The organism is Pyxidicoccus xibeiensis (assembly GCF_024198175.1).
In the GTDB taxonomy this organism is placed as follows: Bacteria; Myxococcota; Myxococcia; order Myxococcales; family Myxococcaceae; genus Myxococcus; species Myxococcus xibeiensis.
This window is the reverse complement of sequence record NZ_JAJVKV010000001.1, coordinates 1434793-1491117: the sequence shown is the minus strand read 5'-3', so window position 1 is coordinate 1491117 and position 56325 is coordinate 1434793. Positions and strand designations below refer to the sequence as shown.

The following is a 56325-nucleotide window of genomic DNA, read 5'->3' as shown; positions in this document are numbered from 1 at the left end:
CGTCGCGCCCTTCCGGGGCCGCTTGGAGGGAGGGGCAGGCGTTCTTCGCCGCCACCGCGGAGGCGGGTACCGCGGGGCCACGGCCCTCCCTGTCCCCGTCCATGCGGGCGCACGGCTCCGGTGGTGAGGCGCTCCCCTGCGGAGGCGTGCCCCGAGGCTGGCCCCACCTGGACTCCAGCGAGGAGCTCCTAGCTCCCTTCCTGACCTGCGGTTCTCCGGCTGCGTTCGTAGCGCTGCAGCGCGGAGTGGACATGCGAAGGCTGGTGGAGGCGCTGGATGACTGGTCCGCCGTCCGCCTCGGCGCGCTGGGGCCGGTGGGCGCGGAGGCCGCCAGGGTCCTCAACCGAAAGCGTGCGGCCTTTCTCGTCACCGCCACGGAGAAGTATGGCGTCGGGCTGGCCGAGGTCTTCGCGCTCTTCATCCTCCACTCGGCCTTCGACGATGACCTGCGCCAGGTGCTGGTGCTGCTGTCACGGGACAAGCAGCTGGGACAGACGCTGGGGGGGATGGGCACCGTGCGCGAGGAGCTTGAGCGCCGGGGCTTGAAGCTCTCCGAGTACCCGGAGCGGGACGAGCGCGCCGGTGACGTGCTGCGCGGGCTGGGGCGCGTGGGCCGGGATGCGCTGGCCACCAGCGAAGCTGTTCAAGGGCTTCAGGGCGCGGGGCTGTATGCGCGGCGTGAGCACTTGCCACCGCCCTACCAGGAGGCCTTCGACGAGGTGCAGGCGGCACGCATCTTCGCGCCGGGCAACCTGGCGGAGGGCGTCTTCGAGCGGATGACGTTCGGGGTGCCGCTGGGCTTCTATCACCTGGTGGCTGGGACGGCCCGGGGGGCGCACTCACTGGCCGAGGGCAGTTACGAGCAGGCCACGCGCGAGCTGGCACCGGCGGCGCTGATGGTGGGCCTGTACGCGGGTGGCAGGGGCGCGCGCTCCGTCCGTGAGACGACGGGGCCGGGAGGGGTGCAGCGGCTGCAGGCGGTGGTGGAGCGGCTGTCGGAGCGGCTGGGCGGAAACGCCATCCGAGAGCTGGCGCGCTACGTCCAGGCCCAGCGGGAAGCGGGCCTCCTCGTGGCGGAGGGAGGCGAGGCCGCCGCGGCGGCGCTCCATGAGGCCCGGGGCAGCGTGCCGAAGGCGCAGGCGGTGCTGTCCGAGGCGAAGTCCTCGCGTGCGGGCGCCACGTCGACGCGGGGTGGCGTGGCGAAGAGCGGCGAGGGTGTGGCGGCCCTGGTGCGGGAGGCGGCTGGCTTCACCCGGGAGGCGGTGGAAGCGAAGCTGCTGCAGGCGGAGCTGGAGGCGGCGGGGCCGCGCCTGCCCGCCGACGTGGGGTTGCTGAAGCAGCAGCGGGCCGAGCTGGACGCGCCGCCGCCAGGGGTGCGCGAGGGCTCCGCGCTCTGGAGCGAGTACGTGACGTACCGGGAGCGGCGGCTCGGGGAGCTCGTCGAGGGCAGGCCGTCGAAGGGGCCTCTCAAGTGGGAGGGCTACCAGCAGATGCGAGGGCTGTTCACGCGGGGGCTGGAGTTCGAGCGCACCATGGTGTCCCGGCTGCGGGAGGACGCGGCGCTTCCGCGGGGAGAGCGGCGGTGGCTCAAGGACTTCGACACGCCCCGCATCGAGCTGCATGTGGGCGTGGCGAAGCCGGGGGTTCCGGGTGTCCGCTATGCGGATGTGCTGGTCATCGAGGGACGTCCGCCCTCGGCCCAGCCGCCTCGGGTGGAGACGTTCAGCTTCAAGAGCCGGGACCTCTCTCTGCTGAAAGAAGAGGCACTGACGGCACAACTGGTCGCGGATGCGAGCGATGCTCTGCGCTTCTACGGTGAGGGCCTCAACATCCGGCGTCCTGCCCTGAAGCTCCTCGGTGTCGAAGTACAGGTTGAGAGAATCCGTCTCGTCTATGAGGGTGGCACACTCAGACCGAGGAACGCGAAACTCGAGGAGCGGGCTGTGCGCGAAGCGCGTGATGAGGTCAGCGGAGTCGAGGTCCTGTTCCAATGAAGGCGCTGGAGTTCCAAGACTTGAAGCGGGACGACCGCCTCCTGCTCACTTTCGATGGGCACCTGGACTCCCGGGCCGCTCTCGCGCGCGAGCTGGAGCCCTTCCTCCAGTCTCTCGAGGCGCACGCGGGCGAATGGATGCCGGACGTCGCCACCGGCAAGCGGCCCCGCAGGTACTCCCGTGACGCCATCTGGAAGGCGTTGGAGGAGAAGCGAGGTGAGAAGAGCACGGCCGTCGGGCTCTATCGCACGCAGTGGCCCGCGCTGGACATGACGCTCAGGCTCCGGTTCCCGCCGCACCCTCCCGCGCTGAGCGTCTGGCTCAATGTGCAGCCCCTGTCCTTCTTCGCGGAGGCGGACCGCTGCGGCAAGCTCATCGAGATGGTTCGCGCCTGGGCCACGCATTACCCGGTCCCTCATGCCATGGCCCACAGCATGGCGGACGACGAGCTGTCGGGTGCCCCCCACTATGGCCGTGATGTGGAGACCTCGCGCAGAGACGGCTTCGACAGAATCTACGAGCTCTTCTGGCTCAACGTCTTCGGCCCGAAGCTGGTGGAGACCGTGGGCCGGGAGCGGCTGCTGTCCACGCCGGCCCACCGGGTGGAAGCCCTTCCCAACGGCTCCATCCTCCTGGTGACCTGGCCCACCGTCGCGGACTTCGCCAGCGAAGCGGCGCGCGAAGCCCAGGCCCGCGCCTTCGTCCACCTCCGTCCGGACCTCGACTTCGCCGCCGTGCTGCGCACCCTGCGCGAGCGCAGCGCCGCGCTCGCTCCCGTGGAACCGCGCTTCCATCCGGACGTGGCCGCGCTCCTCTCCCGCGTGCCGGACGCGTTCGCCATCAGCGAGCGTCAGCGCAAGATTTCCGAGCTCAACGCATACCGTCCACCCGACCCGGACGAGTGGCTCCCCGCCAGCGCCGCCCTGCCCTCGGACGTGGAGGACCCGGACCGCGCCCGCGCCCAGTACGCGGACCTCGCCGAGCGGCTCGTGGCCCTGCTGCACACCCCCGTGCCCTCCGCCTTCGAAGCCACGCCCGAGTCGCTCACAGACGTCGATGCCCACTTCTTCCACGAGAACTTCCCGGAGACCTTCCAGCGGGAAAACCTCGACGACCACGCGGTGCCCGCCGTGGGCGCGTACCTGGGCGAGGTGCTGGTACAGCACCTGGGCGGCCAGTGGATACCGCGCAGGAAGCTGCAGGAGTCCCAGGTCCGTGTCGGCGAGCGCGTGTGGCTCCCCTTCGTGCGCGCCCACCGCTACCTGCGCTCGCGCCAGGCGCTGCTGGACTTCTCCCTGACGCAGCTCTACCGCGTCGCCGAGCGGCACCGCTTCCCCGCGAGGACAGGGGACGCGTGACAGGCACTCCGGGTGCCCTAGACTCCGCGCCCGTCATGCCCCTGCCCAGCCAGCGGATGAGTCGTGGGGGTGGGATTCTGCGCGTGGCAGGAGCGGGCTGGCATGGAGGTGGGTGATGCACGCTGAAGCGTGGCGACGCTGAACATCCGCCGGCCGGGGCTCCAGCTCGAGGTGCCAGTGCAGCGCGTTCGCCTCATCTATGAAGGTGGCGCACTCGGGCCTCGGCGGCTTGATACGCTCGAGAGGGCCATCGAGGCCGTCGAGGGTAGAGTCGAGGGAGTGGAGGTGCTGTTTCAATGAAGGTGCTGACACTGCGGGACCTGGACGTGGAGGACAGCCTCGTCCTCTACCTCGACGGCACCTTTGACTCCCGGCCCCCACTCAGGGACGCACTGGAGTCCTTCTTCCATTTGCTGGAGGCGCACGCGGGCGAGTGGATGCCGGAAGTCGTCCACGGCAAGCGACGGCGCCAGTACTCACGAGAAGCCGTCTGGACGGCCCTGGAAGAGCGGCGTGAGGAGGGCAGCACTGCCTGCGGGCTCCATCGCATGACAGTGCCAGCGGTGGAGGTAGCGCTCTCGCTGGTGTTGCCGCCTCGCGCTCCCCGCCTCAGCGTGAGCCTCCATGCACAGCCGCTCTCGTTCTTCCATGAATCGCGCTGCCGAGCCTTCGTGGAGCTGGTGGGTGCCTGGGCGTCGCGTTACCCGGTCCCTTACGCCATGGCCCACGGTATGGCTGACAGGCAGCTCTCGGGTGCGCCCCATTACGGCCGCGATGCGGCGACCTCACGAAGAGACGGCTTCGACAGAATCTACGAGCTCTTCTGGCTCAACGTCTTCGGCCCCAAGCTGGTGGAGACCGTGGGCCGGGAGAGAATGCTGTCCACGCCGGCCCACCGGGTGGAAGCGCTACCCAACGGCTCCATCCTCCTGGTGACCTGGCCCACCGTCGCGGACTTCGCCAGCGACGCGGCGCGAGAGGCCCAGGCCCGCGCCTTCGTCCACCTCCGCCCGGACCTCGACTTCGCCCCCGTGCTGCGCACCCTGCGGGAGCGAAGCGCCGCGCTCACCCCCGTGGAGCCGCGCTTCCACCCGGACGTGGCCCCGCTCCTCGCCCGCGTGCCGGACGCGTTCGCCATCAGCGAGCGCCAGCGCAAGATTTCCGAGCTCAACATCTTCCATCCACCCGACCCGGACGAGTGGCTCCCCGCCAGCGCCGCCCTGCCCTCGGACGTGGTGGACACCACCCGCGCCCGCGCGCAGTACACGGACCTCGCCGAGCGACTCGTGGCCCTGCTGCACACCCCCGTGTCCTCCACCTTCGAAGCCACTCCCGAGTCGCTCACCGACATCGACACCTACTTCTTCCACGAGAACTTCCCGGAGACCTTCCATCGGGAGCACATCGACGACCACGCCGTGCCCGCGGTGGGCGCGTACCTGGGCGAGGTGCTGGTGAAGCACCTGGGCGGCCAGTGGATTCCACGCAGGAAGCTGCAGGAAGCCCAGGTCCGCGTCGGCGACCGCGCCTGGCTCCCCTTCGTCCGCGCCCACCGCTACCTGCGCTCGCGCCAGGCCCTGCTGGACTACTCCCTCACCCAGCTCTACCGCGTCGCCGAGCGGCACCGCTTCCCCACCAAGACAGGGGACGCGTGACAGGTGCTTCGGGTGCCCTAGACTTCGCGCCCGCCATGCCCCTGCCCAGCCGCCGCCACCTCTTCTCGCCCTCGGTGCCAGCGTGGATGCCGGAGCGCATCATCGCGCCGTGCTCGGCGAGGACCCAGAGCGCCTGGGGGCCCTCGGGAAGATTTTCGAGGACGAAGGTGCCGTCCGAGGCGGTGGTGGTCTGGGCATGCACGGGGGCCTCGCCCTCGCGCGCGGTGACGAGTTCCAGGATGAGTCGCGGGGGTGGGATTCGGCGCGTGGCAGGAGCGGGCTGGCATGGAGGTGGGTGATGAACGCTGAAGCGTCGCGGCGCGGCCGGTGGGCCCTGCTGGTCGCCGTCACGCCCTTGGCGGGTTGTGCCTCGACGCCTCACGGTGCCTCGCGCCCTTCCGGGGCCGCTTGGCGGGAGGGGCAGCCATTCTTCGCCGCCACCGTGGAGGCGGGTACCGCGGGGCCACTGCCCTCCCTGTCCTCGTCCATGTGGGAGCACGGCTCCGGTGGTGAGGCGCTTCCCTGCGGAGGCGTGCCCCGAGGCTGGCCCCACCTGGACTCCAGCGAGGAGCTCCTTGCTCCCTTCCTGACGTGCGGCTCGCCGGCCGAGTTCGTGGCGCTGCAGCGCGGAGTGGACATGTCACGGCTGGTGGAGGCGCTGGACGACTGGTCCGCCGTCCGCCTCGGTGCCCTGGGGCCGGTGGGCACGGAGGCCGCCAGGGTTCTCAACCGCAAGCGTGCCGCCTTTCTCGTCACCGCCACGGAGAAGTATGGCGTCGGGCTGGCCGAGGTCTTCGCGCTCTTCATCCTCCACTCGGCCTTCGACGATGACCTGCGCCAGGTGCTCGTGCTGCTGTCACGGGACAAGCAATTGGGGCAGACGCTGGGGCGGATGGGCACCGTGCGAGAGGAGCTTGAGCGCCGGGGCCTGAAGCTCTCCGAGTACCCGGACCGGGACGAGCGCGCCGGTGACGTGCTGCGCGGGCTGGGGCGCGTGGGCCGGGATGCGCTCGCCACCAGCGAAGCAGTCCAGGGTCTTCAAGGCGCGGGACTGTACGCGCGGCGTGAGCACCTGCCACCGCCCTACCAGGAGGCGAAGGGCAGGCCCGTCCAGCCGTTAGCAGCCCTTCGCAAACCCTCGGAACCTCTGGGGATTCGGAGTCGGGGCGCGTCCAACCGTCACAGCCGGTGACGGGGGATCGCAGCCCGTTTGCTGCACCCTTGCTGCAAGGTGCGGCAGGAGCGACTGGGGCGCCGCTCCTTACAGTGCGCGCCGTAGCCGCCCAGCTCGCCGTTTCGAGGGCCACGGTCTACGGGCTGTGCAAGCGGGGGCAGCTTCGGTCAATCCGGGTATCCGGAGCGCTCCGGATCGACCCCGCGAGCGTTGGGGCGTTCATTTCCGCCAGCAGGGACGCGCTCACGTAGCCGCAAGAATGTAGCCCAAAGGCCCACACGAACGACAAGTCACGTCCCCGATTTATTGAGGGACGGGATTATTCTATCTCTCATGCCCACTACTCGCCCACCAATTCTGTACGAAGACCTCTGGAGACCGCCGCTAACAACCATTCACAAGAATAATCCCAGAGAAAGACGAGACAAGCATGAGCGAGCCCGACACCAAGACCCACCCTTCAAAACTTCCTGACTATGGGACAGCGATTCGTCGCTTTTGGTGGGACTCCTTTTTCTATCTAATGCGAGTCCAGAGTCCGCTACTCAGCCAAATGGGGCATCGCATCTATGATGCCGTGCCCGACTCGGCCACACCTACAGGGATCGCCGACGGGGCTCACGTCCCATGGCCAGAGACCTCTTTTGAATTTCACATCAGCGTGGCAGACATGCTCGCCGCAGATGCCGAAGCATGGGTCACAATGATTACCGAATCCGCCGCCCAAAGCGGAGACAAGGTATCCCTGCACATCGCAATGACAATGAGTTCAGTTGCCGAAGCTAGCGGCAAGGTCATCACAGGAGAAAGCGCCAAATTCAGTTGGGATCGATACCTGGATATGCTCGAACAGTTTCCAGTGAGCTTTAACGAAAATGGCGAGCCTAACCTACCCTCCATCGTAACCGGCCCAGCGCTCGCCAAAACAATTGAGGCAACTCCCAAAACGACAGAGCAGCGTCAGCGAGAATTTGAAATATTAAAACAAAAAAGGAAGGAATACGATGCTAGACGCCGCCTTCGTAAGCTGGATTAGCACAATTGGGGAACGTGGCTTTGACGCCTTCTTCCTCTGTCTATTAAGAGCCCAGGGATTTTTTGACATCCACTTCACACACGGACCGTACGAGTTCGGAAAAGACATTATCGCAAAACACCCTCATCCAGAACCAACACAGTACGCATTTCAACTAAAAGCGGGTGACATCTCAGGCACGGAGTGGACAGCAATCCTAGGACAAATTGAGGAGCTAATAGACACCTATTTGACTCATCCAAACTTCGACACGACAGCTCCCAAGATTTTTGTACTTTGCACTACCGGACGGCTAAAGGGGAAAGCTATCCTTGGCTCCAAGCAATTCCAAGAGAGAGTCAGAGAGAATAGAAAGGCTTCTTTTGACGTATGGGAGATAGACCAACTCCTAGAGATGCTCAAGGGACGCGAGCATTTCGGATTGCTCGCATCACCAAGCGCTGAATTGCCAAGGATTGTGGGCAAAATCGCTGCACAGGACACTACAGATCGTGAGCTTGAAGACCTGTTGGCAGCATTTATTCCAAGCCCGACCACTAGCCTGACCCAGGTCTACAGAAACACGCTTGACAATGCCATTTGCATAGATTCGCTAATCAGGCAGGACATGCCGTTTCAAGCCATGACTGCCGCACTATCAGGTGTGCGAATCGCTGCGACCCTCGCATACTCAGCCAAAGGAGAAGCCCATGAATTGATAACCGAGGCCATGCGTGCATTCATACGGCTAGGCGACGCACAATTTTCAGAACTACTTAGCCATCCCACCGACACAGAGAGATGGTTTAAATGGATAGGCGGCGCCGCCGAACAAATTATCACCTATCCAGTAACATGTCTTCGCATTATTGAGTTCCTTGGCCTAGCATCCCTCTATGCTCGCCATATCGGCCAACCTACAGAGGCCGAGAAGTACGCACATCTCTGCGATGCTGTCGTGAGTTCGCAAGAAGGGTGTTTTCATCCCATCTCTGACCGATATGCAGCATCATTGATTCCACCACTAATTGCCCTTTATGCAAGTGGGCGCGCATCAACAGCCACTCGCATGCTTCGAGGCGTTACAAAGTGGGTGTGCGATCAGTACGAGCGAAGTGATTTTGGATTAGCCGGGCCACACTCTACTCCCGAAGAAGAGGTCCGGCAGTTTCTTGGATATGCCTTCGATTGGATTGATTTGCAGCCCCGCCGCGACTCACTAATCGCAGTTGCGCTCATTGATTTTGCCTATGTTTTTCTGCCGGAACAGTATGAGCTAATATTGAATGAATTTCTTGCCGTCAACACATTGCCTGCGACGCTACACGCTTTAGACGCCCCCCAATCATTAACTGTTCAGGGAGGAGGCATCCAGTCGCTCTTCAACATCAAATATCCTCCCGCCCCTCAAAACGAACTGCTTGCCCACCACAGGATCCAGCCCACACCACGAACTCCCGAGTGCGTAGGCGGTCCAGTCGCCCTCCTTGCCTTGGCTTGCCTTGCAAGAGATCGCCTGTTCTCCGACTGCTATCCAAGGATCAAAGCCGCACTGAATGACAAGACATAAAGTAAGCCTCGTTGGCAATTTTATTTCCAGCGCCTAATACTACCTGGTCAGTTGTGCATAGGGCGCGGGCGTGATCTACCCCTAGGGTATGACGCCCGCGCAGATGCGCAAGCTCGACCGAGAGCTGCGCGAGTACTTCGAGTCGATGGTGGAAGGCATGGGCCGGCAGGAACGGCGCCGCGCCTTAGAGCTCTACCTCACCGGCCTGCTATTGGATGGGGAGCGCAAGAGCGTGGAGCCCATGGCCGGACGGCTGGTGGAGGACATCCGCCAGCGAGAGGCGGTGAGGCAGCGGCTGCAGCAGTGCGTGTCGGTGGCGGACTGGAGCGACGACGAGATGCGCCGTCGGCTGGCGCTGAAGCTGGAGGCCGAACTGCCCAAGCTTGAGGCGCTGGTGGTGGATGACACGGGCTTTCCCAAGAAGGGAGAGCACTCGGCGGGCGTGGCTCGGCAGTACTCGGGAACGCTGGGGCGGACGGATAACTGCCAGGTGGCCGTCAGTCTGCATCTGGCTGGGGAGAGGGGCAGTGGCTGCATCGCGATGCGGCTGTACCTGCCTGAGGAGTGGACGCTCAGCAGAAAGCGCTGCAAGGCCGCGGGCATCCCATCGCAGGTGCGTTTCCAGAAGAAGTGGCAGATAGCGCTGGAGCAGTTGGATGCGGCGCTGGAGTGGGGCGTGGGAAAGCACGTGGTGCTGGCCGACGCCGGGTACGGGGATGCGCGGGAGTTCCGCGACGGGATGCGCGAGCGCGGCTTGCACTACCTGATGGGCGTGCAGGGCACGCATAAGGTATGGCCGCCGGGGGCGAAGCCTCAGAAGCCCGAGAAGGTACAAGGGAAGAACGGACGGCCTCGCACGCGCTACGTGGCTGAGGGAGTGCAGCCCTGGACCATCGAGGACCTGGCGCTGCAGTTGCCGCCAGAGGAGTTCCACCTCGTTCGCTGGCGCGAGGGGAGCCGGGGCGAGCAGTCCTCGCGGTTCGCCGCGGTGCGGGTGCAGACGGCCGAGAGACACGTCCAACGCGCTCCTCCGAGCGAAGAGGTGTGGCTGCTCATCGAGTGGCCCAAGGAGGAGAAGGCCCCGACGAAGTACTCGCTCTCGTCGCTGCCTGCGGACACGCCGCTCAAGGAGTTGGTGCGCTTGTCCAAGCTGCGCTGGAGAGTCGAGCGCGACTACCAGGAACTCAAAGGCGAGGTGGGGCTCGACCACTTCGAGGGGCGAACGTGGCGAGGCTTCCACCACCATGCCACCCTCTGCATGGTGGCCCATGGGTTCCTTGCGCTCCGTCGGGCGCTTTTCCCCCCGGAGGAGAACACGCTGGACGCTGCCCGAAGTGCGCCGCCGCCTTCAGCACCTGCTGCTGCGCCGCATCGGCCATTGCCCGCTCTGCCTGCGCAACATCGGCGCCCGCGCACCTCCTCGAGGGCCGTCACGAATCTGATCAGGTAGTACTAAGCGCCTCTAAACCTCCGTGAACGTCGTTCCGGTTGCCCCTATGCGTTCCAAGGCTGCTTTGATTTCCTCTGAGACAATAAGGGCGATGGACCACCCCCAAGTTCGAAACACCTTCGCCTCGCCCACCTTCAAGGGGTCAATCCGCAACCCGGAAATATCCCGGTACTGGCCGACTTTCTCCGGTTGTTCGTCCTCCGGCGTCCAACGCTCCACCTCTCTGCATGCGGCATCGTCAATGCAGCGAATGAGCTTTGTTGCCACTAGAATACAGAACTGCTCCGGCTGCCCCTGAACCTCAACAGGAATAATCTGCACATCAGAAGGCGCCATCTGCGCCAAGAGTGCGGCTACCCGAACGTGGATAACCGGCGTGCCGAACGCCGCGAGTGAGAAATCCAAGGCCCTGCCAGGAACATCAACCGGGATTCTCAAAGGCCCCTGATTTGGAACCGGCACCCCATCCGTAAACGCCCACCACTCTTCTACTTCGGAGCCTTTTGAGTCAGTAGGAGCGCCAAGCAGCCAACGTCCCTTTACGGCCATGTCATCGGACAGTTTGAAGTATCGCGTCGGCATTTGAATACCCTGGCGTCATTGGCTCCGGGTCACCAAGTTGTTTAGTTCGGTTCCAGGTGTAGCGATCTGCCGTGACAACCTCTTAAGTTCTGCGGTTAGTGCTACGCGGCACTGCTGAATACTGCGGCATGTGCGCGTTGCACCAACCAGTCGCTCGAAAATCTTCTCGTGATACTCCTCCGGGTGAGGGCCCTTGTGCCCCTTAACGTTGACGATGTTGGCCGGGTCGTTCAGCGACATGCCCGCCTTATCGAAGATCCTCTGAAACCGTGGTGACCACGGGCCACCGCTATTCGTGGAGTCCCACCACTTGTCCGTAGCGATGTGGTGATCGTGTCCCTTCGCGTCCACCGGACCGACAGCCTCGCCGCCCATACCCCGCGCCGTCGTGGAGACCGCGCCAGAGGCGAGCGCCATGGTGACCGCTTCGCCCGTCACCGCCACCATCTGCACTTCGCCCACGGCGGACAGCACGATACCCGCCTGGGAACCAGCCTGCATGGATGCTTGCGCCGAGCCGGGCAGCGTCGGCACTTTGCCCGCGAACCCTGCCGCCGTATTTCCGATGGCCACCGTGGCAAGCATGGCGAATGCGCGCGCCGCGTTGCGCCCCATCACCTTGCCGTACCGCTCTCCAGCGTCGCGGAGTTCGTCAAACGTACGGGCCCGGTCCGCCTCTTCCACCAACCGCCGGAAGCCCGTAATCAGGCCCCAGAACGTGTCCACCCCCAGGTAGACAACCAACGTGGCCGTCATGACAGCGGCCAAGCTCTTACTCACCGGCTCGGGCACCGTCCATAAGATTAGATACAGCGTGCCCGTCCACAACGCTGCCGCCAGCATGGCGTGCGGGTCGGCCATGTCCCTGAACGCCTCTAACATCTCTTCGTTCACCGCGTTTTGGGCGAGCGCCATGGCCAGCGCGTAACGACCATCCCCGTTCACCGTGGGGCCACCCGTCAGCAAGCGCAGGCAATCTCCCTTCCTCCCTGTACGTTCGCACCAGCGCAGGTAGGCGCGCGTCAGCTCCACGTCTGCTTCCGAGAACTCCCCCTCCAGGTGCTCGCCCGGCCCAAGCGGCGTGACCCGGCGGGTGCGCGCATCGAAGAGGTACGTTCCCCCACGCGCGTCCATATCGAATAGCCGCCGGGCGGCCTCTTGCGGGTGAGCTGGAGGCCGCCGGGTTCGCGCGTGCTCGGACAGGGCCTCTTTGAATTCGTCCTCTTCCAATTCAACGGGCCCTGCTTCGTCGGTGCGGGGGGTGAAGGTGAGAACCTCACCCCGGTCCGTCTCCAAGCGCACCACACGCGCCGTGGCGCAGCCGGTCAGCAGGGGCAAGAGCAACAACGCGACGGCGCGATGCAGTTTCATGGGGCACTCTCCAAGCAATGGCTCCGCGTGCTCCGAGCGCGAGCGAGCACACCCAGGCCACAAGGCAGGATGACGCTTAGGGCTGACGACACAGCCCGCGCACATACCGAAGGGCGGGCTGGAGTCTTCGGGGGCTACCCCTGGAATCCCGCCGAAAGGGCTTCGGCGTTGGCGACGCATAGGTCATAGGACATGAGGCGCGGCCCGCCTCAATTGCGTTCCGCCCGAAGCGCGGCAGCAGCGTTGTCCATAGGGCTCGCCGTGCGTGAAGTGCGGGCCGTTCGTGGGACGGCATCAAGATGCGCGGCAGACCGCCACGGGCGCCGCTCCAGCACCACCCTTTTCATCATCCGCTAGGGCTGCGTCCACTCACCATAAATGAACCGGACGATTTCCATGCGCGAGAGCACTACGGCACCGGGCTTGGAGCCCTCTCCCTTCTCCAGACCGCCGTTATTTCCAAGGACGATGCAGACGGGAATCTCCCCCGGCAGCGGCCTGTCACCGGCGTCCCTCGCTCCAGCCGGAGGAAACACACGGGTGTACCGGCCAACAACGGTTTCCCCTTCCGTCCAGAGGTAGCCCTCCACTCGCCAACCCTTCTGGAAGGCGCCCCATTTTGATGCGAACTGCCCCGTGTATTTTCCGGTACGGAAAACGCCAGCTGTGTTGGTGCCGCCGGGTTGGTTCTCGTCGAGCACTAGATGGAAAGCAGCGCCATCACTGGCCCGCATCGATTGCATCGTTCTGACCGCTTCCGCCGAGCATTCCTCGCGTTCCGGCCGCACCTGGGGCGCCGGGCAACCCGCCGCCAACTGAGCGGCGAGCGTGTACCCCGCGCACTTGGCCAGAAGCTCCGGGGTGAAGGCGGGGCGGGGGGCGGGCTTGGGCTGCTTCGGGGTGGGCTGACGCGGGGGAGGCTTGGGGGCACTCACGGTGGGAGATTCCTTCTGAGCAGAGGCCACGGGGGCCGGTGACGGTATTTCAGCAGCGGGCGGCGCGGCGGGGGAAGGAGGTAGCGCGTCAGGCGCCCGCGTATGCGGGACGCCCACGGGGGCCGGGAGGCTGCGCGCTTCGGGGGGTGGTAAAGGTTCGTGCAGCAGCGAGAGGGCCGCCACAGCCGCCACCACCACCGCGCCCGCAGCGGCGACCATGCGCCGCCTGCCCCGCACCCGAGCAGCGGCGCCCTCGGGCGGTGCGCTCGCGGCGGGCGCGAACACCGCCGCGTCCCATTCCGCGCCGCCCGCGTCCGCCAACGCTTCCAGCCCGCTGCGCAGGGCCTCCAGCGTGGGCAACCGTTTCGCCGTGTCGTGCTCCACCGCCCCGGTCACCAAGGCGCTGAGCGCTTCGGGAACGCGTGGGTTTACCGCTTGGGACGCCGGGGGCGGGCCCATGGCGGGGCTGTTGACGGTGATGCGCCGCGCGGCGCGTTGCTCCGCGTTCTTCGCCGTTTCCGCGTCCGTCAGCGCGTCATACAGGCACACCGCGAGCGCGTATTGATCATCCTTGGCATGGAAGGGATAGCGAGCACTGAAGTCCAGCCGGTGGTCGTTCCAGAAGGTCACCGCCTCGGGTGTGCGGAAGCGGTTGGTACCCGGGGGAAGGGGCCCCTCGGTCAACTCCCGTGCATTGGCGAAATCGCCCGCGCCGAAGTCCACGATGAAGGGCTCCCCGTCGTCCTTGCGGATGAGGACGTTGGACAAGGAGATGTCCCGGTGGAAGACGCCCTGGCGGTGCATGTAGTCCAGCGCGTCCGCCAGCTTCATGAATACGCGCGCCACCTGCTTGAAGGTGGGGCGCTTTTTCTCCAACCACTCGGCCAGCGTCCAGCCATCCACGTAGTCCAGCACGAGGTAGGAGTAATCCCCAATCAGGTCGGGGAAGTGGCCCCAGGCCCGGGCGCGGATAATGTTCGGGTGCTCCAGGTGGATGAGGCAGCCCAGCTCCCGCGTCATGCGCTGGTTGGTTTTCGCCGCGTCGTCGCTGACTTCGCGGCGCCGGGCCAGCTTGAGGGCAAATTGCCGCCCACGCCGCTTCACCAGCAGCACCATGCCGTTGGCGCCCTCCCCGAGCGCCTTGACGATGCGGAAAGAGTCAATGAGTGCGCCGGGCCTGAGAAAGCCCAGGGGTTGCGCCGTGGTCATGGTCCGTGCTCCTTCTGCGCTGGCTTCAGCGCATCATCCACCGTCACGCCCGGAACGGAGAGGTGCCGCGAGCCCTCCGCTTCCCGCACTTCCACCCGGTAGACCTCCCCCGGGCGCTCCGGCGGGCGTGCGAATTCCACCGCGAGCGTCCCCTCAGACTCGGGCGCCAGAGCTTCGGGCTCCAGGGCCACCACACGCGCCGAAATGCGCTCGCGGCGGGATTCGTTCACAAGCCACGCTTTGCCCGGCTTCCACACCGGCCGCCCCGGCGGGTTTCGCAACGGCACGGACACCACCACCCACGTGTCCGCGAGGATGCGCCGCGAGGGTCCGCACTCCACTCCGCCCGCGCTGGCGCCGCGCGGGCATTTCAGCGGAGCAACCTTGACGCCGCTTTCGCCAATCTGGCCTGAAAGCACCCAGGAAGCCGGACCGGTGGCCCCGCCTCGCTCGCGCAGCGCGGCCACCTCCGCGTCACACGCAGCGGTTCGCGCTTCCAGCTCACCCACCTGTGCCAACAGCAGTTCCGGGGCGCGTGCGTCGCGGTAGGTCGTCACCTGCGCGTCCACTTCCGCCGCGTCCGTGCGCAGCGAGAAGACGGGCTCCAGAGCGGAGCAGGCATCTACGAAGCGCACGCGCAGCGCGACCGCCTTGCCCAGCTCCGCCACGGGCATCAGCGTGAGGGACCGAACGGAGACGGCGAGCAGGTTGACGCTCCCCGAGTCGTCCAGCTCCACCTTCTGTGTGTCGATGTCCGCGTCGAAATTCAGCGTGATGGGGATGCCGGGCGCCACGCGCACGTCAACGGGTGAGCCCGTCAAGGGGACACGGCGAACCCGCACCGTGCGCTCGGTGGGTGACTGGGCAGCCGCAGTCCATGCCACCAGGGAAAGTAGCGCCAGAACCAGCCCGGGAAGTGGTGACACGCGGGAATGACCTCCTGCGTTGGACCGTACCAGACCGCGCCCGTCCCTTGCGCGCTCCCGCCGCGCTCGCCCAGAGCGTAGCGGGCCAGAGCTACGCGAGGGCTGGCCAGGGCCGGAGTACGTGCTTGAAGCCTGACAGCCGCATTCAGCGGACAGTGCGGCGAGAGTGCGCCGCACCAGGCGGTACGCACCTGGGGCGCAGCGGGCCGGAGCACGCGGGCGACCTGGGCCCGGAAGTGCCCGCCCAGAGCACGCCAACCGTGCCCAGCGGTCAGGGGCGTGAGGGCGGCCACAGCGCTCACCTGGAGCGCGGCAGCCACGTCCAGCGCCCCAGCCGAGCGCGAGGACGGCTCCGGGTCATGGTGCTCGCCTGGAGGAGCACGGCGGCCATGTCCAGGCTCCAGCGGAGCGCCAGGGTGGCCCCGGGCCGGTGGTGCTCACCCAGAGCGCGGCGGCCACGTCCAGCGTCCAGCCGAGCGCGAAGCTTGGCGGTGCTCACGAGGACTCGCGCTGACAGTGGGTGCGCGTAAAGGATCCTTGCAAAACCGCCCTTTGGAGTAGGCCGCAGAACATCTTGCAATGTAATTGCAAGAGGCATGGCGGACGACCTTTAACGTCGTTCAAATTCAACCCAACCCACGGGTACGTTTCTGGGGTCCCCGCGCGGTGCCCTGCTCCGCGCACGTTTCCAGGAGGCTCCCGCATGGTGTTCTCTCGCCCCCCGGCGTACCCGCCGGGCATCGTCCTCTTTCGCCGCGAAGGCATCGCCTACGAGCTGGTTCAAGACCTGGGGCTCGGCAGCCATGGCGAGCGCGTCGCCCTGGCCCTGAAACGCGGCAAGGGGCAGGCGGACTTGGGCCGGGTCATCATCAAAACGCTGGGCCTTCCAGCCCTCACCAATGCCACGAAAGAGGCTCGCCAGCGGCTGGTCGAGGAAGTGCAATTGGCCACGTTCCTGCATCATCAGAACATCGCCCGCGTCCATGGGCTGCACGAATCCAAAGGGGCCCTCCACGTCATCACGGAGGCCGTCAGCGGGCGCTCCCTGGAAAGTCTCCTCAATCTGGTCCATGGGCGCGGGCGCTACTTCTCCGAACCCTTCATGCTCCACATCGGCGCGCAGGTGGCAGCCGCCCTGGCCCACGCGCACGGCAGCCGCGACGCGAAGGGAAAGCCGCTGCACATCGTCCACCGTGCGATTGACCCCACCCGCATCCGTGTGAAGCTGAGCGGCAAGGCGAAGCTGACGGACTTCGGGCTCGCGTCCGCGCACCTGCCCGGGCGGCGCACCGTGCGCGTGCCGCGTGCCAGAGGGGACGCCTATTACACATCCCCGGAAGTGCTGTTGGGGGAGCCTGAAGACACCCGCTCGGATTTGTTCGTGCTCGGGCTGATGTTGCTGGAGTTCGCCACCGGTCGTCACCTGCTCTGCCCCCCGGACCTGCTGCCACGCGAGATGGTGCAGATGCTCTCGGAGAAGGAAAAGGAACGACTCGGGGACGCCATCGCACGGGCGCAAGACGAATGGACCGAGCCGGACATGGGGGAGCTTGTGCTGCGGGCCGCCACCTTCACGCCGGAGGACGTGGCGCAGGCGACGCAAGGACTGTCAGAACCCGTGCGGGCCTTCTTCTCCAAGATGCTGCGGCGCGCTCCGTCGGAGCGGTTCGCTTCTGCAACGGAGGTAGAGAACCGGCTGCGCAAGCTACTGCACGAGCGCAAGGACTACGGCCACGCTGAAGCAGCGGCGGAGCTACACAAAGCGCTAGTTGACGCGGGGGAGGCATTGGCAGCCGACGCGGAGCCCGGCGCAGGGCGGGTGCTGCATCCGGACGCGGTTTCCACCGAGCCCGGCGCCCCGGGAGCGTGAAGCATCAGCCAAGCACTGGGCGCGCCAGCAGAGCCGCTGCGGGCAACGCCATTCTGAGCCAGAACGATGCAGAGCCCACCCCCCCACGTCCCCGTGCGTTCCCCTCTACTGAGCGCGTGCCCATGGCCCCCATCTCCCTGCGGATCATCGCCCCCACCGCATCGGTCCCGCAGCCCGCGAAGCGCGGGGCCGGCTACGGCTGACGCAGGCGGAGGTGGCCGAAAGGGTCGGCATTGCTTCCGAGGTTTACGGGCGATGGAGCGCGGAGCCCTGACCCCAAGCGTCGCAACCTTGCGCCGCCTATGCATGGTGCTGGGCATTTCTTCCTATGACGCATTGGGGTTGGCAGGCGCCCGCCAGCCGGTTGCCGACTTGGCGCCCGTGCCCCCTAAAAATGCCTTGCTGCGCCGACTGTTGAGGCGTGCGGTGCGCCTGAGCGCGTCCTCGCTCCGTGTCCTCACCAGCGTTGCGGCCAATCTGCCCGAGAAACCGACTCCCCGAAATCAGCGGGCGTGATGCGGCGTCCTGCCAACCGCAGCGCCACCATCGGGAGGCGACCCAACATTGCCCATGAAGTGGACGATGGACGTGGCCGCCGCCAGGCGTGCGCGAGGGCTCCGCGCTCTGGAGTGAGTACGTGACGTACCGGGAGCGGCGGCTCGCGGAGCTCGTCGAGGGCAGGCCGTCGAAGGGGCCTCTCAAATGGGAGGGCTACCAGCAGATGCGCGGGCTGTTCACGCGGGGGCTGGAGTTCGAGCGCACCATGGTGTCCCGGCTGCGGGAGGACGCGGCGCTTCCACGGGGAGAGCGGCGGTGGCTCAGGGACTTCGACACGCCCCGCATCGAGCTGCACGTGGGCGTGGCGAAGCCGCGGGTTCCGGGTGTCCGCTATGCGGATGTGCTGGTCATCGAGGGCCGTCCGCCCTCGGCCCAGCCGCCCCGGGTGGAGACGTTCAGCTTCAAGAGCCGGGACCTCGCGGGACTGAGAGTCGAGCCCTTGACGACGCAGATGGTCGCGGACGCGAGCAACGCCTTGCGCTACTACGGCGAGACGCTGAACATCCGCCGGCCCGAGCTCAGGTTCGAGGTGCGGGTCCAGAGGGTTCGTCTCATCTACGAGGGCGGCGCGCTGAAGCCCAGGGACCCGGACATGTTGAGGACCGCCGTGCAAAGCGTCCAGAATGAGGTCCAGGGCGTGGAGGTGCTGTTCCAGTGAAGCTGCTCGAGTCTCATGACCTGGGTGTCCAGGACCGCCTCCGACTGTCGCTGGAAGGTGCCTTCGACCCGCGGGCTCCACTCGAGCGTGAGCTCGACCCCTTCTTCGAGGCACTCGAGGCGCATGCTGCCGGGTGGATGCCGGACGTCATTGAAGGGAAACGGCGCCGGCAATACTCCCGGGCCTCGGTCTGGAAGGCGCTGGAGGAGAAGCGCGGCGAGAGAAGCACGGCCATCGGGCTCTACCGCACGACGTCGCCCGCGCTCGATATGTCGCTCAGGCTGTGGTTCCCGCCCCTGCCTCCCAGGCTTCATGTCTGGGTCGACGTGCAGCCACTGTCCCTCTTCGGCGGAACGGAGCGGTGCCTCGGAGTGGTGGACCTGGTTCGTGCCTGGGCTTCTCGGTATCCGGTCTCCCATGGCGTGGTCCACAGCATGGCTGACAGGCAGCTGGCGGACTTCCCCAACTTCGGCCGTGACGACGAGACCTCTCAGCGAGACGGCTTCGATAAAATCTACGAGCTCTTCTGGCTCAACGTCTTCGGCCCGAAGCTGGTGGAGACCGTGGGCCGGGAGCGGATGCTGTCCACGCCGGCCCACCGGGTGGAAGCGCTTCCCAACGGCTCCATCCTCCTGGTGACCTGGCCCACCGTCGCGGACTTCGCCAGCGAAGCGGCGCGCGAGGCCCAGGCCCGCGCCTTCGTCCACCTCCGCCCGGACCTCGACTTCGCCACCGTGCTGCGCACCCTGCGGGAGCGAAGCGCCGCGCTCGCCCCCGTGGAGCCGCGCTTCCAGCCGGACGTGGCCGCGCTCCTCTCCCGCGTGCCGGACGCGTTCGCCATCAGCGAGCGCCAGCGCAAGATTTCCGAGCTCAACGCATACCGTCCGCCCGACCCGGAGGAGTGGCTCCCCGCCAGCGCCGCGCTGCCCTCGGACGTGGAGGACCCGGACCGTGCCCGAGCCCAGTACGCGGACCTCGCCGAGCGGCTCGTTGCGCTGCTGCACACCCCCGTGCCCTCCGTCTTCGAGGCCACGCCCGAGTCCCTCACCGACATCGACGCCCACTTCTTCCACGAGAACTTCCCGGAGACCTTCCAGCGGGAAAACCTCGACGACCACGCGGTGCCCGCGGTGGGCGCGTACCTGGGCGAGGTGCTGGTGAAGCACCTGGGCGGCCAGTGGATACCGCGCAGGAAGCTGCAGGAAGCCCAGGTCCGCGTGGGCGAGCGCGTGTGGCTCCCCTTCGTGCGCGCCCACCGCTACCTGCGCTCGCGCCAGGCGCTGCTGGACTTCTCCCTGACGCAGCTCTACCGCGTCGCCGAGCGGCACCGCTTCCCCGCCAAGACAGGCGACGCGTGACAGGCACTTCGGGTGCCCTAGACTCCGCGCCCGCCATGCCCCTGCCCAGCCAGCGCCACCTCTTCGAGCTTCCCGACAGCGTCACCTACCTCAACTGCGCGTACATGTCCCCGCAGCTGCGGAGCGTCCGCGAGGCGGGCGAGGCCGCACTGGGGCTGAAGGCGCAGCCGTGGCGCGTGAAGCCCGAGCACTTCTTCACCGGCTCCGAGGCCCTGCGCGGCCTCTTCGCGAAGCTGGTGGGCGCGGACGCGGACGGCATCGCGCTCGTGCCCTCGGTCAGCTACGGCACCGCGGTGGCTGCAGCCAACCTGCGCGTGCGCCCGGCGCAGCGACTGGTGGTGCTGGCGGAGGAGTTCCCCTCCAACTTCTACCCGTGGCGCGAGCTGGCGCGGCACACCCGCGCCGAAATCGCCACCGTGAAGCGCCCCAGGAATGGGAACTGGACGGACGCGGTGCTGGATGACGTGGACGAGAACTGCGCGCTGGTGGCGGTGCCGCACTGCCACTGGACGGATGGCTCCTGGCTGGACCTGGCCGTGGTGGGCCGGCGGGCGCGTGAGGTGGGAGCCATGCTGGTGGTGGACGCCACGCAGTCCCTGGGCGCGCTGCCGCTGGACGTCACCGTGGTGCAGCCGGACTTCCTCGTCGCCGCCGGCTACAAGTGGCTGATGGGGCCCTACAGCCTGGGCTACCTCTACGTGGCTCCCGAGCACCGCGAGGGCGTGCCCCTGGAGCACAACTGGCTGATGCGCCAGGGCAGCGAGGACTTCTCGCGACTGGTGGACTACCGCGATGCCTTCCAGCCCGGCGCGCGCCGCTTCGACGTGGGCGAGCGCAGCAACTTCCAGCTCGTGCCCATGGCCACCGCGGCGCTGCAGCAGCTGCTCGCGTGGGGCGTGGAAGAAACCCAGGCCACGCTGCGCGCGCTGACCAACCGCATCGCCCGGGGCGCGGAGGCGCTGCGACTGGAGGTCGTCCCCGAGGCCCACCGCGCGGGACACCTCATCGGCCTGCGACGCGCGGGGGGCTACGCGCCCACGGTGGCCCAGGGACTGGCCGCGCAGGACATCCACGTCAGCGTGCGCGGCGACAACCTGCGCGTGTCCCCGCACCTCTACAACACACCCGAGGACGTGGACCGGCTGCTCGCCGCGCTGGCGCCCCTGCTGTAGCCATGTGAAGGCACCGGGGCCCGGGAACGTCCCGGACCCCGGTGTCTGGCTCCGCGGCGCACGCGCCCGCTGGAGGGCTACTGCCCATCGGGGGTCGGAGTCGTGGTGCCCGTGCCCATGTCGTCCGTGTCCCGCTCGATGCTGCCCGAGCCGCCCGTGCCCGGCTTCTTGTAGCCGCTGGGGGGCATGCCGGAGCCGCCGGTGCCCGCGTCCATGGCGGCGCCCGCATCCCGCGCCTTGCCGCTGCCGCCCATGCCGGTGCCCTGCTGCCCCGCGCCGCCGGTGCCCCCGGTGTCCTCGCGTCCCATCGGGTCGGAGACACCGGTGCCCTCCTCCATGCCCGCGCCGCCGGCGCCGCCAGTGCCCTCCTGCTCCTGCTGCTCACGGCTCTGGCAGCCCGTCACCGTCATGGCCGCGGCCACCGCGCCGAGGACCACCCATTTGCTGAAAGCCTTCATCGCGACACCTCCCTTGAGCTGACTGGCCCAAGGCTGGGGAGGCCGTCGCGCCGCGGCACCTGTACCGCGGGCCCTCGGCCCACTGTCCGTCCCATACCTGGGCGGGCAGCCAGGCCCCTGCTTCGCGCTACGGCTCAGCCCGGGCGCCGGAGCACGAGCAGCGCGTACTCCAGCCCGCCATCCATCAGCGCCTGCTGGAGCCGCAGGTGCTCGCGGCTGGACTCTCCCCGGCCCGCCTGGGCGAGGGCGCGCAGCGGGTGCAGGCCGCTGGCGGCGGCGGCGCGCTCGTGGGCGAGCAGCTCCAGCGTGAGGGACCAGAAGCCCACCACGCGCGAGGACACGTCGTCGCGCACCTCCAGTTCCAGCCCCGCGGCGTGCGCGGCGGAGAGGTACTCGTCCAGCGAGCCGATGTGCGTGCGCCAGTACCGGTCGAAGGGGCCCGCCAGCTCCGGCCGGCCGAGGAAGCAGTCGGCGATGGCCACCACGCCGCCGGGCCGCAGCAGCGTGCGCACGCGGCGGAACCACTCCGCGCGCTGCAGGTAGCACGCGCTCTCCACCGCGACGACGGCGTCGAAGCACGCGCGGCCCGGGACGGCGAGGGCGTCGCACAGCAGCGGCTTCACGCGCCCGCCCAGGCCCGTGGACTCCGCGAAGCCCGCCACCAGCTCCGCGTGCGCGGGCACGTTCGTCACGGCCGTCACCCGCGCGTGGTGCCGGGTCGCCCAGTACAGCGCGCCGCCGCCCAGGCCGCAGCCCACGTCCAGCACGTCACCGCCGTCGGGGAAGGGGCGTGCGGCGCGCGCCAGCTCGTCCAGCAGGGCCTCCTGGGCGCCGTGGATGTGCTCGCGCAGCGCGTCCGCGGGCGCGCCGGGTGGCGGCACTGCGTCCACCAGTCCGGCGTGGTAGTGCACGCGCGGCCCGGGGCCGTACCGCTGGAGGATGCGCTCCGTCTTCGCGTCGTAATACCCGGCCACCTCGTCACGCCTCGCCTCGGTCTTCGGGGCTTCTGCCCTCATGACTCCACCTCCGGGAAAATCGGTTCGATGCGGCGCAGCGCCGCATCCAGGCAACGCAGGTCCTGCCGGCGCAGCGCCTCCGCGGCGTCGCGAGCCCAGCCCACCACGGCGTTGCGGTCCTCTCGCGGCATGCTGGTGAAGCGCACGTCGTTCGAGCGGATGTCCTCCACCACGTGCGCGGCCACGCCCAGCGCCCGGCCCGCCTCAGGAGCGCGCGGCTCCAGCACGGTGCCGGCCCACAGCACGCGCAGGTACGCGGCCCACTGCTGGCCGGCGATGCCCTCGGCCACCTGGCGGAACAGGGGCGCCGTCCAAACGTCCGCGCGCACCTCCAGCGCCTGGGGCCCGGCGGCGAGCGCCAGCGTGCGCGAGGCCTCGGCCAGCACCGGCGCGGGCACGCGGGCCTGCTCGCCCGCCAGCGTGGCGAAGGCCAGGTTCTGCAGGAGGAACTGCACGCACGGCCCCACCCGCAGCGGCTGCGCGTGGTACGTGCAGTCCCCGTCGATGAGGTCGTCCGCGAGGTTGCCCGCGCAGAAGCTGAAGAAGAGCCCCGCGCCGCGCGCCAGCAGCACGGCCCGGGGCAGCCCGGCCTCCGCGCCGGCCTCGTAGAAGAGGGGCAGCGGCCCGGGCTGGGCCGCCTCCATCGCGGCGAGCACGTCGCGCTCGGACACCTCCGGCAGCGCCAGCCGCCGCAGCACCCGCAGCGCTTCCTGGAAGAGGGCGCCTCCACTCATCGGAACTCCCGGGGAAGGACCATGCGCAGCAGGGCGCCACCGCCGGGCGCGTTCTGCCGGTGCAACATGCCGCCGCTGGCGCGCAGCAGGCACTCGCTGGTGTAGAGGCCCAGCCCGGTGCCCTGGGGCTTGGTGGTGTAGAGCTCCTCGGCGGGCCCCGCCAGGCGCGCCGCCGGGAAGCCGGGCCCGTCGTCGGAGATGAGCACCTCCAGCCGCCCGCTGAGCGGCTCCGTGCGGGCGCGGATGTGCACCTGCCGGGCGCCCTGCTTGCCGTCGCCCTCGCAGGCGTTGAGCACCAGGTTCTCCACCACGCGGCGCAGGATGGGGGCCCCGCCGCGCATGAGGGCGCGCAGCGGCGTGTCCTGCTCCACCTCCACCTGGATGTCCACGTCGGGGAAGCGCAGGCCCATGCTGACCTGCACCGCCTCCAGCAGCGGGGGCAGCTCCACGGCCTCGGGCTCCGTCCCCGCGTAGCGCCGGCCCTTGGCGCGAATCTCCCGCACCATCTCGCGAATCTGCGTGAGGCTGTCGTTGAGCTGCCGGACGTGCTCCTCGAAGTCGGCGCGGCCCAGGGCGTGGCGCTGCGCGCCCAGCAGGGCGAGCATGTCCGCCGCGCTGCCCGCGGACATCAGCGCGTTGTCCAGGTCGTGGTGGTAGCCGAGGATTTCCCCCAGCGCCTGGGACAGCCGGCCCACGTCGCGCTCCTGCTGCTCCAGCAGCTGCGCGTGCACGGCGGCGCGAAGGCGCTCCGCGTCCGCGCGGGCCTTGTCGTGCTTCAGCGCGAAGGTGCCCAGGTACAGCTCGGCGGTGAGCGCCGCGGGGCCGATGACACCGAAGAGGGCCAGGTGCCCGTTGCTCGCGCGAAGCTGCAGCGCGGCCAGCAGCGCCAGCGCGGTGCCCACCGCGAGGAAGGGCTGGCGCGGCGTCACCCGGTGCAGCTGGCCATGGAAGGCGGTGGTGAAGAGGAAGAGGGAGGCGATGACGGTGGCCCCCGGCAGCGCGGACAGCGCCATCAGCGCGGCCACGAAGAAGTGCAGGGCGGCCACGCCGAAGGAGAGCCACAGCCAGCCCCAGGGCTCGATGCGGCGGCGCTTGCGGTGCACGACGGAGAAGAGCAGGCCGCTGGCCAGCATGGGCGCGGCGCACAAGAGGCCGGTGGTGAAGGGGATGCCGAAGAACAGGCGCGCGCCGGGCGCCCACGCGGCCATGGCCAGCAGGACCACCACGAAGGCGGTGAGCGCGAGCCAGGGGCCTGGGCGCGCGGCGGCGAGCACCTCGACGGCGTTCTGGGAGCGCGTCCATCGCTTGAAAGACGCCGTCACGGCGGTGCGTGAGGCGGACAGGAGGTTCATACGGTGCCGATGAGGTAGGTGCCGGAGGCTTCGCTGAGGAGGTTGGCCTCCTGGGTGGCCTGTGCCGCCCGGCGGTTGAGCTCCTCGACGATGTCCGGGTGGCCGGGGTGCACGATGCGCACCTCCACGTCTCCGCCGGCCAGCACGTGGTGCAGCGCCTCCAGCACCGGTTGGAGCGCGGGGTGGAGCGAGAGCGAGCCCTCCGGCCCCTCCACCGCGCCCAATTCCTGCGTGCGCGCCAGGTACCCGGCCAGGGCGCTCGCCACGGTGATGGAGAGGGCGCGTGGCACCTCGAGCTCGGTGGGGGCTTCCACCCTTGGCGCCGCCCGGGGGGAGCAGGGCGCTGCCGGCCCGGGTTGTGCGACGTGGGAGCGTGGGTCCGTCGGCTGCACGTTCATGACGCGGCCTCCTGGAGTGCGTCGCCGCTGGCGGCCAGGAGCCAGTCGCGCGACGGAGCGAGGTACATGCCACCCCCGACGGGAGTGGCCCGACTCAGCAGCGCGTCCGGCGGCGTGCCGGGCGCGCCGAGCAGGCTGTCCAGCACGCGGTGGAAGCGCGTGGGGTCCGCCGACGTGGCGAGGAAGGCCAGGCCCTCTTCACCGCGCTGGCGGAAGGGGAAGCTGCGGCGGATGAGGCCCGGGGCCGCGCCAGCGTCGGAGGCGTGCGAGGCGGGAGCCGGCGCCTCGCCGTCGGAGCGCACCACGCGCATGCGGGCGCGCGGCGGTGGCGCGGGCGGGCGCGAGGTGTCGTGCTGGAAGCGCAGGTAGAGCAGCCAGGCGCCGCCCGCGAGCGGGCCGGTGGGGATGACCGCGCTGTGCTGGACCTCGTCCCGAGACGGGGCACGGCGCGAGCCGGGGAGGGTGGCCGGCATGAGGCCTTCGCCGAGGCGGCCACCGAGCACCTCCTCCTCGGGGACGAGGACACCGGCGACGACGGCGGCGGTGCGGCGCAGGGCCCAGACGAGGCGCTCGCGGCTGCGCGCGGCGAGCTGCACCAGCACCTGGGCCTGGGTGGAGGGAATGCTCGCGTGGGCGCCGCGGCGTGGCAGGGGGGGAGGACCGGCCTCCACGTCGGCGGTGGGAGAGACGAGCGGTGCGTCGAAGGCGAGGACGGCCTGGATGTCACCCGCGCGGCGCAGCGCCGCGTACGCGTCCGCGGTCGCCTCGCGGACCTGGGCCGCGGCGCTCGAACGGCTCAGTCTCCAGATGACCAGGGCGCTGTAGTCGCCCGGTGGATGGAACAATCCTTCTTGAGGCCTCATGCTGGTCGCCCCCCGGAAACCAGGCTCAGCCGTTGATGCCAGACGGTGCCGTGCTGCCGTGCACACCGCACTTTCTTGTGAGAGCGAGCAAAGCGGTGCCCTGGAGTCCAGTCAAACCCATGAGTCAGGGGAGTGTTGTCCAGCGTCTTCTGCATGCCCCGCGGGGTGGGTGTGTGCCGGGCGGTGGACAGGAGTGGGACGTTTCCGCGTGCCGGCGGGGTTGGCGGAACGACGTAGGGCGGGCGTTTCGTGCGTGCGAAGGTGCGCGGCATGTCACGATTCCGGACGGCGATGGGCCCGGTCACCGTCGCGGTGCTGACGGTGTTGATTGCGATGTGCTCCATCCAGGTGGGCGCGTCGCTGGCGAAGCGGCTGTTTCCCCTGGTGGGCGCTCAGGGGACGACGGCGCTGCGGCTGCTCTTCGCCGCGCTGATATTGCTGGCGGTGGGGCGGCCGTGGCGCAAGCGGCTCTCGCGCGCGGAGGTGCGCTCGGTCCTCGTGTACGGCGCTGCGCTCGGCGTGATGAACCTGACGTTCTACCTGGCGCTGGAGCGGATTCCGCTGGGGATTGCCGTGGCCATCGAGTTCACCGGCCCGCTGGGGGTGGCGCTGCTGTCCACGCGCAAGGCGGTGGACTTCGTCTGGGCGCTGCTGGCGATTGTCGGCGTGGTGCTGATTCTCCCGCTCACGGGGACGTCGCAGGCGCTCGACTGGATTGGCGTGGGCTGGGCGCTGGCGGCCGGGACGTGCTGGGCGCTGTACATCCTGTTCGGCCAGAAGGCGGTGGCCTCGGTGCACGGCGGCACGGTGACGTCGCTGGGCATGGCCACGGCCGCGCTGCTCGTGGTGCCGTTCGGGGTGGCGCATGCGGGCACGGCGCTGCTGGACGTGTCGCTGCTGCCGTTCGCGCTGGGGGTGGCGGTGCTGTCGAGCGCGCTGCCGTACTCGCTGGAGATGATTGCGCTGAAGCGGCTGCCGACGCGGACCTTTGGAATCCTGATGAGCGTGGAGCCGGCACTGGCGGCGCTCTCGGGGCTGCTGCTCCTGGACGAGCGGCTCACGTGGGTGCAGTGGACGGCCATCGGCTGCATCGTCCTGGCGTCGGTGGGCAGCTCGGCGTCCTCGAAGAAGGTGGAGGTGACGCCGGAGGCGGTGCCCTGAAGTCCTGGGCGCACGTGCGTGCATGCGGCTGGTGCGCGGGCTCCGGAGAGGGCGGCCACGCGGCCGCGGATGTCCGCGCGAGCGAGGCGGCCCACCGTTGCCGGGGGTGTCCAGCATGGCCCTGGTCAGGCAGGTGAGCGAGCGCGAGGCGGACGGCGAAGTCGAGCGCGTCTACCACGAGCTGCGGCAGGTGCTGCGAGTGACGGGCGTGGACGTCTCCCTGCGCGCATGGGCGGCCTTCCCCCGCTTCTTCGTGGCGATGTGGGACGCCCTGCGGCCCGACGTGGAGACGCGAGCCTTCGAGGAGGCGGCGGACAGCCTGCGGGACGAAGCCCTGGAGGCGGCCGCGGACTGGGAGGCGCTCGGCGCATGGGACGCGGTGACGCTGGGGCCGAGCCAGCGCTTCCATGTGAAGGGCGTGCTGGAGCTGTACGGCGCCCTGCAGCCGAAGGTGCTGCTGATGGCGTCGGCGGTGCGCATGGCGCTGACGAACGAGCCGGTGGGGCTGAAGGGAATCCCGGGCACCGTGGAGCGGGTGGAGCGGGGTGTGCCTTCGAGGATGGCGGCCATGGAGTGGGTGCTGGACCGGCCCGACGACCCGCGGCTGCGGACGCTGTTCTCGGACGTGGTGCGGCATGTGGGGCCGCCTGCGGTGCCGGGGGAGTACCGCGCGCTGGGGCTGTGGCCGGAGTACCTGGAGGCGGCGTGGGGCCGGCTGAAGCAGCGACTGGTGGAGGACACATTCGCACAGGCGGCGGAGGCGCTGCGGCAGTCGGCGCGGCAGCAGGCTCGGGCGCTGCCGTACGCGGTGGCGCTGAGCCGCGAGCGGGTGGAGGCGCTGGGCGAGGACGCGGCGGCGGTGTTCCGCGTGACGGACGCGCTGGAGCGGCGGCTGCCGATGCTGCTGTTGAACCTGGCGCAGCTGGTGCTGGACGCGCCGGAGGTGGAGCGGCACCCGTTCCCCGCGGCGTCGAGGCTGGTGCCGGACTGGGTGGTGGCGGAGGAGCTGCGATGAGCTGGCGCGACTGGCAGGCCCGGCAGGCGGTGGTGGAACTGGGAGACCGCTTCCTGAGCTACGTGGACCTGGGCGCGGGGCGGCCGGTGGTGCTGCTGCACGGGATTCCGACGTGGGGCTTCTTGTGGAGCGGGCTGGCGCCAGCGCTGGCGCTGACGCACCGGGTGCTGGTGCCGGACCTGCTGGGCTACGGGTACTCGGACCGGAGGGACGGGTTCGACCGCTCGGTGTCGCGGCAGGCGGAGGCGATGGATGCGTGGATGGACCGGCTGGGCGTGGAGGACGCGGTGGTGGTGGCGCACGACTTCGGAGGTGGCGTGGCGCAGCACCTGGCGGTGCGTTTTCCCCGGCGCGTGGGACGGCTGTGTCTGATGGACAGCGTCTGTTACGACGCGTGGCCGGTGGAGCTGATGATTCAGCTCGGACACCCGGGGGCGGTGAAGCGGCTGACGGCGGAGGCGGTGCTGCGCCTGTTGAAGCTGGCCGTGAGGCGCGCGGGCTTCGCGAAGGCGCCGCCGGATGGCCTGGTGGAGGGGCTGCTGGCGCCCTACGCGACGGAGGTGGGGAAGGTGTCGCTGGTGAGGAACGCGGCGGCGCTGAACACGAACCACACGCTGGAGGTGGCGCCGAAGCTGGGGCACCTCGGTGTGCCGGTGCTGATTCTCTGGGGCGAGGACGATGGCTTCCTGCCCGCGAAGTACGGAGCGCGGCTGGCCTGGGACATTCCCGGGGCGAGGTACGTGCAGGTGCCGGGCGCGAAGCACTTCGTCATGTGGGACGCGCCGCACGTGGTGGCCACGGAGCTGTACCGGTTCCTCGGAGTGGAGGCACCGGTGGAGGCCGCGCTCAGGTCGCCTATACCTCCGTGAACTTCACGCCCGTGGCGCGGATGCGCTCCAGCGCTTCTTTGAGTTCCTCCGAGACGATGAGGACGCCCGGCCAGCCTTCAGGACGGAAGATCCTGGCCTCACCCACACGGGCCGGGTCGATGCGCATGCCGTGAACCGCTGAGTATTGCCCGACCTTCTCCGGCAGCCCGTCCTCCGGACGCCAGTAACGCACCTCCGCGCTCCTCTGGTCGTCGATGCACTGGATGAGGCGGGTGGCGACGAGGATGAGGAACTGCTCGGGCTGGCCATCGACATCGACTGGGAGCAACTGGACTTCGCCGGGTGCCAGCTCGGTGAAGAGCTCCGCCAGCAGGACATGGATGACGGGGACGCTGAAGCCCGCGAGCGTGAAGTCGAGGGGCCTGCCAGCGGACTCAACAGGGACGTTGAGACGCCCGGTCAGATTGAGGGCGCGCCCGTCCGTGAACTGCCAGGGGTTCTCCAGTTCCTCGCCTCGCGCATCGGTCGGGTTGTCCAGCGTCCAGCGGCCAGGGGCGGAGACATCGTCATCGAGTTGGTAGAAGCGGCGGGCCATGGCGGTGCTTTACGGCTGTTTTCCCTGGGTAACGAGTCTGTTGAGAAAGGTACCCGCTTGTCCTGTTAGGTTCTGCATGACATGAAGAACCTCCAAGGTAGACACATCGCACTGCTGCTCGCGCTCGTGACAGCGGCCTCTCTCGCTGGCGCCCGAGATCGCGACAAGGCGGCGGTCAGGACGCTACTGCTCTCGGAGCACCCGCGCCGTGCCGCTCACTCTGTCTACGTGATGGGACAGGTCGTCACGGTGCTACGATTCGAGCACCCCTGTGACCCGGCCCGGACACGCTTGCTGGGCTGGGAGGGACGCTTCGAGCCTCTCGTCGTGACTGGTAGGAAGGTCATCCTGGAGCCGCTTCGTGACCTCGACTCCGATGAGCGAGTCTCGCTGGTCGTGACTCTCGCAGATGGAACGGAGGTTCCATTCCTGTTGGCTCCCCCGCATGAGGAAGAGTGGGGCTGGACGGACCAACAGGTAAATGTCTTCAAGGACCAGAGCAGCTACGACTCCGTACTCTCGGCTCTCTACGACACTCTCAAGGAGAAGCAGGCGCTGAAGGCGGAGAACGAGCGACTTCGCAGCGAAGAGACATCCGTTGACCATGCCTTTGCCTCGCTCCTGGTCAAAGGCGCAGAGAAGCAGACCCCCTTCAAGGTGAAGCAGACGTGGTCCGTCAAGGAGGCTGATGCCGAGATAACCGTCGCCACGTACTCCGGGAAGGGCAAGGCGGCGGTGCTCTTCACCCTCAAGAACCACGACCCGAGACAGCCCTGGAAGCTCGGCTCTCGACCCTATCGAGCAGGAGTCTGAGGTCCGGCGCCGTTCGCTCCGAGAAGCCCGTGATTCTCCCCGGCGCGACTGGCTCGGTCGCCATTGTGGCGGACAGGAGCGCTTTCATGGAGGAGGGCAGGCTGGAGAACCTCGCGCTCGAAATCTTCAATGACGAGGGCTATCGACAAGCCGTCGTGCTGCTGGATCATCGTCTGGCCCGCGAGTAAGAGCGGCAGCAATGAGCTCCAAGACCTTCGCGCTCGTGGGCTGTGCCATCCTCCTCGTCACGGCCTCAAGCTGCGCAAGTACCGCGACTGGTGGACTGGCCCTTCGGCCAGACGGGAGCCCGGGGCCGGAGAAGTGCCCGGAGAGGGCGCTGGAGGCGATGGAGTACCTCCAGTTGTCGGTGGGGGATGCTGGAATCATAGAACTCGACGCGAACCAGACCGACACGAGTCCCATCACGCTCTACGACGGTCCCATCGAGAGCTTCCTGGATGACGAACTCGGGCTTCTCGAATCGCCCATGCGGCTCTACGGCCGGGTATGGACCGGTGGCCCGCAGGTCGTCATCCGGTACTACGAGGCGCATCCGCTGCGAGGCTCGAAGCGCATTCCCATCTGCGCCGTGGCCCGGGCTGGGAAGGGGCAGCTCCGGAAACTGCCAGGCTCGCAGCCCGGCACCGCCATTCTCGAGTTCTCCCGGGCCGGCGTGTTTATCGTCGACGAGTTCCGGTGAGCCTGGGCGTCAGGTGGTCGGCGACTCTTCGACATTGATGCGTCCACCCATCGTGCGCCATGCCTCCCAGAGCACCCGGAAGCTTCGCAGGTGTGGAGGCCGTGCTTCATCGAGGCACCGGTCTCTCAGGGCCGCGAGGTAGTTGCCCTCCTTGGCGATGCCGGGGTTGTTCTTCAGGTACGTCTGTCCGTGGTGCCGGAAGACCGCGCGCAGGTACTCGTGGTAGTAGAGCGCCCTGCTCATGGAGCCCGGTGGACAGGCCATTCGCTCGGGGTCTTCCTCTGACACGTCATAGAACTGCTTGAAGCGGAGGATTTCCTCGGCCGTGGGCTGGCGGGGGACGAGCCGCCGGTGACCGAGCAGCCAGCTCTCGATGCAGCAATCCGCGACGATGATGTGGATGTGCCCGAGGAACTGGAGCCCGCGCCGCTGGAGTGCCGTGGTGGCTGACTCAAGGATTTCAGCGACTTCAGCACGCCGCTGCTCATACGAGAGATCCTCCGCGTCGATACAGATGAACAGATGCGTGGCGCCATGGTGGGCCGCATCTTCGAGCGCCTGAGGGATGCGCTTCAGGTACGAGGGGTACCCCATGCCCGCGAGCAGGAAGAACGAGTCCGCCGCGAGGTCGGCAGGAGCGAAGACCTCGGTGAGCTGCGGGAAGGCGTGCTTGAGCCAGGCGCGGAGGAGCTTCTTCTCGGTCTGCTCCCCCTCGACGAGGAGGTAGAGCTTCACGCGAGGCCCTCTTCGAACTCCGGAGAGTTGAGGAGCCGGGTGAAGTCACCTGGGCGGAGGTTCCCTGGAGCGCCTTGATCTCCGTGGCGGGCGTGACGCGCACGACGCTGCCCTTGCGGCGCACCACCTTCCAGTGGTCCTTGGGAATCTTGTTGATGATGTAGGGATGGTGGCTGGTGATGATGAACTGCAGCTCGGAAGCCCTGGACTGGATGAACTCGGTGAGCGGGCCCATGCAGTTGACGCCGAGGCTGTTCTCGAATTCATCGATGAGAACGACGGTGCCTGTCGGGGCGAGCCAAAGATTGATGAGTTGTTTCAATGTCCGGAGCATTCCGGATGAGAGTTCTCCACTCGGAAATCGGACGAGAACGCCGCGCTCCTTCACTTCGAAGTCGAAGTGGACGGACGGATCTTGGCCCGGACGCGGATCTCCGAAAGAAGTCTTGGTGACGATGACGTCTTCGACCGTAGGAAAGATCTCCATGAACAGTTCTTTGAGGTTCTGAAATTGCTCTGGAAATCGCTCCTGTAGAAGAAAGGCCTTCTTTTCGACATCCGCCCATGTATGAGCTCTCAGTTGGCTCAGAGATTGGAGCTTGTCGAGAAGAGACCTGATGGATGCCTCTGTTGTAAGAGCTTCAGTGAGCCGCTTGGATTGTTCATCTAGGATGTCATACACCAAGGCTTGGCGTATGTCTTGAATAAGGTGCTCATCTAGAAGTGTAATCGCTGAGTTCACGCGGCTGAGCAATGGGAGTTCTTGATTCTGGAATATAAAGCGTTCGGAGTTTCGCTCGATGAGTACCCCAGTGGAGCTACTCGTAAGCTTTTCTTTGGTGACAACAGTTTTGAACTGCCACCAAGGTAGCTGACTAGGGCCTTTCGCTTCTTCTTCGTTGGCGCGCGGGGTGGCTTCGAACTCCCAAACGTAGCTCTGCGCTTCGTGCTCAAAGTCGAGCACGAAGGAGATGGGAACGTCCGTGTCTACTCCGATGATGACACGGCTTTCAGGATGTCTGCCGTATGCGATGGCCCGAATCTGCCGGATCGCCCTCAAGATGCGCGTCTTGCCCACGCCAGACGCACCCACCAGCAGATTGAACCGGTCCAGCTTGAGGTCCTGGAGTGTCCACCCGGTCTTCTTGTCCTGGTAGGTGAGCGACTTGAGTAGCATCGAGGCACTCCCGAGTGGGCCTGTCCATCGGGGCCCGTGTTCCGCGGTCCTCGCGGTCTTACACCGGACCCCTTTCTCGGGGAACAAGCCGGCTACTTCGTGTCCTCCCCCACCTTCGACTCCTCGGGCGCGGCGAACTTCTCCGACGTGTACGTGCCCGTCTTCGCATCGAACGTGTGCCGCGCAGCCAGCCGCTTCGAGCCGGGGTCGCCCTTCGAGTTCTCCTCCACCTCGAACGCCTCGATGCGCGTCAGGTCCGCGCTCACCGTCCACTCCACCGGGTCGCCCGTCATGCCGCCCGCGCCCTCCAGGTTCTCCGCCTTCGAGAACTGCCCCTTCGCATCCATCGTGAAGTGGTTGAAGTACACCAGCGGGCACGCACCGCACGCGCCGCTCCCCAGCGGGTTGCTGGGGCCATCGTAGATTTGCAGCAGGTGCAGGCCCGGCGCCCGCGGCGTCGCCCTCACCTCGTCACCCCGCACGCCCTCCCTCTTCAGAATCGCCTGCCCCCTGCGCGACACCAGCCAGCGATTCATGCCGTACCCGTCCGCCTCCGCCGCCACCAGGACCAGCTCCACGTCCCCCACCTTCCCCAGGCTCGTCACCGTGCCCAGGTCCACCTGCACCACGTCCGGGCTCTGCGCCTCCGGCACGAACTGGTACGGCTGCGCCGGGTTCACCCAGACCTGCAGCGAGTCCGCATCCGGCCCCGGTGCATACGACGCCCCCGGCTGCACCTGCAGCGCCGCCTCCAACAGCTCCGGCCACTTCCCGAACCGCAGCGGCTTCTTCAGCGTCACCGCATGGAACGTCGACGCATCCCCGAACTTCCGCTGCGGTGACGAGGACAGGAACGTCTCCTGCTTCGCGCCCCCCTCGTCGCTGTCCACCAGGTCCACCAGCACGCGCACATCCTTCAGCGGCGCCTGCGCCGTGCGAGGGAAGGACGTCATCGGAATCAGCGCCTCGAAGCGGTAGCCGCCGGGGAAGGGCTCGTACCGGGCCGCGCCCACCGTGCCCGCCAGCCCGTAGCGCACCACGCCCCGGGGCGTCAGCCCGTACTGCGTCACCAGGTCCGCCTGCAGCTGCTTGCGGCGCGCAGTCTGCTGCTTCCACCACGCCTTGCACTTCGCCGGGTCCTCCTCGGACACCTTCGCGCAGGCCGCCTCGGTAGGCACCTCGTTCTCCGCCACGTGGTTGATGAAGGCCAGCGGCGGCAGCTTCGGCTGCGGCAGCGAGAGCCACACCTCGGCGTGGTCGGCGTTGATCTCCTTCTTGTTCGTCAGCTGGACCTTGTCGTCCAGCACCTCGCCGGCAATCGCGAGCCCCTCGGGGCCCAGGGCCAGCCACACCTTCGCGGACAGGTCCGCGGGCGACGCCACCTTCGCGCTCCCCGCCACCTGGTTCGCCGCGCCCATCGTCAGCGAGGGCGGCTGCTTCCACTCGTCCAGCTTCCCATCCGCCTGGAAGCCCTTGGGCAAGCCCTCATGGAGCGTCACGGGGGCGGCAGCAGCGGAGAGCAGCAGGAGCGTGGCAGGCAGTGTCAGCATGGTGTCGGTCCCCCGGAGGCCGCGGTCGCACGAGGCTCCACCGCGTCACGGACGCGCCCTGTCTACCACCGGCCCCTGGACGCTGGCACCTCTCACACCGGGCAGGCGTCTTCGTGCTCGCATGGCCGCCGGCACCGCGCTACACGGCGGCGCCATGCGTGACCGAATCCAGGCCGTGCTTCGCCAGCTCTCCCAGTCGCCGCGAGTCGAGGCGCGCTGGCTGCACACCCTGTCCCTGATGGAGTTCATTGGAGCGCGGAAGATTTCGCGCACGGTGGCGGACCGGCATCCCTCGCTGGAGGTGCTGGGCCACCTCGCCGACGAGACGCGCCACGCCTTCGCCTTCAAGCGCCTGTCGGCCGAGCTCGGTGGCGCCGAGCCCTCCGACTTCCTCTGCCCCGAAGCCGCGGGCCGCTACTTCCAGGCCCTGGACCACGAGCTGGCCACCTGGGCCACCGGCTACACCGGCGCGCCGGACATGTACCTGCACTACCTGCTCACCACCACGGCCATCGAGCGCCGCGCCATGGTGCTCTACCCGCTCTACAAGGCCGCCTCCCGCCACCCGGGCGTGCGCGAGGAGCTGGGACGCATCGTCACCGAGGAGCAGAGCCACCGGCGCACCATCGAGGACGCCTGTGTCGCGCGCCTCTCGGCCGTGGGCGCCTCGCTGGACGCCGCGCTCGCGCTGGAGGAGCGGCTCTTCGCAGCCTTCATCACCGAGCTGGAAGCAGCGGTCGCCGGCGAGCTGGCCTCGGACGCGCTGCTCGCCGCCACGCTCGCCGCGCCGGAGCAGGCGACCCGCGCGGTGAAGTAGGCGCCCAACGCTCCAGCCACGGCGAGCGAATGCTCCCGGTGGAGCATCCGCTCGTCACCGGTCCAGGATGCTCGGAACGTGGACCTCGACTTCGTCGGCGCCGCTCACTCCGACTCGGCTGCGTCCTCCGGCGCCCCCGTCCCTCCCGCGCCGGAGAGCACGAGCTTCCCCTCGCGCCACTCGCCGCGCAGGTTGCGGGCCTTGCGAGCCCGCTTGCGGCTGAGCTCCACGCCCACCGCGTCCAGTCCGAGCGCATTCGCCACGGCCAGTACCGTGCCGTGGCCGCAGAACGGGTCCACCACCGTGCGCGTGGCGGTGTGCTCCAGGATGAAGCGGCACGCCGCCAGGCACGCCTCCACGCCCATGCCACGCGTCCACGTCACCTCGCCTGCCTCCGGCAGCACGTCCGCCGTGGCCTTCGCCAGGTTCGCCCGCACCCCTCGTGAGAAGCCCAGCAGGTGCGAGTACGCGGGCCGGCCCCACGTTACCGTCCCCGGCGCCCGGCGGCACACCACCTTGTGGAAGAGCAGCTCGCTGCCCACCTCCTCCGCCGCCCGCGCCACCATGTACCCCTTGTCCACCCAGACGCCCTCCTGCTTCACGTCCGTCTGGTAGAAGAGGGCCACCCCGTCAGCAGGCACCCGCGACAGCACCAGCCCCGCCGCGCGGATGAACCACGCCTTCCACTCCGCCAGCGTCAGCGAGGGGAACTCGGACACATCCGGCAGCGAGGCGATGGCCGAGCACCCCTCCAGCACCGGCCGGGCCTCCAGCCACGCCAGCGCATCCTCGCAGTACACCGTGCGTCGGGGCTCCGCGCCGCCCACGCCATCCCGTTCATCCGCCATGTGGGCGCGGAGTGTGCCAGAGGGAAATCCCCGCCAGGGCCCCCTCTCGCATTGGGGTGAGCCGCCCTTCACCCTCCGCGCGCTCCTACATGGCCCTCCATGGCGCACGTCGCGAACTCGTGGCTTGCTTTCAGTTCTGCACAATTCTTCAGCCCTGCTCTATCCTTCTACTCAGAGGAGACCGCATGCCCACGACTTCCGCGTCTGACGGGACTTCGCTGCACTACCGCATCATGGGAGAGGGACCGCGCACGGTGGTGCTGGTGCACGGGTGGATGGTGTCCGGGGCGGTGTGGAACAGCATGCTGGAGAAGTTCGACCTGACCGGGCTGCGGCTGGTGATTCCGGACGGGCGCGGGACGGGCCAGTCGGGGAAGCCGACCGGGGGCTATACGCTGCAGCAGCTGGCGCAGGACGTGCTCACGGTGGCGGACGCGGCCGGGGCGCAGCGCTTCACGCTGGTGGGCCACAGCATGGGCGGCCAGCTGGCGCAGTGGGTGGCGGCGCAGGTGCCGGGCCGCGTGGACGCGCTGATGCTCGTCAACCCGGTGCCCGCGGCGGGCCTGCCGCTGCCTCCGGACGCGGCCGGGCTGTTCCGCACCTCGGCGGGCAACCGCGAGCAGCAGGCGACCATCGTCAACCTGTCCTGCAAGACGCTCCCGCCTGAGGGGCTGGAGGCGATGCTGAAGGACGCGGCGAACACCTGCGCGCCGGCCATCGAGAACATCTTCGACGCGTGGACGAAGGGGGGCTTCGCCGAGAAGCTGTCGGCCATCACCGCGCCCACGCTGGTGGTGGCCACGGACGACGCCTTCCTGCCGCCCGCCTTCCTGCGGCAGTCCGTGGTGGAGCCCATCCGCCGCGCGCGCCTGGCGTACCTGCCGGGCCCGGGGCACTACCCGCAGATGGAGCGTCCGGTGGAGCTGGCCGCGATGATCTCCTCATTCCTCGCCGGCTCGGCACCGGCCTGAGCGGTATCCAAAGGCAGGAGGCAGTCAGATGGCCTGGAGCATGAGCTTCGACTACGACGCGCCGAACGACGTCGTCACCGCGAACTTCACGGACTGCATCCTCTCGAACGAGGAGGATGTGCTGCGCTGGCGGCGGGAGGTGGAGGCACACCTCACCAGGTACCCTGGCAAGGTGGACCTGCTCATCAACCTGGACGGGTTGGTGGTGAAGTTCACCGCGGGGCGCGTGTTCGGCAAGGAGCGCCGTGAGGTGCTGGAGCGCTACACCCACCGCTCATACCGCTTCGGCGGGGACGAGATGACGCGCATGTTCGTGCTCACCAGCGGGGCCATCAACGGCGCCGCGGTGAACCACTACAGCACGCGTGACGAGGCGCTGGCCGCGCTGAAGTCCGAGCGCGAGGCGCTGCGCAAGCGGGGCTTCTCGCCCTTTGGCGGAGGCTTCGTCGGCAGCAAGGCCTGACGCCGCCGCGGGCCTCCCCGCGCCGTGCCCCGAAGCGCCTCACCGGGCCAGCATGGGCCCTGCCGTGTGGTCCCCGAGCACCCTCACGATTGCGTGCCGCCCCGGAGGTGCGCACCTGCATGAGGAGGGGCGGTAGCGCCCCGCGACGGGGGACCCGCAGGGATGGGAGTGGCACTGCACATCGGGGTGAGCGACGCCCTGGAGCCACGCCTCGCGGCCGCGACGGCGGTGCGGCAGGCGCTGGAGGACGACGACGCAGCGCCCGTCCTCGCGCTTGCCTTTGCCACGGAGCAGTACGACCTGCCAGCCCTGGCGGGTGCGCTCGGCCATGAGCTGGGGAGCATCCCCTGGGCCGGATGCTCGGCGGCGGGCCTCATCGCGGGCGAGCAGCTGCTGTCGCAGGGCCTCGTCGTGGGCGTGTTGACGGGCGGGGTGCTGGCGGGCGTGGGCGTGGCGGGACCGGTGAGCCGCCACCCCTTCGAGTCCGGCCGCCAGGCCGTCGAGGACGCGCTCATGAGCTTCGGCGCGCCGCCTCCCGGGCACCGCCGCGCGGTCATCCTCCTGCCGGACGCCTTCAGCGCCAACGGGGACCGGGTGGTGCAGGGCGCCACCCGCGAGGCCGGCGCCGGGGTGGCCTGGGCCGGCGGAGGCGCGGGCGACAACCTCGACTTCGTGCGCACCGCGCAGTTCGCCTTCGGCCACACCTACCAGGACCACGTGGTGGCCGTGGTGCTCGAGGCCGAGCGTCCCTTCGGCGTGGGACTCCAGCACGGGTGGCAGCCCTATGGACCTCCGGTGCTCGCCACCCAGACGCGGGGCCGGGCCGTGGTGGACCTCGACTTCGCCAACGCCTTCGACGTCTACCGGAGCATCGCCGCCCTCCGGGGAGACGAGGTGGGCCGCGACGACTTCGCGCGCTTCGCCATGCTCCACCCGCTGGGCATTCCCGGCGCCGCCGGCGGCTACGCCATCCGCGACCCGCTCTCCGTGGAGGTGGATGGCGGCCTGCGCTTCCTGGCGGAGATTCCGGACGGCACCCTGCTGCGGATGATGGAGGGCGAGCCCGACGCCATCATCGCCGCCGCGGCCCTGGCGGCCACGGAGGCCCGCGAGCGCGTGGGCGGCGAGCCGGCCTTCGGGCTGGTGTTCGACTGCGTCTCGCGAGCCCGCCTGCTGGGCCCGCGCATCCAGGAGGAGCTGACCGCGATGCACACCACGCTCGGCAGGCAGGTGCCGATGATGGGGTGTCTCACCTTCGGCGAGGTGGGCTCCTTCGGAGTGTCCCTGCCCCAGTTCCACAACAAGACCGCCGTCCTGCTGTCGCTGCCCGCATGAATATCCGGCCCTCTACGCCCTCCGTTCAGTCCACCCCGGGGGCGGCCTCCAGCCCCGCCGTGGACGCCGTCGCGCTGACGAGCGTGCTGCAGGAGCTCACCCGGGCCGCGCTGGACCTCTTCAACGAGACGGGAGACCTGGACGACTTCCTCCAGCACCTGGCCACCCGGCTGGGCTGCCTCGCCGTGCTGTGGCTGGAGCTGTCTCCGCAGGGGGCGGTGCGGCTGCTCGGCTCCGCGGGGCTGTCGCGTGCGTCGCGCGAGCTGCCCCTCACCGCGGGGCCGGAGCCCCCGGCCGAGCGCTCGCAGGCGGTGGTGCACTGGGGAACGGTGGACCTGCCCTATCCCGAGCTCACAGGGGCCTCGCTGGCCGTGTGGCAGTTCCCCTTCCACCCGGCGGCCGAGGGCAGCCCCTCCTCCGAGTTCCTCCTCTTCTTCGAGTCCTCGCGGCCCATCTTCCCGCAGTACTTCGGGCTGGTGCAGCGGCTGCTGCGGGTGGCGGAGCAGGCGCTGGAGCACCGCGGCCTCGATGCGCGCCTGCGCGAGAGCGAGCACCGGCTCTCCGAGCAGAAGCTGCTGCTCGAGTGCGAGAACGAGGCGACGCTCGACGGCATCCTCATCCTCTCCAACGACGGGCGCGTCGTGAGCCACAACCGGCGCCTGCTCGAGCTGTGGGGGCTGACTCCGGACGCGCTGCGGCGCGGGGGCTCGGCCCGGACGCTGCTGCCGCTGGCCGCCCAGCACGTGCGCGAGCCGGCGCGCTTCCTGGACCTGGTGCGCAAGCTGCTGTCCACGCCGGAGGGGACCTACACGGACGAGTTCACCGTGCGGGACGGGCGCCACCTGGAGCTCTTCAGCGCCCCGCTGCTGGACGAGGACGGCCGGTTGTTCGGCCGGGGCTGGTACTTCCGCGACATCACCCAGCGCCGGCGCGCCGAGGCGGAGCGGGCGGGGCTGCTCGCCCGGGAGCAGGCGGCACGGCAGGCCGCGGAGGCCGCGCGCCTGCGCTCCTCCTTCCTGGCCGAGGCCAGCCGCCGGCTCGCGGGGCACCTGGACGCGGAGAAGGCACTGGCGCAGGCGGCGGAGCTGGCCGTCCCCTTCCTGTCCGACTGGTGCGTGGCCCTGCTGGTGGAGGACGACGCGCTCAGCGTGCGCGCCGCCGCCCACTCCGGGCCCGCGGGCTCGGAGCGGGTGCGCACCTTGAGAGGGCTGCGGGTGCCGCTCGACGTGCCGGAAGGGGCGCCGCTGGTGGCGCGCACGGGCCGCTCGGCGCGGATGCGCGGCGGAGGCACCGCCGCCCTGCCGCTGGCGCCCCTGGGCCTGCGGGAGCCCGAGCACCTGGAGCTGCTCCAGCGGCTGGGCGTCTGTGCCTGGCTGGCGGTGCCGCTGGTGGCGCGCGGCCGGACGCTGGGGGTGCTGACGCTCGTCTCCACCGGCGAGGCGCACTGCTGGAGCGCGGAGGACGTGGAGCTGGCGGAGAACCTCGCGGCGCGCGTGGCGCTCGCGGTGGACAACGCGCGCCTGTACGAGCAGGCGCAGCGGGCCATCCGCGTGCGCGACGAGTTCCTGTCGGTGGCCGCGCACGAGCTCTTCACCCCGCTGACGGCGCTGCGCCTCACCGTGCAGGGGCTGCAGCGCAGCGCGGGGGGCGTGGCCTCGCCGGGCGTGCTGGGCATCGTGGACCGGCAGACGCACAAGCTGATGCGCCTGGTGTCCGAGCTGCTCGACACCTCGCAGCTGCGGACGGGACGGCTGAGCCTCCAGCTGGAGGACGTGGACCTGGGACAGGTGGTGCGGGAGGTGGCCGAGCAGCTGGGGCCGGAGCTGGAGCGGAGCGGCACGCCGCTGAGGCTGGACGTGGCGCCCGGCGTGGTGGGGAAGTGGGACCGGCTGCGGCTCGAGCAGGTGGTGCAGAACCTCGTCTCCAACGCGGCGAAGTACGGCGAGCGCAAGCCCGTGGAGGTGCGGGTGACGGCGGACGACGGGTGGGCCCGGCTGGTGGTGGTGGACCAGGGGCTGGGCATCCCCGTGGAGGACCAGGAGCGCATCTTCTCTCCCTTCGAGCGGGCAATTTCCTCGCGCCACTTCGGAGGGCTGGGGCTGGGGCTGTACATCGTCCAGCGCATCGTCGAGCAGCTCGGGGGGAGCATCCGCCTGCGCAGCGTGCCGGGGCAGGGGTCCACCTTCGTGGTCGAGCTGCCGCGCACGTCCCATCCCGCGTCGCGCGCGCCGCTCTCCGGGGCGGCGCCGCAACTCCACTGAAGCCCCGCACAGCGCACACCGACCGGTAGCGGACGTCAGGCGCCCCCGGGCGTCGGGCAGTCGACGTGTGGCCCGGCCCGGAGGGCGTCACGCCCGGGAGCGGGCTGGCGCGTTCCCAGGGGAGGGCGGTTGCTTGGGCCGGTGGGCGCTTGCGGTATCGTCAGGCCCGCGGACCCGTCCAGCACAGAGGATGTCGACATGAAACGAGCGGACACGACACACCTGGCCCTGCTGGCGGGAGTGATGTTGCTGGCGGCGGGCTGCGGCCTGCACGAAGAGCCGCCCATCGCCCAGGAGCCCTCGGCCTCCGCGCGCGTGGTGGTGGCGCTGCCGCGCTCGCTGCCCGCGGGCTCGGTGGCGCGCGTGGTGGCGACGGCCACGCCCGCCCAGGGCGACGCGGTCACCCAGGAGCTGTCCGGCGAGGGCGCGCAGTGGCAGGGCGTGCTGCGCCGGCTGGATTCGGGGGCGGAGGCCACGGTGGGGGCGACGGCCGTGGACGCGCAGGGCGCGACGGTGGCGCGGGTGGAGGTGCCCAACGTGACGCTGGCGCGGCGCCGGCCGGGGCTGCTGGTGCTGGTGCCCCAGCCTCCGCCGGCGGGAGAGCCCGTGGGCAACGCGGCGCCCATCGTGGATGCGGTGGTGGGCTCGGACGCGGTGGTGCGGCCGGGAGCGGAGCTGGCGCTGCACGCGGTGGCGCGCGACCCCAACGCGGGCGAGGCCCTCACGTATGCCTGGCGGGCGACGGGCGGGAGCTTCAGCTTCGCGGATACGACGGTGGACAAGCCGACGTGGACGGCGCCGGTGGAGGGCGGGGCCTTCACGCTGACGCTCCAGGTGACGGACGCGCGCGGCGCGGCGGCGACGCTCGACTTCGGGGTGGACGTGCTTCACGGGAGCTCCGTGGACAGGGCCTCGTCCGCCGAGTTCAACCGCTGGCCGTCGCTGTCGGAGCTGTCGGCGCAGCCGGCGAAGGAGGTGGGCGTGGGCTCGCCGGTGGCGCTCCAGTCGGCGAGCGTGGACGAGGACGGGGATGCGCTCACCCATGCGTGGACGGCCACGTGCGAGGGGGCCTTCAGCGACGCGGCGGCGCCCCAGGCGAGCTTCACGCCGAGCGCGCTGCCCGTGGCGGCCTGTGACAACTGCCGGTTGACGCTCACGGTGACGGACGGGTTCGGTGGCCGGCGCGAGGGTACGGTGGAGCTGTGCGTGGTGCGCAGGCTGCCGCCGGTCATCGGGGCCACCTCGCAGTCCTCGCCGGGAGCCGGGGCGGCGGAGCTGGTGCGGCTGCTGGCGACGGCGGAGGACCCGCAGGGCGAGCCGCTCACCTTCACGTGGACGACGAACGTGGGGCTGCTGGGCCCGGCGGGCCGGACGGGGAACACGGGCGAGGTGGACTGGTCCGCGCTGTCCTGCCTCCCGACGGACGTGGTGCCCGAGGTTCAGCTCACGGTGACGAATGCGTCGGGGCTGAGTGACTCGCATGTGTTCACCGTGGAGTGGGGTGGGCGGCGCTGCGGCGCGCATCCGCCGTGCCTGGCGACGCTGGAGGACGCGCGGGTGACGCTGCGGGCGGACTGCACGACGGAGAGCACGATTTTCATCCCGGACGGGTACACCTTCGACGGCGCGGGGCACGTGCTCACGGCGGTGGACGCGGAAGGGGGCCACTTCCAGGGGGCGGTGCTGCGCAACAAGGGAGCGACGGCGCACGTGCGCGACGTGACGGTGTCGGCGCGAGGGCTGTCGGAGCGGGTGTGTGACGTGGGCGGGGACTCGCTGAGCGGCATCCTGCTGGACGGGGCGAGCGGCTCCATCCTCGACAGCGAGGTGGTGGACCTGCACCAGAAGGAGGGCGAGGGCGGGTGCCAGGAGGGCACGGCCATCTCGGTGCGCAACGCGGAGGACGCGGAGGCGGTGACGCAGGTGGAGGTGCGGCGCAACCGGGTGGCGGGCTACCAGAAGGTGGGCATCCTGGGCTCGGGCCGGGTGGACGTGACGGTGGAGGGCAACACGGTGGAGGGCGGCGGGCCGAAGGCGACGATTGCGCGCAATGGCATCCAGCTGAGCTACGGCGCCACGGGGCGGGTGACGGGGAACACGGTGACGGGGCACTCGTACACGGGGCCGCGCTTCACGGCCTCGGGCATCCTGGTGGCGGGTGGGCCGCTCTATGACGCGCCGCTGTGCCAGGGCGTCGTCATCCGTGACAACACGTTGGCGGACAACGACGTGGGCATCAACCTGTCTCAGGCGGAGGCGGACTACGGGCCGCCGGAGCCCACGAGGCTGGAGGTGGTGGAGAACACGCTGAGCAGCGCGGCGGTGACGAACGGCTATCCGTATCAGGCGGCCATCTCCGACCTGGGCGGGGCGAACGTCATCAGCCGCAACCGCATCAGCGGCGCGGGGTATGACCCGGCGACGCAGCCGGGCATCACGTTCGACGTGGACGTGGTGGCGGAGGAGGCGACGCGGGTGGTGTTCCTCACGCCGTCACGAGAGGTGACGGCGGGGGCGTGCTCGGGGGCGCTGGTGGTGCAGAGCCAGGATGCGCTGGGCAACCTGTCCGCGCTGGCGGCGCCCACGCTGGTGCTGGATGCGGGAGGCGCGGAGGGCGTGACGTTCTACGGTGACGCCGCGTGCACGGAGAAGCTGGCCGGCTCGGAGCTGGTACTGGAGGGAGCGCAGCGAGAGGCGGTGTTCTACTTCCAGGCCACGCAGCCGGGGGCCCTCACGGTGACTGTGACGGGCGACAGCATCAGCGCGCAGCAGGCGCAGACGGTGCGGTAGGCGTACGTCTTGGGGGGCAGGCGGGCGTGGGCGTACCTTCCCCGGCACAGGCTGTGGACTCAACCGGCTTTGTCCCAGAATCCTCGCGAGCGCATGGAAAACGGGCCAAAAGGAGGGCCCAGGGCTCGAAATGAGCCCAAATCCATGCGAGCGCGTGGAGACTGAGACTCATGTCCTCCTGTGCTGTGGACTGATGCCAAAATCCATCTGATTGGATGGATTCGGCGCCCAGGAAATGGCCAGCCGCCTTCCTCAGCGCTAGATTCCATTCGAACGGATGGATTTTGCTTCCTGTATGGGAGGCGCGCAGAGGGCCGTAGCCCATGTCATTGAATGGACCTGGCGATGCGAGTGGCTGGCTGCAGGCGCTCGCGCAGGCGGTGCGCACCCAGCGCAAGCGGCTGGGGCTGACCCAGCATGACGTGAGCGCCCTGGCCGGTTGTGGCCCCGTTTTCATCTACGACGTGGAGAGCGGTCGCAAGCCGACCCTGCGGCTCGACAAGCTCCTCGATGTCCTCAACGTCCTCGGGCTGCAACTGGCGCTCGAGAGCGGCCAGCAGCGCTTTCGCGTGAGTGAGAAGCTGCGTGATGCGGCCTACTGACGTCCAGGTCGCCGACGTGTGGCGGGAGACGAAGCGCGTCGGCTCCATCACACGCACTCCGCGCGGCTCGGTCTTCGAATACGACGAGAGCTTCTTCGCGCAGCACTCGCGGCAGGAAGGGGGCCTGGCGGTCCACCTTCCCTACGTTCAGCGGCGGGTCGAGACGTGGGGAACGAATCTCCATACGTACTTCGCGGGCCTGTTGCCCGAGGGGCTCCGGCTGCGCGTGCTGGTCCAGCGGGTGAAGACCTCGGAGGACGACCTGCTCAGCCTGCTCATCGCCGCCGGCACCGACACCATCGGAGACCTCTCCGTCGTCCCGCATGGAGAACAACCCCCGGCGCTCAGTCCGCACGCGGAACGCTGGAAGCCGGATGCGGTCCTCTTCAAGGAATTGTTCGAGCAGAGCCTCTCCCGGATGGGAGAGGGAGCCGACGAGCCCGTCATCCCAGGCGTGCAGGAGAAGGTCTCGGCATCGATCATCTCGTTCCCCCTGCTGCCGTCCGGGCGGCACGCGTACATCCTCAAGCTGAATCCCGACGACAAACCCCAGCTCGTCCAGAACGAGCACTTCTTCATGCGGATGGCCAAGGCGTGTGGCTTGAAGGTCGCCACCACCCAGCTCATCCATGACCGGGAGAAGAACCCCGGGTTGCTGGTGAAGCGCTTCGACCGCGTCTGGCTGAAGGAGGAGAAGCGGTTCCGGCGGCTCCACCAGGAGGACGCCTGCCAGTTCCTGAACATGTACCCCGCGGACAAGTACCGCATCCCCTGCTCGGACATCGCGGAGGGGATTCGCGAGACGTGCGCGGCGCCCATCCCCGAGATGGCTCGCTTCCTCCTGCTGCTCGCCTTCAGCTACCTCATTGGCAACGGGGACCTGCATGCGAAAAACGTGAGCATCCTCGCGGACGGCCCGGCGGGAGGATTCCGGCTGTCGCCTGCGTACGACGTGCTCACCACGCTGCCCTATGGCGACCGGCACATGTCCCTTCAGTTCGAAGGGAGGAACGACAACCTCAAGCGGGCCCACTTCGTCGCCTTCGGGAAGCGCTACGGCGTGAATGAGGGGGCTGTCATCAAGCTGCTCGACAAGCTCTGCGACGTCGCGGAGTCCTGGATGGAGCGACTGGAGGAGGCTGGATTCGACGAGCGCAAGACGCGCCTGCTGCGAGACACGATGAAGAAGCGCCTGGACGAGCTTCGCTGAAGGAGTCGAGGCCCGGCTCGCGTTGTTGGAGCTGAGGCCTTGGCGTCCCATCGCCCGGTTCCATCACGGCACGCTCTCGGGACTGCTGGTGAACAGGGCGTGCATGAGCAGCGTCTCCGGTGGTTCCTTGAACTCCACGAAGAGCGGCACTCGTGCTTGTGCCAGCTCGCGTGGAAGCGCGGTGACTCCGAACATGGTTTCGAGTCGCCGGGCGATGACAGCCGCAGCATGAGCTGTTTCGGAGGGCTGCGGCCCGAGGAGGGCCTTCTGGCCGATGCGCTCTGCCCCTCGGTATTCGAGCTGCACTCCGTGCACGGTGTAGACCGGCGCCAGGATGCTGAGGCACCCGACGGCCGCCCATCGGAGCCGTGCGGGCGGTATGCTCCCAGGCGGGTAGGCGACGCAGCGAAAGCAGGCGTCCCGCGTCGCGGTGGCATCGCCCACGGTGAATCCAGGCAGGGCGCTCTCCAGGTCCCTCAAGAAGGACCACCAGCGGTCGATTCTTCCAAGCTCCTGCTCCCAGAGGCGCTGGAGCTGCCCGACCTCAGGACTGACTTCCTGCTTCAGGTATGCGTCCTGTGTGGAAGGCCAGTAGTTCCTTGCGATGGCCAGCAGGTCTTCAAGTGAGCTCGGCATGCGTCAGGGACCTGCCTGGACGGGTTGGGCTCTCGCGTGGCAGACCCTCGTGGCGTGCGCACCGCCCAGGGCACGGTTGAGGATGCTCTCGTAGGTGCTCTTGAAGGTCTCGCAGGCAAAGCCCAGCGGAGTGGCGGGCGTGACCGAGCGAAACGCTATATGGGCCGCCTGATTGGCACAGTCAGCGGAAACACGCTGGGCCAAGGGGATGGAGATAGGGCCGTCCACATTCTCGAGGGGCATCTCGACTCCGAATTTGCACACGAACGAGTCTCCTGTATCCCGTCTGAGAAACGCGTGGATACATACTGCCCGCCATCCTCCCGGGCCGGCTCCTCGTTTGGGAACGATCGTTACGAACTGGAAGTGCGTAGGCTGAAGGCTCCCCTCGACGAGGGTTGTCGCTGTGCCTGTCGCACAGCCGAACAGCAGGGGTAGCGACACGCTGAGTGCGCGCAGGGAGCAGAGGCGTCGAGACACGCGCTTCAACTCCGGCATGGGCCCTCCAAGCGAAGACCCTCAGAGTGTCCCACGCAGCCACTCCTCCACCCGGCCACGTCCACATCCGCCCGTCAGCCATCCAACTCTGGAGTGGACCGCCGCCCCTTCTCCGCGAGGTGCCGTACGCCCCCTGTTCCGCTTCGCCGAAGAGGCCCTCCGCCCCCGCGGGCGGCACGCCGGTGTCACCAGGGTGAGCTGCTGCTCTCCGTGTCAGGAGCGAGGCCTTCCTGCTGTGCCTCGCGCACCACCGCGTCGATTCGCGCGCGGCGCTCCTGGTTCCGCCTGGAGCGGTACTCGAGCACGTCCTGCGTGTACAGGCGCCGGTGGGTGCCGGTGCGGTGGAAGGCAATCCGTCCCTCGTCCAGCAGCTGCACCAGGTACTGGCGCGAGACGTTGAGCAGGTTGGCGGCCTGCTGCGTCGTCAGCTCCTTCTGCACCGGGACGACGGAGACGGCGTCCCCCGCCGCGAGGATGCCCACCAGCTGCTGGAGCAGCGTCAGCACGTCCCGGGGAATGGGCAGCGCCTCATGGTTGGGGCCGAGGATGGTGAACCGCGGCGGAGCGCCCCGGCCCTGAATCGTCCCGGAGAGCAGCTTCGCCAGCTGCTGCACCTGTCCCAGCGTCACGTCCGTGGCTGCGATGGGCTCCAGCGCATGCGCAAGCATGGCGGAAGCAGCGTCGGAATCGGACGAGCTCATGGGTGCTCCGGCGGTGGGGCCCCAGCCCCGGTGTGGATTCACGAGATGACGGGGGATTCATGTACCCGCCGGACTCATTCGACGCAAGTGCAGGTGTATCGCGGTTTCCAACTACTTGTTCTGGCCGCGCTAAGTAGGCCGCCAGAAGTTCTCTAACAAATCGCGCAGCCAGAAGCCCTCGGCGAGGCAGCCTGCCTTGCGGAGGGCTTCTCGGGGCGACAGGCCCAGCACCCACCGGATGGCGGCGTCGACGTGCTGCTCCACCGTCGGGTACTGCCGGTTGGCGGACACGCGCTGCTTGAGCGGACGCCACAGGTGGTCCATGCAGTTGAGTTCCGAGCGCTGCTTGGGCAGCAGCACCAGATGGATACCGAGACGAGCGGCGAGCCGTTGAGACTTCTGGGCGGTGTGACAGCTGGCCCTGTCGAGCACCAGCAGCAGCGGACGGCCGGGGTAGGCAGCACGCAGTGCACGCAGGAAGGCCATGAAGTCCTCTTGCCTGCCGCGCCGGGTCGCCATGACGACACGCTTGCCGGTACGCGGATTGATGGCGCCCCACAGCGTGCGCTTGGCATTCTCTCCTGAAATCGGCACCAGCGCCTGCTCGCCCACCGGAGCCCACACCGCACGCAGCAGTGGAAACCAGCGCAGCACGGTGCTGTCCATGACGAGCAGTACCGCGCGGGGCCATCGGCGCTTGAGCCTCTTCAGACGGCGAACAAGGCCCCTTTTTTCTGCCCCAGGTGAGGCGCCGCCGTCGCGTACACGTACCGCGGTCGCTTCCAGGCCAGCCCCGCCTCATGCAGCCGTCGGCGCAGCGTGCGGGGTGACAGCTCGAACCCCTGGTGCTGGAGGTGGGTGCACAGCAGCGGCACCGTCCAGCCATGACTCGCCCAGCCCGCCTTCTCTGGGCTGGCGCGTACCACCTTACGCAGGTGCTTGCAGGTCAGACGCGGGGCGGCTCTGGGCCGGCCCGAGCGGGGTGCATCCACCAGGGCTGACGGGGTGCGCTCTGTCAGGTAGCGCTCCAGCCAGAAGTAGACGGCCGGCCGACTCAAGGTCGCCAGGTGCGCGGCCTCGCCCGGACCCTTGCCCTCGGCGATGAGTTTGATGGCCAGAAGGCGACGGAAGTGGCGGGCATCGCGTGCCTGCCGCAACGCTCGCTCCAGCTTCCGCCTGTCGTATCCTGTCAGCCCCAGCTCGGCTGGGCTCCTTGCCGGTCGCATACTCCTGAACCTGTGCATGCGGCCGGAATTTGTCTCGGAACTTCTGGCGGCCTACTTAGAACTTTCCCGGCATTCCATTCGACGTAAGTGCAACCCGAGGGGTACCCCGTGCCCGAGGGGTGCCCGGGACGGGCGTGTCCGCGTGCGAAGGCGTCAGATGTTGGCCTGGGACTCCAGCTTGCTCATCTCGTCCTTGCGGACCTGCGAGGCGGTGCGGACGATGTCGTTGCACGACATGCCAATCTCCTGCTCGGTGACCTTCTGCCCGAGCTGCGGGAGCACGTCGCGCTCCTCCTCCAGCACGTGGTCCGTCACCACCTTCTCCAGCGCGCTCACCGTCGCCATCATCCCGCCCACGTCGTTGCGCGAGCGCAGCAGGTCTCCGAGCAGCCGCTTCATCTCGTTGTGCTCGTCCTGCGCCTCCGAAATCGTGTCCTCGCCCACCACGCGGCGCGCGACGGGGTAGATCCACCGCTCCTCGATGGTGGCGTGCAGCGTGAGTGCCTCCGCGAGCTGGATGCACAGCTCCTGCTTGCTCGCGTCATCGGTCGCGTTCCGGAAGGCCTCGAACAGCGCGGAGACTTCCCGGTGCTGCTGAATCAACAGGTCAATCACATCCACGTCGGCACTCCTGGTGTCGGGTCCTGTGCAACGGTCCTCACGACCGCCGGGTGCCGCAATCACCCTCACGGGCGCGAAGGGCCTCGCACGCCTCCCACCCGGGAGGCATGAGGGCTTGCGCCGCTCCGTCCGCTCACGCCTGGCGGAACCTCCGAGCCCGCGACCTGGAGACCGGGCAGGCCCGTGCCCTTCTCGGCTGCTCGCGCGGGGGCGCGGCTCGCTGCCGGCGGTGCGGGTTCTGCACAGGCCCGGAAGGTGGCGCTGGCTTTGGACCCCGGATTGGGCTGGAACAGGGGGGTATGCGCTTGCAAGGGATGATGGCCGGGGGGACGCCGCCCGGAGACGGTGGCGACGACAACATCTTCACCCGGGACCTCGAGCCGCCCGGCAACGAGAAGCGGGTCCGCCAGGTGGTGGTGCTGGGCGTGCTCGTCCTCATCCTGGGCACCGTCTGGCTGTACCTCCAGGGCGGAGAGAACCGGGCGCTGAAGGCCATGGCCCCGGCGCAGCGCGCGGCCCTGTTCCAGGAGACGCGGGACGACTTCCGGCAGGGGTGCGTGACGGATGCGGGCGTGCTCAACCCCCGCTTCGCCAAGCGGTGCCGGCGGCAGGCCGACTTCCTCACCCGCTTCGAGGAATGCGACGAGGCCTGCCGGCGGGAAATCGCCCCCGCGCTGCCGGCCCCGGCCCCGGCCCCATAGCCCCGGCCCCCGGGTGTCGCGCCTCGCGGGGGACTCGGCCGGAGTGTCCTTGTCGGAACACGCCGCGGGGCCCTTCGCTCAGCGGGGCAGATGCGGATCCACGAGACACGACCTAGCTCTCCGTCGCGAGTGTGGGCGGCGGCGGTGGGTCGCCCGGTGGAGGGGTGATGTTGAGGTGGACGGACTATCTCGAGGTGGACTCCATCCGCCTGTCGCTGCAGGCGACGGACCGGGACGGGGTGTTGAAGGAGCTGGCCGGGCTGATGGCGGCGCGGGCCCGCGTGCCGGAGCGGGAGCTGGCGTCGGCGCTGGTGGCTCGCGAGCGGCTGGGCAGCACCGCCATGCCGGGAGGCGTGGCCGTTCCCCACTGCCGGCTGGCGCGCGTGCCTCGCATCGTCACCTGCGTGGGCATCCACCCCGGCGGCCTGCACTTCGGCGACCCCGAGGATGCCCCCGTGCACATCTTCGTCGGCCTGGTCTCACCGCCCGACACGGCGGGCCTGCACCTCAACGTGCTCGCGCGCATCTCCAGCCTGCTGCGGGAGCCCTCCCTGCGCACGGCGCTCCTCCGCGCCCCATCGGCCCTGGAGGCCCACGCACTGCTGGTCCGTACCGAGTACTCGCTTCGTCTGGAGCGCCGGGACCTCCACCTCACCGAGAGCGTCCGGAGCTTCTGATCCAGGACGGCGGCTCACCTGCCCGTCACTCGAGCCTCCGTCCGCCCGCCCGCTCACGACAGCGGTCCACCTCACTCTGGGTGCACGCGAGCGCCTCGTCCGGGGCGCCCGCTGTCGCGCCCATGGTGGGGTCGGTTCCCACCCATGACCCTCCAGCTTATCGAAGCGGCTGGGGTGGATAGGAGGTGTGGGGCTTCGCGGAGAACCACTTAGTTCGCTATCCTACGCGCCGCGGCGGATCAGCGGTCCGTCCGGGCGCGAGGGGCTCTCGTCAGAGCCTCCAGAAGGAAGGCGACATGTGTTGGCGCAGCAGGCCCTCTCCGGGGCCATGCTTCATCCGCAGGGCTCCTGCCGCGTCGAGCGGCGAGGGCCCTCGGGGCTCGGGGACCGCTCACGGTAGGGAAGGTGCCCGGTGCGTCTGAAGCTGAAGCTGAAGCAGAAGATGATGCTGTTGCCGGCGGTCGTCGCCGTGTTCCTCGTGGCCATCCTCGCGGCGTTCGTGTCGATGGGGCTGCTCGCGGGCGGCGTCTACGAGCGCATCAGCACCGAGCAGGTGCCCGCCATCGAGCTGAGCCGCGAGCTGCTGCACCGCTACCCGGGGCTGCACCGCAGCGTGCGGCTCGCGGTGGCGGGCAGGGCGGAGGGCGGGCTGGAGCCGCTGCGCGCGGAGGTGAAGGAGCTGGAGGCGAGGCTCGACGCCGCGCGCGCCGTGCCGGCCGCGAAGGTGGAGCGGGTGGACGCGCTCAAGGCCTCGCTGGCCACGTACTGGGCGGAGGCCGAGCAGGTCCACGCGCAGGCGGTGAGGGGAGACGGGCGGACGGAGGCGTCGCTCGCGAAGCTGGAGGACACGTCCGTGGCGCTGCGCACCGCGCTCCAGCAGGCGGTGGCCGAGGACGCGCAGGCCATCGACGGCTCCTATGTGAAGGTGAAGTGGGTCCACGGCACCATGCAGGTGATGGTCTTCGTGCTGGTGGTGGCGGGCATTGCCCTGACGGTGTTCCTGGCGCTCTGGCTGCACCGCCAGGTGACGGTGCCGCTGGGGAAGCTGACCTCGGTGGCCACGCGCATCGCCCAGGAGGGCGACCTGACGCAGCCCATCGACGTCACCTCGCAGGACGAGGTGGGGGAGCTGGCGCGCTCCTTCCAGGTGATGGTGCAGCGGCTGCGCGACGTGCCGAACACCATCTCCGCGGTGGTGACGGACCTGTCGTCGGCGGCGGACCGGCTGACGCAGGCCAGCCAGGAGCAGATCAACTTCCTCACCAACCAGTCCCGCAGCCTCACCGAGGCGAGCACGACCATCGCCGAAATCGCGCAGACGTCCAGCATGGCGGCCAGCCGCGCGGAGATGGTGCTCAAGGTCGCCGCGCAGGCGGACGCCTTCAGCGTGTCGGGCCAGGAGTCGATTGAGAAGAGCGCGGAGGGGCTGCAGCAGATTCGCCAGCGGGTGGGCGCGCTGGTGGGCAGCATCGCGCACCTGAGCGACCAGGCCGTGCACGCCGGTGAAATCATCAGCAGCGTGAAGGACCTGGCGGACCAGTCCAACGTGCTGGCGCTGAACGCGGCGATTGAAGCCGCGCGCGCGGGCGAAGAGGGCCGGGGCTTCGCGGTGGTGGCGCGGGAGATGCGCTCGCTCAGCGGTCAATCGCTGCAGAGCACGCAGCGCATCGGGAAGATTCTCCTGGAGATCAACCAGGCCATCCGCCAGACGGTCTCCATCGCCGAGGGCGACAGCCAGAAGATGGAGGAGGGCATCGAGCAGGTGCTCGCCTCCGCGAACACGCTGAAGGAAATCACCACGGTGGTGCAGGAGAGCAGCCAGGCCGCGCGGCAGATTACGGCCTCCGTCACCCAGCAGAACGCGGGCATCGCGCAGATGACCGAGGTGATGACGCAGCTGTCCTCGATGATGGCGGACGTCGTCACCGCCACCATGTCCGCCGAGGAGGCGGTGACGCAGATCAACGCGTCGCTCGGTCAGCTCAAGGAGCTGTCCACCGGCTTCCGCGTCTGAGCCGTCGTCGGGGCGCCGCCGCTCGCGGAGGGCGCCCCGGCCTGTTGGGGAGTCACGGCGTCGGTGGCGTGTCGCGTCACTCGCCCTGCATCAGCCCGGTGATGCGGCCGTCGTCGTGGACGGTGATGCGACGGGCCGCGGGCTCGCGGGGCAGGCCGGGCATGGTGAGGATGTCGCCGGTGAGCGCCACCATGAAGCCCGCGCCGGCGGACAGCCGCACCTCGCGCACGGTGAGCGTGAAGCCGCGAGGCCGTCCCACCTTCGTCGGGTCGTCGGACAGCGACAGGTGCGTCTTCGCCATGCACACCGGCAGCTCCGCGCCGCCCAGCTCGCGCACCGTCTGCAGGTCCTTCATGGCCCCCGCCGTGAAGACCACGTCGTCCGCGCCGTACACGGTGCGGGCAATCGCGCGGACCTTCTCCTCGGGCGGCTGGGACAGCTCGTAGAGGAAGCGCGGGCGGGGCGGCGCGGCGTCCGTGCGATTCAGCATCTCCAGCACGCGGTCGGCCAGCTCCAGCGAGCCGTCTCCACCTCGCGCGAAGCCCTCGCACACGGCCAGCTCCACACCCCGGGCCCGGCCGAAGGCGCGCAGCTCCTCCAGCTCCGCCTCCGTGTCCTGCGGGAAGCGGTTGACGCACATGACGGCGGGCAGGCCGAACGCGGCCACCGTCTCCAGGTGCTTCTCCAGGTGCTCGAAGCCACGCACGAGCGCGTCGCGGTCCGGCTCGGCCACCTTCGCGGCCGCCGCGCCGCCATGGTGCTTCAGCGCGCGCAGCGTCACCACCAGCACCACGCCCCGGGGCCACACGCCCGCGTTGCGGCACTTGATGTCGAGGAACTTCTCCGCGCCCAGGTCGAAGCCGAAGCCGGCCTCCGTCACCACCTCGTCCGCGTGGGCCAGCCCCAGCCGCGTGCCGAGCACCGAGCTGCACCCGTGCGCGATGTTGCCGAAGGGCCCCGCGTGGACGATGGCCGGGCCGCCCTCGCGCGTCTGCACGAGGTTGGGCATCAGCGCGTCCTTGAGCAGCGCCACCATGGCCGCCGCCGCGTCCACGTCCCGGGCGCGCACGGGCTTCCCGTCCGGCGAGTGGCCCACGACGATGCGCCCCAGCCGCGCCTCCAAATCCTTGAGCCCGTCGGCCAGGGCGAGGATGGCCATCACCTCGCTGGCGGCGGTGATGTCGAAGGCGCCCTCGCGCGGCACGCCGTGCGCCTTGCCGCCGAGGCCGACGATGACGTTGCGCAGGAACCGGTCGTTCATGTCCATGGCGCGCCGCCAGCGCACGCGCGTGGAGTCGATGGCCACCGGCTGGCCGTAGTACACGGCGTTGTCCACCAGCGCGGCGAGCAGGTTGTTGGCGCTGGTAATCGCGTGCAGGTCGCCGGTGAAGTGCAGGTTGATGTCGGCCGCGGGCTCCAGGCTGGCCTGCCCGCCGCCGGTGCCTCCGCCCTTCACGCCGAAGACGGGGCCCAGCGACGGCTCACGCAGGGCGGCCACCGCGCGGCGCCCGCGCTTGCGCAGGCCCATGGCCAGGGCCACGGACATGGTCGTCTTCCCCTCACCCGGAGGCGTGGGGTTGATGGCGGACACCAGCACCAGGCGGCCCTGCTTCCCGCCGTGCGACTTCAGCGCGTCCAGCGACACCTTGGCGCGGTGGGTTCCCCAGGGCAGCACGTGCTCGGGCGACAGGCCCAGCTCGGCGCCCACTTCGGCGATGGCTCTCAGCGTCATGCCGGGACTCTCGGCGCGGCGGAGACACGGGTCAACGACGGAGGCGGTGGTTGTTGCCGCGTGGATGGGATTCCAGGGGACGTGAGAAAAGCCAGTGGCTCGTCACGTGTCGACAGGCCGTGGCTAGCGGTGCCGGGCCCCGCGCAGGCGCCAGAGCGTCAGCGGCAGGCCCACACCCGTCATCGCCACCGCCCATGGCCAGGCTCCCGCCTGTTCCAGCATGGCGTGCAGCGGCGCCGGTGCCTGCGCCACCAGCAGGACGGCCGCGGTGGCGAGCACGAACACGGCGAAGCTCCGGCGCAGCGTGGCCGGTGACACGTGCTCCGCGAGCCGCCCGCCCACGAGGCTGCCCGTCATCGCCACCACCAGCACCGCGCCCGTGAGCTCCCAGGGCAGCTGGACGTGGCCCAGGTGGCCCAGGAAGCCCGCGGCACACTGGAGCGCGATGACCACCAGCGACGTGGCGGAGGCCACCGGCGTGGGCAGGCCCACCAGCGCCAGCGCGGGGACGATGAGGAAGCCGCCCCCCGCTCCCACGAGCCCCGACAGCAGCCCCACCACCAGGCCCTGCACCAGCACCCGGGCCACCGGGAGCGCCTCGGGAGCGGGTGCGGTCGCGGAAGCAGGGGGCGCCTCCTTGCGCCGGAGCATGGCCACGGCGGCGGCCGACATGACGCCCGCGAAGAGCAGCAGCAGGACGGTGGACGGAATGAGCGGGTTGAGCCGCCCGCCGAGAAACGCGCCGGCCATGCCACCGCCACCGAAGATGAGCGCGGTGCGCCAGCGCACCCGCCCCGCCCGCGCGTGGACGACGGCGCCGCTGGCGCTGGTGACGCCCACCACCACCAGGGACATGGCGATGGCCGTCCGTGGCTCCACACCCATCACGTACACCAGCAGCGGCACGGTGAGGATGGAGCCGCCACCCCCGAGCATCCCCAGCAGCACGCCCACCAGCAGCGAGGCGGCGAGGCCCATGTAGAGCGTGGTCATCGGGCCTCCGTCCGCGCGATGGAGAGCAAATCCCGGCAGTCCCGCAGCAGGCGCTCGAAGCCCGAGAGGTCCCGGACCGCCGGAGGCGGCGCGGCCTGCAGCGCGTCCAGCAGGGCCGTCAGCGCCTCGCGTGAGGGCGCTGAGGATGCGGGCTCCGCCGCGACGGCGCGATGGAGGCTCGCGAGCAGGTTGTCGAGGACCTGGCCCAGGGTGGGCACGGCGAGCAGGGGCGGACGCACCACGGGCAGCCCCGCGGTGTTCCACGCGAGCATCCCGCCGCACAGGTTCATCACCCGCGTGAAGCCCAGCTCCGCCAGCTGCACGGCCGCCTTCGCCGAGCGCGCCCCGGAGCGGCACACCAGGAGCACGTCCGCGTCTCGCGGCCAGCCCGTGGCCACGTTCCGCACGACGGCCAGCGGTACCAGCTGCGCGCCCTCGAGGTGGCCGAGGAGGCCGTCGAACTCGGCGGGCTCGCGCACGTCCACCAGGGAGAGGGGCGCCAGGGGGAGCGCCGCCAGCTGACGCACGTCCACCTCGCGGTAGCCGCTGGCGTGTGGGGTGGAGACGTCGAAGAGGCTGCTCATGGTGATTCTTCTCTCGTCCCGCGTCCTCCAGTCGGAGGGCGGGCATGCTGGCGATGGGGCTTCACGGGCCCCCCTGGGTGGGACCGGGGCGGGGCGCTCGGGATTCAAGGCCCTCGTGTGTTGCCGCCCCCTCTGGATGGGGTCGGGCAGCCCGGGTTCGTGAAGCGTGGGGTCAGGTCTGGAGCAGGGGCTTGCCGAGGCCGCAGGCCCGGTTGGCGGGCACCGCCACGTCCAGCTTCTTCGGCGGCGGGAGCTGGCGGCCCTTCATGAAGGCGATGAAGGACTCCCGCGTCCTCCTGGCCAGGCGCGGGTTGTGGCGCTTCTCCTCGCCGATGGTGGACATGGCGTGTCCGGCGTAGTCGTGGCCCGGGTACACCGCGGTCTCTTCCGGCA

At 69.1% G+C, this 56325-nt stretch carries 50 protein-coding genes and 3 pseudogenes (1 of these 53 only partly in view); 29 read left to right on the top strand and 24 right to left on the bottom strand.

Going from position 1 to position 56325, the window contains the following annotated elements; genetic code table 11:
* The first annotated feature begins 251 nt into the window (after positions 1-251).
* From LXT23_RS06110 to LXT23_RS06080, 8 genes are all read left to right on the top strand, one after another.
* Positions 252-1994 carry a hypothetical protein gene (locus tag LXT23_RS06110; protein ID WP_253979113.1) on the top strand — a complete coding sequence of 581 codons (1743 nt, stop codon included), beginning with the start codon at positions 252-254 and terminating at the stop codon, positions 1992-1994.
* The gene (locus LXT23_RS06105) at positions 1991-3352 is read left to right on the top strand and encodes a hypothetical protein (protein WP_253979112.1); all 1362 of its coding nucleotides are present in this window, start codon (positions 1991-1993) and stop codon (positions 3350-3352) included. The genes LXT23_RS06110 and LXT23_RS06105 overlap by 4 nt, the downstream gene beginning before the upstream one ends.
* Positions 3353-3648: 296 nt before the next feature.
* A complete protein-coding gene (locus LXT23_RS06100; protein WP_253979111.1) occupies positions 3649-5007 on the top strand; it encodes a hypothetical protein in 1359 nt (452 codons plus the stop codon).
* Positions 5008-5305: 298 nt separating this feature from the next.
* Entirely contained in the window at positions 5306-6199 is an 894-nt protein-coding gene (locus tag LXT23_RS06095) for a hypothetical protein (RefSeq protein WP_407692870.1), read from the top strand.
* Positions 6196-6432: a helix-turn-helix domain-containing protein gene (locus tag LXT23_RS50610; protein ID WP_407692869.1), complete on the top strand. Its 237-nt coding sequence runs from the start codon at positions 6196-6198 to the stop codon at positions 6430-6432. Before LXT23_RS06095 ends, LXT23_RS50610 begins: the two co-directional genes overlap by 4 nt.
* Before the next feature lie 179 nt (positions 6433-6611).
* Positions 6612-7217, top strand: coding sequence for a hypothetical protein (locus LXT23_RS06090; protein WP_253979110.1), 606 nt, complete (start codon positions 6612-6614; stop codon positions 7215-7217).
* Positions 7186-8766 carry a hypothetical protein gene (locus LXT23_RS06085; RefSeq protein ID WP_253979109.1) on the top strand — a complete coding sequence of 527 codons (1581 nt, stop codon included), beginning with the start codon at positions 7186-7188 and terminating at the stop codon, positions 8764-8766. The genes LXT23_RS06090 and LXT23_RS06085 overlap by 32 nt, the downstream gene beginning before the upstream one ends.
* Positions 8767-8854: 88 nt before the next feature.
* Complete coding sequence (locus tag LXT23_RS06080; RefSeq protein ID WP_456104493.1) at positions 8855-10216, top strand: IS701 family transposase; 1362 nt, start codon at positions 8855-8857, stop codon at positions 10214-10216.
* Positions 10217-10228: 12 nt separating this feature from the next.
* Here the strand turns inward: LXT23_RS06080 and LXT23_RS06075 are convergent, their stop codons facing one another.
* The 4 genes from LXT23_RS06075 to LXT23_RS06060 all read right to left on the bottom strand — a co-directional run bounded on the left by LXT23_RS06075 (position 10229) and on the right by LXT23_RS06060 (position 15239).
* Entirely contained in the window at positions 10229-10798 is a 570-nt protein-coding gene (locus tag LXT23_RS06075) for a hypothetical protein (RefSeq protein WP_253979107.1), read from the bottom strand.
* Positions 10799-10813: 15 nt separating this feature from the next.
* Positions 10814-12169, bottom strand: a complete 1356-nt coding sequence (locus LXT23_RS06070; protein ID WP_253979106.1) for an AHH domain-containing protein — start codon at positions 12167-12169, stop codon at positions 10814-10816.
* A 353-nt stretch (positions 12170-12522) separates the two neighbouring features.
* Positions 12523-14313, bottom strand: coding sequence for a serine/threonine protein kinase (locus tag LXT23_RS50055; protein ID WP_267146675.1), 1791 nt, complete (start codon positions 14311-14313; stop codon positions 12523-12525).
* Positions 14310-15239 carry a DUF2381 family protein gene (locus LXT23_RS06060; RefSeq protein WP_323378790.1) on the bottom strand — a complete coding sequence of 310 codons (930 nt, stop codon included), beginning with the start codon at positions 15237-15239 and terminating at the stop codon, positions 14310-14312. The genes LXT23_RS50055 and LXT23_RS06060 overlap by 4 nt, the downstream gene beginning before the upstream one ends.
* A gap of 703 nt (positions 15240-15942) precedes the next feature.
* On the opposite strand from LXT23_RS06060, the gene LXT23_RS06055 reads away from it, so the two are divergent.
* From LXT23_RS06055 to LXT23_RS06035, 5 genes and pseudogenes are all read left to right on the top strand, one after another.
* Positions 15943-17109: a serine/threonine protein kinase gene (locus LXT23_RS06055; protein WP_253979105.1), complete on the top strand. Its 1167-nt coding sequence runs from the start codon at positions 15943-15945 to the stop codon at positions 17107-17109.
* Between the two features lie 160 nt (positions 17110-17269).
* Positions 17270-17625, top strand: a pseudogene (locus LXT23_RS06050) (helix-turn-helix transcriptional regulator).
* 88 nt (positions 17626-17713) lie between these two features.
* On the top strand, positions 17714-18325 hold the full coding sequence (locus LXT23_RS06045; protein ID WP_253979104.1) for a hypothetical protein: 612 nt from the start codon (positions 17714-17716) through the stop codon (positions 18323-18325).
* Positions 18322-19683, top strand: coding sequence for a hypothetical protein (locus tag LXT23_RS06040; protein WP_253979103.1), 1362 nt, complete (start codon positions 18322-18324; stop codon positions 19681-19683). The genes LXT23_RS06045 and LXT23_RS06040 overlap by 4 nt, the downstream gene beginning before the upstream one ends.
* A gap of 35 nt (positions 19684-19718) precedes the next feature.
* The gene (locus tag LXT23_RS06035; protein WP_253979102.1) at positions 19719-20855 is read left to right on the top strand and encodes an aminotransferase class V-fold PLP-dependent enzyme; all 1137 of its coding nucleotides are present in this window, start codon (positions 19719-19721) and stop codon (positions 20853-20855) included.
* A gap of 77 nt (positions 20856-20932) precedes the next feature.
* Here the strand turns inward: LXT23_RS06035 and LXT23_RS06030 are convergent, their stop codons facing one another.
* The 6 genes from LXT23_RS06030 to LXT23_RS06005 all read right to left on the bottom strand — a co-directional run bounded on the left by LXT23_RS06030 (position 20933) and on the right by LXT23_RS06005 (position 25676).
* Complete coding sequence (locus LXT23_RS06030) at positions 20933-21313, bottom strand: hypothetical protein (protein ID WP_253979557.1); 381 nt, start codon at positions 21311-21313, stop codon at positions 20933-20935.
* 134 nt (positions 21314-21447) lie between these two features.
* Positions 21448-22329 carry a methyltransferase domain-containing protein gene (locus tag LXT23_RS06025; RefSeq protein WP_253979101.1) on the bottom strand — a complete coding sequence of 294 codons (882 nt, stop codon included), beginning with the start codon at positions 22327-22329 and terminating at the stop codon, positions 21448-21450.
* Complete coding sequence (locus tag LXT23_RS06020) at positions 22326-23063, bottom strand: hypothetical protein (protein WP_253979100.1); 738 nt, start codon at positions 23061-23063, stop codon at positions 22326-22328. Before LXT23_RS06020 ends, LXT23_RS06025 begins: the two co-directional genes overlap by 4 nt.
* Positions 23060-24415 carry a sensor histidine kinase gene (locus LXT23_RS06015; RefSeq protein ID WP_253979099.1) on the bottom strand — a complete coding sequence of 452 codons (1356 nt, stop codon included), beginning with the start codon at positions 24413-24415 and terminating at the stop codon, positions 23060-23062. The genes LXT23_RS06020 and LXT23_RS06015 overlap by 4 nt, the downstream gene beginning before the upstream one ends.
* Positions 24412-24729: a hypothetical protein gene (locus LXT23_RS06010; RefSeq protein ID WP_253979098.1), complete on the bottom strand. Its 318-nt coding sequence runs from the start codon at positions 24727-24729 to the stop codon at positions 24412-24414. The genes LXT23_RS06015 and LXT23_RS06010 overlap by 4 nt, the downstream gene beginning before the upstream one ends.
* Before the next feature lie 80 nt (positions 24730-24809).
* On the bottom strand, positions 24810-25676 hold the full coding sequence (locus LXT23_RS06005; protein ID WP_253979097.1) for a Dyp-type peroxidase: 867 nt from the start codon (positions 25674-25676) through the stop codon (positions 24810-24812).
* A 270-nt stretch (positions 25677-25946) separates the two neighbouring features.
* Between LXT23_RS06005 and LXT23_RS06000 the strand changes: the two genes are divergently transcribed.
* The 3 genes from LXT23_RS06000 to LXT23_RS05990 all read left to right on the top strand — a co-directional run bounded on the left by LXT23_RS06000 (position 25947) and on the right by LXT23_RS05990 (position 28721).
* Positions 25947-26837: an EamA family transporter gene (locus LXT23_RS06000; protein WP_253979096.1), complete on the top strand. Its 891-nt coding sequence runs from the start codon at positions 25947-25949 to the stop codon at positions 26835-26837.
* 115 nt (positions 26838-26952) lie between these two features.
* A complete protein-coding gene (locus LXT23_RS05995; RefSeq protein WP_253979095.1) occupies positions 26953-27852 on the top strand; it encodes a halocarboxylic acid dehydrogenase DehI family protein in 900 nt (299 codons plus the stop codon).
* Positions 27849-28721 (top strand): alpha/beta fold hydrolase, encoded by an 873-nt coding sequence (locus LXT23_RS05990; RefSeq protein WP_253979094.1) that lies wholly within the window; start codon positions 27849-27851, stop codon positions 28719-28721. The genes LXT23_RS05995 and LXT23_RS05990 overlap by 4 nt, the downstream gene beginning before the upstream one ends.
* On the opposite strand, the gene LXT23_RS05985 is transcribed toward LXT23_RS05990, so the two are convergent.
* Positions 28708-29277 carry an imm11 family protein gene (locus LXT23_RS05985; RefSeq protein ID WP_253979093.1) on the bottom strand — a complete coding sequence of 190 codons (570 nt, stop codon included), beginning with the start codon at positions 29275-29277 and terminating at the stop codon, positions 28708-28710. The two genes, LXT23_RS05990 and LXT23_RS05985, sit on opposite strands and share 14 nt — an antisense overlap.
* 81 nt (positions 29278-29358) lie before the next feature.
* Between LXT23_RS05985 and LXT23_RS05980 the strand changes: the two are divergent.
* A pseudogene (locus LXT23_RS05980) lies at positions 29359-30278 on the top strand (DUF2381 family protein).
* Positions 30279-30289: 11 nt separating this feature from the next.
* On the top strand, positions 30290-30790 hold the full coding sequence (locus LXT23_RS05975) for a hypothetical protein (protein ID WP_253979092.1): 501 nt from the start codon (positions 30290-30292) through the stop codon (positions 30788-30790).
* 9 nt (positions 30791-30799) lie between these two features.
* Here LXT23_RS05975 and LXT23_RS05970 read toward each other — a convergent pair whose 3' ends face one another.
* The 3 genes and pseudogenes from LXT23_RS05970 to LXT23_RS05960 form a co-directional block, all read right to left on the bottom strand.
* Positions 30800-31525 carry a hypothetical protein gene (locus LXT23_RS05970; protein ID WP_253979091.1) on the bottom strand — a complete coding sequence of 242 codons (726 nt, stop codon included), beginning with the start codon at positions 31523-31525 and terminating at the stop codon, positions 30800-30802.
* Positions 31526-31736: 211 nt separating this feature from the next.
* A pseudogene (locus tag LXT23_RS50605) lies at positions 31737-32702 on the bottom strand (AAA family ATPase); the annotation flags it as partial.
* A gap of 92 nt (positions 32703-32794) precedes the next feature.
* Positions 32795-34252 (bottom strand): hypothetical protein, encoded by a 1458-nt coding sequence (locus LXT23_RS05960; RefSeq protein ID WP_253979089.1) that lies wholly within the window; start codon positions 34250-34252, stop codon positions 32795-32797.
* Positions 34253-34406: 154 nt separating this feature from the next.
* Here LXT23_RS05960 and LXT23_RS05955 point away from each other — a divergent pair, with 154 nt between their 5' ends.
* Positions 34407-35069, top strand: a complete 663-nt coding sequence (locus LXT23_RS05955) for a hypothetical protein (protein ID WP_253979088.1) — start codon at positions 34407-34409, stop codon at positions 35067-35069.
* A 104-nt stretch (positions 35070-35173) separates the two neighbouring features.
* On the opposite strand, the gene LXT23_RS05950 is transcribed toward LXT23_RS05955, so the two are convergent.
* Entirely contained in the window at positions 35174-35917 is a 744-nt protein-coding gene (locus LXT23_RS05950) for a site-specific DNA-methyltransferase (protein ID WP_253979087.1), read from the bottom strand.
* 185 nt (positions 35918-36102) lie between these two features.
* Here LXT23_RS05950 and LXT23_RS05945 point away from each other — a divergent pair, with 185 nt between their 5' ends.
* The 7 genes from LXT23_RS05945 (at position 36103) to LXT23_RS05915 (ending at position 45549) form a co-directional block, all read left to right on the top strand.
* Entirely contained in the window at positions 36103-36888 is a 786-nt protein-coding gene (locus LXT23_RS05945; protein WP_253979086.1) for an alpha/beta fold hydrolase, read from the top strand.
* A 28-nt stretch (positions 36889-36916) separates the two neighbouring features.
* Positions 36917-37351, top strand: a complete 435-nt coding sequence (locus tag LXT23_RS05940) for a hypothetical protein (RefSeq protein ID WP_253979085.1) — start codon at positions 36917-36919, stop codon at positions 37349-37351.
* 162 nt (positions 37352-37513) lie between these two features.
* Positions 37514-38686: an FIST signal transduction protein gene (locus tag LXT23_RS05935; RefSeq protein ID WP_253979084.1), complete on the top strand. Its 1173-nt coding sequence runs from the start codon at positions 37514-37516 to the stop codon at positions 38684-38686.
* The gene (locus LXT23_RS05930) at positions 38683-40947 is read left to right on the top strand and encodes an ATP-binding protein (RefSeq protein ID WP_253979083.1); all 2265 of its coding nucleotides are present in this window, start codon (positions 38683-38685) and stop codon (positions 40945-40947) included. Before LXT23_RS05935 ends, LXT23_RS05930 begins: the two co-directional genes overlap by 4 nt.
* 198 nt (positions 40948-41145) lie before the next feature.
* Positions 41146-43737 carry a PKD domain-containing protein gene (locus LXT23_RS50050; RefSeq protein ID WP_267146674.1) on the top strand — a complete coding sequence of 864 codons (2592 nt, stop codon included), beginning with the start codon at positions 41146-41148 and terminating at the stop codon, positions 43735-43737.
* 323 nt (positions 43738-44060) lie between these two features.
* A complete protein-coding gene (locus tag LXT23_RS05920) occupies positions 44061-44339 on the top strand; it encodes a helix-turn-helix domain-containing protein (protein ID WP_253979082.1) in 279 nt (92 codons plus the stop codon).
* The gene (locus LXT23_RS05915; protein WP_253979081.1) at positions 44326-45549 is read left to right on the top strand and encodes a type II toxin-antitoxin system HipA family toxin; all 1224 of its coding nucleotides are present in this window, start codon (positions 44326-44328) and stop codon (positions 45547-45549) included. Before LXT23_RS05920 ends, LXT23_RS05915 begins: the two co-directional genes overlap by 14 nt.
* Before the next feature lie 63 nt (positions 45550-45612).
* Here LXT23_RS05915 and LXT23_RS05910 read toward each other — a convergent pair whose 3' ends face one another.
* The 5 genes from LXT23_RS05910 to LXT23_RS05890 form a co-directional block, all read right to left on the bottom strand.
* On the bottom strand, positions 45613-46185 hold the full coding sequence (locus LXT23_RS05910) for a hypothetical protein (protein WP_253979080.1): 573 nt from the start codon (positions 46183-46185) through the stop codon (positions 45613-45615).
* Between the two features lie 683 nt (positions 46186-46868).
* Complete coding sequence (locus LXT23_RS05905; RefSeq protein WP_253979079.1) at positions 46869-47384, bottom strand: helix-turn-helix domain-containing protein; 516 nt, start codon at positions 47382-47384, stop codon at positions 46869-46871.
* A gap of 129 nt (positions 47385-47513) precedes the next feature.
* Positions 47514-48050 carry an IS630 family transposase gene (locus tag LXT23_RS05900; RefSeq protein ID WP_253979078.1) on the bottom strand — a complete coding sequence of 179 codons (537 nt, stop codon included), beginning with the start codon at positions 48048-48050 and terminating at the stop codon, positions 47514-47516.
* Between the two features lie 41 nt (positions 48051-48091).
* Positions 48092-48541 (bottom strand): helix-turn-helix domain-containing protein, encoded by a 450-nt coding sequence (locus tag LXT23_RS05895; protein WP_253979077.1) that lies wholly within the window; start codon positions 48539-48541, stop codon positions 48092-48094.
* Positions 48542-48763: 222 nt separating this feature from the next.
* Positions 48764-49231, bottom strand: coding sequence for a hemerythrin domain-containing protein (locus LXT23_RS05890; RefSeq protein ID WP_253979076.1), 468 nt, complete (start codon positions 49229-49231; stop codon positions 48764-48766).
* 299 nt (positions 49232-49530) lie between these two features.
* Here LXT23_RS05890 and LXT23_RS05885 point away from each other — a divergent pair, with 299 nt between their 5' ends.
* The 3 genes from LXT23_RS05885 to LXT23_RS05875 all read left to right on the top strand — a co-directional run bounded on the left by LXT23_RS05885 (position 49531) and on the right by LXT23_RS05875 (position 52623).
* The gene (locus LXT23_RS05885; protein WP_253979075.1) at positions 49531-49932 is read left to right on the top strand and encodes a hypothetical protein; all 402 of its coding nucleotides are present in this window, start codon (positions 49531-49533) and stop codon (positions 49930-49932) included.
* 167 nt (positions 49933-50099) lie between these two features.
* Complete coding sequence (locus LXT23_RS05880) at positions 50100-50609, top strand: PTS sugar transporter subunit IIA (RefSeq protein ID WP_253979074.1); 510 nt, start codon at positions 50100-50102, stop codon at positions 50607-50609.
* Between the two features lie 418 nt (positions 50610-51027).
* Positions 51028-52623: a methyl-accepting chemotaxis protein gene (locus tag LXT23_RS05875; RefSeq protein ID WP_407692875.1), complete on the top strand. Its 1596-nt coding sequence runs from the start codon at positions 51028-51030 to the stop codon at positions 52621-52623.
* Between the two features lie 76 nt (positions 52624-52699).
* Here LXT23_RS05875 and LXT23_RS05870 read toward each other — a convergent pair whose 3' ends face one another.
* The 4 genes from LXT23_RS05870 to LXT23_RS05855 all read right to left on the bottom strand — a co-directional run.
* Positions 52700-54355, bottom strand: coding sequence for a formate--tetrahydrofolate ligase (locus LXT23_RS05870; protein ID WP_253979072.1), 1656 nt, complete (start codon positions 54353-54355; stop codon positions 52700-52702).
* A 123-nt stretch (positions 54356-54478) separates the two neighbouring features.
* Positions 54479-55348: a sulfite exporter TauE/SafE family protein gene (locus tag LXT23_RS05865; RefSeq protein ID WP_253979071.1), complete on the bottom strand. Its 870-nt coding sequence runs from the start codon at positions 55346-55348 to the stop codon at positions 54479-54481.
* Positions 55345-55932, bottom strand: coding sequence for a rhodanese-like domain-containing protein (locus LXT23_RS05860; protein ID WP_253979070.1), 588 nt, complete (start codon positions 55930-55932; stop codon positions 55345-55347). Before LXT23_RS05860 ends, LXT23_RS05865 begins: the two co-directional genes overlap by 4 nt.
* A gap of 172 nt (positions 55933-56104) precedes the next feature.
* Positions 56105-56325, bottom strand: partial view of an MBL fold metallo-hydrolase gene (locus LXT23_RS05855; RefSeq protein ID WP_253979069.1) — the 3' portion only. It continues 478 nt past the right edge of the window; 221 of the gene's 699 nt are visible here — the last part of the coding sequence; its start codon lies off the right edge, out of view — the gene reads right to left on this strand; the stop codon is at positions 56105-56107.

Coding starts and splice junctions, on each gene's coding strand:
- LXT23_RS06005 (WP_253979097.1), bottom strand. CDS start 25,676: ATGAGGCCTCAAGAAGGATTGTTCCATCCACCGGGCGACTACAGCGCC.
- LXT23_RS06085 (WP_253979109.1), top strand. CDS start 7,186: ATGCTAGACGCCGCCTTCGTAAGCTGGATTAGCACAATTGGGGAACGT.
- LXT23_RS06080 (WP_456104493.1), top strand. CDS start 8,855: ATGACGCCCGCGCAGATGCGCAAGCTCGACCGAGAGCTGCGCGAGTAC.
- LXT23_RS06110 (WP_253979113.1), top strand. CDS start 252: ATGCGAAGGCTGGTGGAGGCGCTGGATGACTGGTCCGCCGTCCGCCTC.
- LXT23_RS05880 (WP_253979074.1), top strand. CDS start 50,100: ATGTTGAGGTGGACGGACTATCTCGAGGTGGACTCCATCCGCCTGTCG.
- LXT23_RS05945 (WP_253979086.1), top strand. CDS start 36,103: ATGCCCACGACTTCCGCGTCTGACGGGACTTCGCTGCACTACCGCATC.
- LXT23_RS06035 (WP_253979102.1), top strand. CDS start 19,719: ATGCCCCTGCCCAGCCAGCGCCACCTCTTCGAGCTTCCCGACAGCGTC.
- LXT23_RS05905 (WP_253979079.1), bottom strand. CDS start 47,384: ATGAGCTCGTCCGATTCCGACGCTGCTTCCGCCATGCTTGCGCATGCG.
- LXT23_RS05870 (WP_253979072.1), bottom strand. CDS start 54,355: ATGACGCTGAGAGCCATCGCCGAAGTGGGCGCCGAGCTGGGCCTGTCG.
- LXT23_RS05955 (WP_253979088.1), top strand. CDS start 34,407: ATGCGTGACCGAATCCAGGCCGTGCTTCGCCAGCTCTCCCAGTCGCCG.
- LXT23_RS06015 (WP_253979099.1), bottom strand. CDS start 24,415: ATGAACCTCCTGTCCGCCTCACGCACCGCCGTGACGGCGTCTTTCAAG.
- LXT23_RS05860 (WP_253979070.1), bottom strand. CDS start 55,932: ATGAGCAGCCTCTTCGACGTCTCCACCCCACACGCCAGCGGCTACCGC.
- LXT23_RS06000 (WP_253979096.1), top strand. CDS start 25,947: ATGTCACGATTCCGGACGGCGATGGGCCCGGTCACCGTCGCGGTGCTG.
- LXT23_RS06075 (WP_253979107.1), bottom strand. CDS start 10,798: ATGCCGACGCGATACTTCAAACTGTCCGATGACATGGCCGTAAAGGGA.
- LXT23_RS05940 (WP_253979085.1), top strand. CDS start 36,917: ATGGCCTGGAGCATGAGCTTCGACTACGACGCGCCGAACGACGTCGTC.
- LXT23_RS05985 (WP_253979093.1), bottom strand. CDS start 29,277: ATGGCCCGCCGCTTCTACCAACTCGATGACGATGTCTCCGCCCCTGGC.
- LXT23_RS06100 (WP_253979111.1), top strand. CDS start 3,649: ATGAAGGTGCTGACACTGCGGGACCTGGACGTGGAGGACAGCCTCGTC.
- LXT23_RS05920 (WP_253979082.1), top strand. CDS start 44,061: ATGTCATTGAATGGACCTGGCGATGCGAGTGGCTGGCTGCAGGCGCTC.
- LXT23_RS05930 (WP_253979083.1), top strand. CDS start 38,683: ATGAATATCCGGCCCTCTACGCCCTCCGTTCAGTCCACCCCGGGGGCG.
- LXT23_RS50055 (WP_267146675.1), bottom strand. CDS start 14,313: ATGACCACGGCGCAACCCCTGGGCTTTCTCAGGCCCGGCGCACTCATT.
- LXT23_RS05995 (WP_253979095.1), top strand. CDS start 26,953: ATGGCCCTGGTCAGGCAGGTGAGCGAGCGCGAGGCGGACGGCGAAGTC.
- LXT23_RS06070 (WP_253979106.1), bottom strand. CDS start 12,169: ATGAAACTGCATCGCGCCGTCGCGTTGTTGCTCTTGCCCCTGCTGACC.
- LXT23_RS05865 (WP_253979071.1), bottom strand. CDS start 55,348: ATGACCACGCTCTACATGGGCCTCGCCGCCTCGCTGCTGGTGGGCGTG.
- LXT23_RS50050 (WP_267146674.1), top strand. CDS start 41,146: ATGAAACGAGCGGACACGACACACCTGGCCCTGCTGGCGGGAGTGATG.
- LXT23_RS05915 (WP_253979081.1), top strand. CDS start 44,326: ATGCGGCCTACTGACGTCCAGGTCGCCGACGTGTGGCGGGAGACGAAG.
- LXT23_RS05950 (WP_253979087.1), bottom strand. CDS start 35,917: ATGGCGGATGAACGGGATGGCGTGGGCGGCGCGGAGCCCCGACGCACG.
- LXT23_RS06030 (WP_253979557.1), bottom strand. CDS start 21,313: ATGAAGGCTTTCAGCAAATGGGTGGTCCTCGGCGCGGTGGCCGCGGCC.
- LXT23_RS05885 (WP_253979075.1), top strand. CDS start 49,531: ATGCGCTTGCAAGGGATGATGGCCGGGGGGACGCCGCCCGGAGACGGT.
- LXT23_RS05935 (WP_253979084.1), top strand. CDS start 37,514: ATGGGAGTGGCACTGCACATCGGGGTGAGCGACGCCCTGGAGCCACGC.
- LXT23_RS05990 (WP_253979094.1), top strand. CDS start 27,849: ATGAGCTGGCGCGACTGGCAGGCCCGGCAGGCGGTGGTGGAACTGGGA.
- LXT23_RS05960 (WP_253979089.1), bottom strand. CDS start 34,252: ATGCTGACACTGCCTGCCACGCTCCTGCTGCTCTCCGCTGCTGCCGCC.
- LXT23_RS06055 (WP_253979105.1), top strand. CDS start 15,943: ATGGTGTTCTCTCGCCCCCCGGCGTACCCGCCGGGCATCGTCCTCTTT.
- LXT23_RS06105 (WP_253979112.1), top strand. CDS start 1,991: ATGAAGGCGCTGGAGTTCCAAGACTTGAAGCGGGACGACCGCCTCCTG.
- LXT23_RS06095 (WP_407692870.1), top strand. CDS start 5,306: ATGAACGCTGAAGCGTCGCGGCGCGGCCGGTGGGCCCTGCTGGTCGCC.
- LXT23_RS05975 (WP_253979092.1), top strand. CDS start 30,290: ATGAGCTCCAAGACCTTCGCGCTCGTGGGCTGTGCCATCCTCCTCGTC.
- LXT23_RS05900 (WP_253979078.1), bottom strand. CDS start 48,050: ATGGACAGCACCGTGCTGCGCTGGTTTCCACTGCTGCGTGCGGTGTGG.
- LXT23_RS05910 (WP_253979080.1), bottom strand. CDS start 46,185: ATGCCGAGCTCACTTGAAGACCTGCTGGCCATCGCAAGGAACTACTGG.
- LXT23_RS06025 (WP_253979101.1), bottom strand. CDS start 22,329: ATGAGGGCAGAAGCCCCGAAGACCGAGGCGAGGCGTGACGAGGTGGCC.
- LXT23_RS06020 (WP_253979100.1), bottom strand. CDS start 23,063: ATGAGTGGAGGCGCCCTCTTCCAGGAAGCGCTGCGGGTGCTGCGGCGG.
- LXT23_RS06090 (WP_253979110.1), top strand. CDS start 6,612: ATGAGCGAGCCCGACACCAAGACCCACCCTTCAAAACTTCCTGACTAT.